Here is a 57,671-nt window from a genome sequence, read left to right on the forward strand (position 1 = left end):
AATAAGAAGTGAATCACATCACCATCTTTTACTACGTAGGTTTTACCTTCTTGACGCCATTTACCTGCAACCTTAGCACCAGATTCACCCTGGTGTTCGATGTAGTCATCATAGCCAACCACTTCGGCGCGAATATAGCCTTTTTCAAAGTCGGTATGAATTTTACCTGCAGCCTGTGGGCCAGTAGCGCCAACGGGTACTGTCCAGGCGCGTACTTCTTTTACACCCGCGGTAAAGTAGGTTTGCAAGTCCAGTAGCTCGTAGCCAGCGCGAATCACACGGTTTAGACCAGGCTCTTCTAGGCCCATTTCTTCCATAAACTCGGCTTTTTCTTCAGAGTCTAGCTCGGCAATTTCGCCTTCAATTTCGGCACACACTGCTACTACCACTGCGTTTTCGCTTTCGGCAATCTCTTTTACTTTATCTAAGTAAGGATTGTTTTCAAAGCCGTCGTCATTAACGTTTGCAATGTACATGGTAGGCTTAGCGGTTAAGAAGTTCATGTAAGCAATCGCTGCTTTTTCTTCTTTGCTTAGCTCTAAGCTACGCAGCATAAGATCAGCTTCTAGGTGAGCTTGAACTTTAACTAATATTTCGGCTTCAAACTTAGCGTCTTTGTCGCCACCTTTAGCTTTTTTAGCAACGCGAATCTGGGCTTTTTCACAGGTATCTAAATCAGATAAAGCCAGCTCGGTATTAATAGTGTCAATGTCGTCGGCCGGGTCAACCTTGCCTGATACATGCACAATGTTGTCGTTTTCGAAACAGCGAACCACATGGCCAATCGCATCGGTTTCACGGATGTTAGCCAAGAACTTGTTACCTAAACCTTCGCCTTTAGAGGCGCCGGCAACTAGACCTGCGATATCCACAAATTCCATAGTGGTTGGAAGAATGCGTTGCGGATTAACAATGGCAGCTAGGGCGTCTAAGCGCTCATCAGGAACCGGTACTACGCCGGTGTTTGGCTCAATAGTACAAAATGGAAAGTTAGCAGCTTCGATGCCGGCTTGAGTCAGAGCGTTAAAAAGGGTCGACTTGCCTACGTTTGGCAAACCAACGATGCCACATTTAAATCCCATAATAATACCTATTTGTGTAAGGGGCTTAGCCCGCTTTATAACTATGTAATCGATTCATTGCTTTGCTTAAACCATCTTTAAGCAATATATCGGTACTGCGTACCGCTTCATCAATTGCATCATCAATCAGTAGTTGTTCGCTTTTAGGTGCTTTACCTAGTACGAAACCAGAAACTCGGTCTTTGTGACCGGGATGTCCAATACCTATCCGTAAACGATGAAAATCTTTGCTGTTGCCAAATTTACTGATGATATCGCGCAGGCCGTTGTGACCACCATGTCCGCCACCTTTTTTAAAGCGTGCTACGCCAGGGGGGAGATCAAGTTCGTCGTGAGCAACCATAATTTGCTCAAGCTCTATGCGATAAAATTTAGCCAATGAAGCTACTGACTTGCCGCTAAGATTCATAAACGTTGTGGGGATTAACAAACGAAGTTCTTGCCCAGCCAATTGAATACGGCCGGTTAATCCGAAGTGTTTGCTATCTGGCTTTAGTTGGACGTGATGATTGTTGGCTAGTTGAGTGACTAACCATGCGCCAGCATTGTGGCGAGTTGAAGCATATTCGGGGCCTGGATTACCCAGGCCCACGAGTAAACGAATATCGTTTATCACTATTCTTCAGTAGCTGCTTCTTCTGAATCAGATTCAGGAGCTTCTTCAGACACGGCTTTAGGAGTAGTAATAGATACTACAGCTTGGTCGTGGTTTTCGCCTTTCGCTAATTCAACAGAAGTAACGTTAGCAGGTAGAGTGATGTCAGAAATGTGTAGTGAGCTACCTAGTTCTAGGTTAGCTACGTCCACTTCGATGTACTCAGGTAGATCTTTAGCTAGACAGCTAACTTCGATCTCAGTTGCCAAGTGGTGTACTTTACCGCCATTCTTAACTGCTTCAGCTGACTCTTCGTTTAGGAAGTGTAGTGGAACTGCTTTGTGGATAGCTTTAGTATTATCAACACGTTGGAAATCGATGTGTTGAACACGTGGCTTGTATGCATGACGCTGCATGTCTTTTACTAATACGTCTACTGCTTCACCAGCAACACTTAAAGTAATGATGCTTGAGTAAAACGCTTCAGCTTCTTGAGCTTTCATCACGTGACGTTGCTCAAGAGTGATTGATACAGGTTGTTGACCAGCACCGTAAACGATAGCAGGAACTTTCTCTTCGTGACGTAGGCGGCGGCTCGCACCTTTCCCTAGGTCTGTACGCAGTTCAGCGTCAAGTTTAATGTTAGACATTGTGTTTCTCCAAATAATAAAATGAGGCTAAAGTTTCGCGACCAAACTCTAACCAGTACCTCGTTGAATTTGCGAAAAAGTGAGTAACACTTGGTCACTTCAATTCAAAAGGCGCGGCATTCTACCATTGACGTTTTTGAAAGCCAATAAAAAAGCGCGGTAATTCACATTACCGCGCTTTTGAAAACTGCTTGCTTAATGTTGCTTAGAACATTGCAGAGATAGATTCTTCGTTGCTTACGCGACGAATGGCTTCTGCTAGCATTGGCGCAAGTGACAATTGACGCACTTTCTCAACGTTACGCATTTCTTCAGTTAGCGGAATAGAGTCAGTGATAATCACTTCATCTAAGGCTGACTCTGTAATGTTGTTTGCAGCATTACCAGAAAATACTGGGTGAGTCGCGTAAGCAAATACGCGCTTAGCGCCTTTCGCTTTAAGCGCTGCAGCGGCTTGACACAAAGTGCCACCGGTATCAATCATGTCATCAACCATGATGCAATCACGGCCGTCAACATCACCAATGATGTTCATCACTTGAGCAACGTTTGCGCGAGGACGACGTTTGTCGATAATCGCTAAGTCGCTGTCGTTGAGCATTTTGGCCACTGCACGAGCACGTACCACACCGCCAATGTCTGGAGACACAACTACCGGAGACTCTAGGTTCTTATCTAGCATGTCCTGTAGTAATACCGGGCTACCAAAAGCGTTATCAACAGGTACGTCGAAGAAGCCTTGAATTTGCTCAGCATGAAGGTCAACAGTTAGTACGCGGTCAACACCTACACTCGATAGGAAATCAGCCACTACTTTAGCGGTAATTGGCACACGCGCACTGCGTGGACGACGGTCTTGACGAGCGTAACCAAAGTAAGGGATTACTGCAGTAATACGACCCGCAGAGGCACGACGTAGAGCATCAACAATTACGATTAGCTCCATCACGTTGTCGTTAGTTGGAGCGCAAGTGGATTGGACAACAAAAATGTCTCCACCACGAACGTTTTCATTGATTTGTACACTAATCTCGCCATCACTGAATCTACCTACTGAAATATCACCAAGGGTGGTATAGAGGCGGTCAGCAATACGCTGGGCAAGTTCGGGCGTGGCGTTACCGGCGAAGAGTTTCATGTCTGGCACGATGGAAACCTCAGATTTATCGGGTCAAAAGAGCGTTACGTTTTTTAAGTTTGTAAGAATGAAATTTCTTAAAAACCTGCTGTGTTTATGAGTGTTTTTTCGTTAGCCAACTGCCGATGAAGCGGCGATTGGTTACAGGCTTTACACACAAAACCAGAAATGTTTTTAGGGCGTTTATTCAGCACTGACAAGGCTTCACGCTCTGTATCGAAGGCGGCAAAAACACATGAACCTGTTCCTGTCATCCTCGACGGCGCGTATTCTAACAACCAGCCCAGAGCTTGTGCAACCTCCGGATAAACTTTAGCCACAATTTCTTGGCAATCATTTTGCCAATTTTCTACTAATAGTTGCTGCCAGGTTCGCTTGGGCGTGTTTCTTGGCAGTTCTGGGTGGCCAAATACACTTTGGGTAGATACGTGTACCTCGGGGTGTAAAACCAGATACCAAGGCTCATCAATTTCTACCGCTTGAACTTGCTCACCCACGCCCTCGGCAAACGCGCTATGGCCATGAATAAAAATAGGCACATCGGCGCCAAGTTGCAAACCCAGTGAGGCTAATTCTTGCTCGCTTAAATGGCATTGCCATAGGTGATTTAATACCAGCAATGCAGTGGCGGCATTTGATGAGCCCCCGCCAATACCGCCGCCCATGGGTAAGTGTTTATCCAGCTTAATAGCTGCGCCTTGCTGAATTGCACAATGCTGCTGCAATAGGCGCGCGGCTTTTACGATTAAATTGTCTTCAGCGGGGAAATCTAATTGGCTATCTAAGCTAATGTTGTTGTCGTTGGTAACAGTGAAATAAAGCTGGTCACAACAATCAATAAATTGAAATAAGGTTTGTAAGTCGTGGTAACCGTTAGCGCGTTGGCCAGTAATATAAAGAAACAGGTTTAATTTGGCGGGAGAGTGCCAAGGGCCGCTAATCGTTTGCTTAGTCATTAATTTGCCACTTGTGGATATTTAGTTTTAGAAGGTTATCGGCCGAGCGAAGTGTTAGCTGGCGGGGCAGGGTATGTTGGTTATATTGCCCATAGTTTAAGTAATCAATCTGCCATTGCTCTGCGGTGGTAAAGCTCGCTAAGCGGTTTTGGGCATTTAACTGGTAGTCATTTTGAGTGGGCATGCCCAGCAGCCAAGCCGGCAATTGCTCAACGGGGACTTGCCATCCCGTTAAACGGTATACCAACAACTGTGCGTCACTGCCTTGGTATTCTTCATCCTTAGTTTTTACCCAGACTTTGCCAGGTTGGTAGTGCAATTCTATGCCTTGCATTCCTAACGGCCCATTAATACGTAGGATGCTTTTATCATTATTTTGCTGCCAAAATAGGTTGGCAGCTTGTCGTTGCTGATCACTAATAAAGGCAATTTTGCCACTCAGTTGCCAGTTATTTAATTGCTGAAGTTGGTTTAAATGCTGGCCCCACTCACTGTTTTGGGTAGTAATGGGAGGCGGTGAAGTACAGGCACTAAGGCTAAGTACAAAAATGAATAGAGCAGCTAGATGGCGCACAGCAATTCCGATTGTTTTTTTGCAGTATAAAAGTTCAAGGTAGCGGCTGTAAATTGCTTAAAAGCAAAGATGTGTTGCTTAAAGCGATCAATTTTAGCTAATCAGGCGTGGCTTAAGGTCTTAGTTTCTTTTATTTGGCCCTATATTCCCGTACAATTTGCTTTTTTACCCCATTAGGAAAAGGCGCCACAAAGCCCCACTACGATGACTCTGCAAGTCTTAGGAATCAATCACAAATCGGCTCCCGTTGGCCTGCGTGAAAAAGTCGCGTTTAGTCCAGAACAGGTTAACCAAGCTTTAAGCCATGCTAGTACTCAGCTTGGTGTGGAGATGGTGATCGTATCTACCTGTAATCGAACCGAGCTTTATTGCAACTTAGGTGATGTAAGTTGTGAAGAAGTAGTGCAGTGGTTAATTAACTATAAAGGCTTAAATCAGCAAGAAGTATTGCCTTGCCTTTACCAGTATCAGCAAGTTCAAGCGGTGGCTCACCTAATGCGGGTGGCCAGTGGTTTAGATTCACTGATATTGGGTGAACCACAAATACTAGGCCAAATTAAACAGGCTTATACCGAATCGAAAGAAGCTGGCTCTGTGGGCAGTGTGCTCGAACGTTTCTTTCAGCGTGCTTTTTCGGTAGCGAAACAAGTGCGCACCGACACTGACATTGGGGTAAATGCGGTGTCGGTGGCTTTTGCCGCGGTGAGTTTAGCCAAGCAAATTTTTGATGACTTAGGCCAATCTAAGGTTTTGTTAGTGGGTGCTGGTGAAACTATTGAGCTGGTTGCCAAACATTTGGTTGACCAAGGCGTTAGTAAGCTTATGGTGGCTAACCGCACGGTGTCGCGGGCTAAAACCTTGGCCGACCGTTTTGGCGCCGAGGTAATAACACTTAACGAAATACCTAATCACTTAGCTGAATCAGACATTGTGATTAGCTCTACCGCTAGCCCTTTGCCTATTATCGGTAAAGGTATGGTAGAAACAGCATTAAAAAAACGCCGCTTTCAACCAATGTTTTTGGTGGATATAGCGGTACCAAGAGATATTGAAGAACAAGTAGGTGAGCTGCGCGATGCTTACCTTTACACGGTGGATGATTTGCAAGGCATTGTTGAGCAGAATATTGCATCTCGCCGTGAAGCAGCCGAACAAGCTGAGTTTATTGTAGAAACGCAAAGTGAAGACTTTATGGGCTGGTTGCGCTCGTTAGAGTCGGTTACCACCATTCGAGATTATCGTAGCCATAGCGAACGTGTTCGTGATGCCGCGGTAGAGAAGGCGCTTGAGTCTTTGGCAAATGGCAAAGATCCCGCCACGGTGATCCGTGAAACCGCGTTTCAGTTAACCAACAAACTTATTCACGCTCCTACTGAAGCCATCAATAAAGCAGGCCGCGATGGCCGCCTTGAAGAGCTTGCAGTAATACGAGAGGCCATTGGCCTAAGAAAATAACCCGATTGAGGTCGATGCTTCGTTGCTAGCAATAGCCAACGAAGTATTGTGTTTAAAGAGAGAAAGCATGAAAGCGTCAATTTTATCCAAACTTGAAACCTTGCAAGAGCGTTATCAAGAAGTTCAAGTATTGCTTGGTGAGCCAGATATTATTTCTGACCAAGACAAGTTTCGCGGATTAACTAAGGAATACTCTCAGCTAGAGGAAGTGGTTAACTGTTTTACAGCCTACCAACAGGCGCAAGAGAACATCGACTCAGCAAAAGAAATGCTGCAAGACGACGATCCTGAAATGCGCGAAATGGCTGAGATGGAAATTGATGAAGCCAAGCAAAGCATCGAAACGCTCTCAGAAGAATTACAGTTGCTGTTATTACCTCGTGACCCGAATGATTCACGCAGTGTATTTTTAGAAATTCGCGCGGGTGCAGGTGGTGACGAAGCCGCTATTTTTGCTGGTAACCTATTTAGAATGTATAGCAAGTTCTCAGAAAGCCAAGGCTGGCGCATGACCATTATGTCGTGCAACGAGAGTGAGCAAGGCGGTTACAAAGAGCTGATTGCCAAAATTGATGGCGAAGATGTATACCGTTTGATGAAGTTTGAGTCAGGTGGTCACCGCGTGCAGCGTGTACCAGAAACTGAGTCGCAAGGGCGCATTCATACCTCGGCTTGTACCGTGGTTATCATGCCGGAAATTCCAGAAGCTGAGCAAATTGAAATTAACCCAGGTGATTTACGAGTTGATACTTTCCGCGCCTCTGGTGCCGGTGGTCAGCACGTAAACAAAACCGATTCAGCGATTCGTATTACTCACATTCCAAGTGGTGTGGTGGTGGAATGTCAGGAAGAGCGTTCTCAGCATAAAAACCGTGCTAAAGCGATGTCGGTATTGTCATCTCGTTTACAAGCAGCAGAAGATGAGAAACGCCGCGCCGAAGAAACCGGTATGCGCCGTGAACTAGTAGCCAGTGGTGACCGTAGTGAGCGTATTCGTACCTACAACTACCCACAAGGGCGAGTGAGCGACCATCGTATCAACCTAACGTTGTATCGTTTGAACGAGATACTTGAGGGCGAATTATTAGCCTTGCTTGACCCAATCTTACAAGAGTTCCAAGCCGACCAATTAGCTGCGTTAGCTGAAGGTGAAGGCTAAGTTGCCGTCAATTGTTGAGGCTCAAAACTGGGCCAAGCAGCAACTTGCAGGAGGCGAATCACCAAAGGTTGATGCCAAGGTGATTTTGCAACATCTATTGCAATGCAACCAAACGTATTTGCTTACTTGGCCTGAAAAGACCTTAAGCGACGAGCAATGGTCACGTTATCAAGAGCTTATCGCTAAACGCGTAGCGGGTGAGCCGGTGGCTTATATTGTCGGCGAGCGCGAGTTTTGGTCCTTATCTCTAAAAGTATCACCAGCAACTTTGATCCCGCGCCCAGATACTGAAGTTTTAGTTGAGCAAGCACTAAAGAAAGTGCTTAACCAGGCCGATACCCATATAGTTGACCTAGGAACTGGCACCGGCGCTATTGCGCTGGCCTTGGCAAGTGAGCTGCCCAAGGCAAAAGTGTTTGCCAGTGATTTACGTGAAGACGCTGTTAATTTGGCTCAACAGAATGCGCATAATCTCAACTTGTCTCAGGTACAGGTTAAGCAAGGGTCTTGGTTCGAACCATTTGCAGAGCAACAGTTTGATTTGGTGGTAAGTAATCCACCCTATATTGACCCAGAAGATCCGCACTTGTCACAAGGCGATGTGCGTTTTGAACCCAGCTCAGCATTAACTGCTGAGCAACAGGGCTTAGCCGATATCGAACATATTGTGAGTTGTGCGCCAAGCTATTTAAAAGCCGGTGGCTGGTTATTGTTAGAGCACGGCTTTGACCAAAGAGAAGCCGTTCAAGGGCTACTGATTGCCAATGGTTTTGCAGAGGTATTTACCGAGCTAGATTATGGCGGTATGGACCGGGTAACAGGCGGTCGTATAAAAGAATAAATCAATGCACGTGGGTGTATTGTTAGTACAAGATTGTAAAGGATAAAGCTTGAGTGATTTTTCGAATTTTAGGTATTGAAGAAGAAATCTCTGGGCAGTCGATGGTGTTGGTGCGTAAAACCCTGCATCGACTATGGCTAGATTGGCTCAAACTTAACCCTCTAGAAGAGAAGGTTGAGCTACGTTTCGAACAGCTTAAAAAACTGTTCTACACAGACCTTGGCTTTAGCAGTGATTGGCAAGCTTACTATCACAGTAAAAACTTATTGATTGGTGATTCGTTGAGCCGACGTTGTGGCAATGCAATCAGTTTAGCGATGTTGTTGCATTACTTTGCGCGCAAGCTAGATATTGAATGCCACGCCGTCGAATTCCCCGCACAAACCATACTCGCGTTTAAAATGTCGCAGCGATTTGTTTATTTTGATGCCTTCAATGGGGAAGAGCGCAGCTTAGCTCAATTAGAAGTAATCCATCGCGGACACAAAGGTAACTTAGCCCGTTTATCTCAAGATGACTTAGAGCCGATTTCTTCAGCCCAAATGACCGAACGTTGGTTGTCTGAGCTTAAGAGCGCGTGCTTACGCGAAGATGATTTTGAAATCGCGTTGCGGGTTTCTCAAGTATTACTACGCTTAAAGCCAGGAGACCCGCATGAAATGCGCGACCGTGGCTTTATTTATCAACAGTTAGATTGCAATAATGTAGCAATCAATGACTTTGAGTATTTTATAGAACAGTGTCCCGATGACCCCTTATCGAAGATACTAAAGGTGCAGATCCACTCGATGGACTCGCAACCAGCAATTTTGCATTAAGAGGAATAGCATGCAGCAAAAAATCGTTAATATCGGGAATATTAAAGTGGCTAACGATGCGCCATTTACCTTGTTCGCTGGTATGAATGTTTTGGAATCTCGAGACTTGGCAATGCGCATTGCCGAGCACTTTGTAGAAGTGACCAACAAGCTAGGCATTCCCTACGTATTTAAAGCGTCTTTTGATAAAGCTAACCGCTCTTCTATTCACTCTTATCGCGGTCCTGGCATGGAGCAAGGCCTGCGTTTGTTAGAAGAAATAAAGCAGCAGTTTTCTATTCCAGTGATTACCGATGTTCACGAAGTAGCTCAAGCTGCGCCTGTAGCTGAAGTGGCTGACGTTATTCAGCTACCGGCATTTTTGGCGCGCCAAACCGATTTAGTGGAAGCCATGGCTAAAACGGGCGCGGTAATTAACGTTAAAAAACCTCAGTTTTTGAGTCCTTCTCAAATGGGCAACATCGTTGATAAGTTTGCCGAGTGCGGCAACGAGAAAATCATCCTATGTGAACGCGGCAGCAATTTTGGTTACGACAACTTAGTGGTAGATACCCTAGGTTTTGGCACCATGAAAAAAGTCAGCAAGGGTTCGCCGGTTATTTTTGATGTAACCCATGCTCTGCAGTGTCGAGATCCACTAGGCGCTGCTTCTGGTGGTCGCCGCGAACAAGTTGGCGAGTTAGCAAAAGCAGGTATGGCAACCGGCCTTGCGGGCTTGTTTTTAGAAGCCCACCCAGATCCAGACAACGCTCAGTGTGATGGCCCAAGCGCTTTGCCATTATCTAAGTTAGAACCATTTTTAACTCAGGTAAAAGCGTTGGATGATTTGGTTAAGTCCTTTGCTGAACTAGATACCCAATCAAAATAAGAAATTTATCGATAATGCCAAGTTTAGGTTTCCCTAAGCTTGCACTCTTGTTAGGGTAAATAACAACAATGGGTCGCAGTTATCGTTAACTTCAGCCCTAGCTAGATGAAAAATGGAAGTGATATGTTAATAAAAGCCTTGCGCACAGGGTGCATGTTAGTAACGTTTGGTTACCTTAGCGCTTGTGCTAGCACTTCAAGTCAAGCACCGCAAACAGTGGTGTTGGCTAAACCTCTGCAAGTTAATTATCAATCGGAAGTTGCATTAGCGCGTCTTGGGCAAATGCTTAACTCGGGTGAGTATAACCAAGAGCAAATGGCACAACTGTATTACGAACGCGGCATTGTGTTTGATAGAGTTGGCTTGCGTGCTTTGGCCCGTTTTGACTTTAATCGTGCTATTCAGTTAAAGCCTGACTTTGTTGAAGCCTACAACTTCTTAGGCGTGTATTTCACCTTAGCCGAAGAGTTCGATAGCGCTTTTGAAGCTTTTGATTCAGCGGTTGAACTTGCCCCCGATTACAGCTTTGCTTACTTCTACCGTGGTATAGCGCTTAATTACGCCAATAAGCCACAGCTTGCGGTTGCCGATGTTGAGCACTATGCAGACCAAGCACCTAACGATCCTTACCGAGTATTGTGGCGCTACCTTATTCAGCTAGAAGCGGGCGAGCCTGAAGCTCAGAATGAGTTGGTTGAAGCCTTGAAAGACTACCGCAATGAAGATTGGGGTTGGCAAATCGTGCGTTTATACGCGGGTGAGATTGATCAGCAAACCTTCCTAGGTACCACTATGGATGTGCAAGGTGACAATCGCGCTTTGGCCGAGCGATTATGTGAAGCTTATTTCTATATGGCGAAATTAGCGCAACGTGCTGGAGACCCACAATTGGCCAGCAGTTACTTTAAGCTTTCTTTGGCTAACAACGTATACGACTTTGTTGAACATCGCTTAGCCTTGTTTGAACTAAATCGTTACGAGAGCCAAATTTAACTGGCTCTCGCTTCGCGTATTAATCTTGCTGGCGAATGCCAGCAATTTGATGCCAATACCCGTTAACACTGTCGGGCGTTGGAAAATGCTCGCCAGTGTTACTTCTTAAGCGAAATGCCTCTAAGTGTTCAATACTTTCCTCGCCTAGCGGACTAATCCTTACAATATCTACCAGCCCTTTCATGCTTTGTTGATCGTTTATTAAGTCGTAGCACTCACCAGAAAGCGTTTGAATACCGTTTAGTACAAACAGTGGTTGGCCTTCTTGGCTATTAACTACGCGGCCTGTTGGGTAGTTAATACAGCAGGTTTCACAGTTGTCCTTACTCTTACCTTCAGACTGTGCGGTAAAACAGCGAGCAGAGTAGGCTAGTGGTAGATGGCCATAAGCAAATACTTCTATTTCAAAGCGCTCTCTTATGCCCATTTCTGTGCATTCGTTACTCAGCTTTTGCAACCAATCACGAGACAGCTCTACGGGCATTACCCAGCGCTGCATGCCCTGGTCCAATAGTACCTTGAGGGCATAAGCGTTATAGATGTTAATAGCTGGGCCACATACAAAAGGTAGCTTAGCTTTATGGGCTTCTTCCACTGCACCAAAATCGTTGGCTTCTATACAAAAATCACCATTGTCGATGAGTTTCTTTAAGTTACGGATCTCTGACGGTGCCTCTAGCAGAGCTATAGTAGAAATAACAACTTGCTTGCCAGCTTGAGAAAGCTGTTTGGCCATGTCTATCCAGTCTTGCGCTTTCATGTTTCTGCGCTTGCTGCATACCGTTTCACCTAGATAGACAATGTCGGCACTGCTTGCTTTGGCTAAGTGATAAAACTCTTCAATTTTTTGGTTTGGCCAATAGTATAAGATTGGCCCAAGTGAGTACTTCATAATCTACCTATAGTTATTGCCAAGCTTTTTGATAAGCACCCAATGTAGTTTGGCTGCCTTCTGATAATTTAGCGAGTTGGCTCATCCATTGTTGTTTGGCAGCGTACTGCTCGGGTTGCGCCTGATAGCTATCAATGGCTTCGCGCCATACCTGAGTAACCTGCGCCACATAGGCTGGACTGCGTTGACGGCCTTCGATTTTTACTGCAGAAATATTGGCTGCAAATAGCTCTGGCAATAACTCTATAGTGTTTAAGCTGGTAGGTTCTTCAAGCGCATGATAGCGCTCGCCATCTACCTCAAACCGTCCCTTACATAGGGTGGGGTAACCGGCGGTTTCATTAGGGCCGTAACGATCAATCAGAATGTCATTTAAGCGCGACTCTAAGCCTTGTTCGGTTTCTTGCCAGCGGACAAACGAGGCGGGAGAGCAGGCGCCAACAGTATTGGGCGACTCACCGGTAAGGTAAGATGATAAGTAGCAGCGGCCCTCGGCCATTACACACAAGCTACCAAAGGCAAATACTTCTAACTCCATGTCTGGGCAAGCGCGTGATAACTGTTTTACCTGATGAATAGACAGCACCCGTGGCAATACCACACGCTTAACATTGAAGTTACGGTGATAAAACTCGATAGCAGAAGCATTGGTCGCAGAGGCCTGAACCGATAAGTGTACCGTTAAATCTGGATAAGTATTCTTGGCGTATTCTAACAAGGCGATGTCGGCCAAAATCACCACATCGGCACCAATTTCTACTGCTCTATCAATGGCTGAATACCACAATTGGTGTTGCTCTGGATGAGCAAAAGTATTAATTGCAATGTGCAGTTGGCGCTGGTGCTTCTTTAAGTAATCTACTGCTTTATCGAGCTTTTTTCCGTCAAAGTTTAAGCCAGCAAAGTGACGGGCATTAGTGGCATCTTTAAAACCAATATAGATAGCGTCGGCACCATGATCTACCGCCGCTTTAACTGCGGGCAAAGAGCCTGCAGGGCAAAGTAATTCCATATTTCCCTCAACTCGAGATTTTTTGTCATTCTACTGGGCTTAGTTAGATGGGATATTGACTCAGCGCAGCTTTGCACTAGGGAAAACTGCGTAAACTTAGCCACTTATCAGCTTTGTTTGTTAATTTTATGAGGTCTTTAGTGTTTACTCGCTTAAAACAATCTTTAGTCAAAGACATGCCGCGCTTATTAAGCTTGCCAGTAAAAATGTGTCCCTTTTCGCTGCAAGGTAAGGCCATGGAAAAAGCACTGGCTTTGAGTTTTGCAGAAGCGATTGAAGAGGGTGATTTAGATTTTCTAGAACAGCGCTGGTTAAAACTTACGGTGAGTGACTTAGCGGCAAGCTGGTATATCACTTTTGATAATGAGCGTTTAAGAGTTCAAGCTCAGGCGCCGCAAGTTGATGTAAGCTTTTCTGGCGAGTTGAATGACTTTGTGCTGATGATGGGACGCAAAGAAGACCCCGATACCCTGTTTTTTCAGCGCCGCTTGAAAATTGAAGGTGATACAGAACTCGGTTTAGAGTTAAAAAACCTTTTGGATAACCTCGATATTGATGATCTACCATCTTGGATGAGCGAACCCTTAAAGCAAGGCGCGGCGATGGTATCTGAATATCGTGTGGCGTAGACCTTATTTTTAAAAATTCAATGGCTTAAATGCATGCTATCTCCCGAATACTAAAGGTGATTTAAGCGCAACTTAGTACTTTTGAACTACACTGAAAACAGGGTGGATGATGAAGGGGGTTGCATGCGATTTGTGCTGCTGTTGCTAGCAATAGTGTGGGGAAGCGCTAGCGCCGAGCAATTAAGCTTTCTTTATTACAGAGAGCAAGGCAAAGCTATTTTTCAAGAGTTGCTGGATGAGTTTTCAGCGCAAAGCCAGCATCAAGTTACTCTTTATCAAATCACTTCTGAAAGCCTAAAACCGTCGCTGATTAAATCAGTGTTGCAAGGCACCGCTGCTGATGTGGCTTTTGCTCCTTCCGATATTATTGGCATTACAGAGCAAGCAAAGTTGTCTGCTGTGCCTCGTGAGTTTATTGACTCCAGTACGCCGAGTTCCTTGTTACTCACTGCCACTATCGATGAGCAGTTGCATGGGATCCCGATTTTGCAGGGAAACCACCTCATGCTTTTCTATAATCGCGGTTTAGTAGAGCAACCAGCCAGTGCTTGGCAAGAGTTACTAGATCAGAAAAAACACTTTGATGAGCAAGGCATTGCCACGATTGGCTGGAATTACTCCGAGATGTATTGGTTCGCTGGGTTCTACAATACCTTTGGCGGTAGAATGACTCGTGGAAAATTGGTGACGCTTGACCAGCATCCCATGGAGGATGCCTTAAACTTTTATAAGAGTTTAACTAAACGCAGCTTAGTGAGTGCGGAGTGTACCTACGATTGCGGTTATAAAGACTTTATTGAAGGTAAGGTGGCATATGCCATTAATGGTGAGTGGGCTATCGCAGATTTTGAACACCATCTCGGAGACGAACTCGGCATTGCCTTAATTCCTAATATTGGCAATCGTGCCTTTAAGCCGCTTTCCTCCAGCTTAGTTTTAGTCTTTCCTGATAATAGCTTGAACTCTAACAAAGCGGCGGCACTGAAGGAGTTAAGTGAGTATCTACAAAGCGAAAAGGTACAGCAGCGTTTATACCAAGAAGCTCGATTTTTGCCCGTAAATGCGGATTTACTGGATCAAATAAAACAACAATCAAACCCCAATGAAGCGGCAATGTTAGCCCAGTTAGAGCAAGCCGTTCCTATGTCAGCAGAGGCTGCGCAAGCTAGTGCTTGGCTAGGATTGCGTAAGGGCTTTGAGCTATTTAGTAAAGGCGTACTAGATGCCGCCAAAGCCAGAGAGTATATGCAGCAATTTGCTGAGAGAGATTACAGGCAGACCCAAAAGCAATGATGATAAAAGCTAATCAGCTGAGAACCACACTTGCGCTTAGTATTTTGTTGGGGGCTTTATTGCCCAGTATACTCATTGGCTCTTTTCTTCTTAAGCAAATTTCAGAACAAGACCAACAAGCAGTAACGCAAACCTTATATCTAAAAGCCAACAATATTGCCCAGAATATTCAGTATCAAGTAAGGCAACTGCTGCTTGATTTGCAAAGCCTTGCTCAAGTGAATGACGTAGTACTTACACCCACCTCTGCCATTTTTGGCTTTCACTCTAATCAACTAATTAGTGAGGTACTGCAGCAAAATAGCTGGGCTTCAGCTATTTATATTGTCGATTTAGAAGGTCAAATTATAGAAGGAGCGCCGCTACAGGCGGAGATACTGGATATACAGGTGCATAGCGCTGCCATTCAACGTTTAAACGAGCAAGTTAAGCAGGGCAGAAAAGAAGCCTTAATCGAAGTTTATCAAGACTCGGAGTTTGCTCAGTTGGTGGCCAGCATTGATGGTATAGATAGCGACTCAGGATTGTTATTGATGCAGCCCCTGCTTCAGAAGAATTTAAATGCCATTGAAGATAGCCAGCAAGTTGGTGCTTTGGTGGTGTTTGTGCCTATGCAGTCGGTATGGCGTGAAGCAGCTTCGCGAATTTCTCAACAAGGCTCTTTTGAGCTATTTCATTCGCAACGTTTATTGTTCAAAGGTGTTAAAGGCGAGCAACCTGAACGACGATTTTATATTGATGTAGATTTAGATCTAAGCCAAATGACAGAGCCTCTCTCCTTATCATTGAGCGCGCAAAGCCGCTCACTATGGGGCTTGCTGGTAGAGCGCCAATCAAATGTAGTCATTGTATTGCTGGTGGTGTTTGTGCTGGTGGCCATTATTGCTATTGCGATGACTCGGCGAATTACTGAGCCCTTAGAACACTTAAGCCGCTTGGTTAGCAATTACTCCAAAGGTCGCTATGACACTAAAGTTCCCTCGCTAGCCTATGAGGAGTTTAATCAAGTGGGGGGCTTACTGGAAAGCATGGCGGCAAAAGTTACTCGAGATCAAGAACAACTTGAGCAACGGGTCGCGGAGCGAACTAAGGAGTTAGAGCAGGCCAATTCGACCTTACAACATACCTTAGCCAAGTTAAACGATACTCAGCTAGAGCTTGTAGAAAAAGAGAAAATGGCTGCATTAGGTGGCTTGGTTGCCGGTATGGCGCATGAGCTTAATACCCCTTTAGGTGTTGGCATAACCGCTGCGTCTCAATTGGTTAGTAATTATCAAAGTATTGGGCAGCAATTAAATGAGGGAGCCTTAGCCCGCGCTGAGCTCGAGAATATGCTGGAGCAAGGTATTGAAGGTGGTAAGTTGCTTGAGAGTAGCTTGCAACGCTCTGCGGCTTTAGTTAATACATTTAAAGCTTTAGCGGGCAGTGATATTGATTCGAGCTTGCAACGGCTTAATTTGAAAACTTGGTTAGAGCAGCAGTTGCAGATGTTTCTCCAGCCCTTTACTGAACTGAACATACAGCTTAGCGTTTCTGGTAGTAATCCCAGTATGTTAGTTAATCAACGTGCGCTTGAGTTGGTGTTGTCTTGTCTCATTGATAACTCGATTCAACACGGCTTTGCTAGCCATGGCTACCCTCACGTAAAAGTGGATATTGAGTCCAACCAAGAAATGGTAGAAATTAACTATCAAGATAATGGTAGCGGGGTATCTAACGAGGATATAAATCTTATCTTTAATCCCTTTTATACTACTGGGCGTAGTTCTGGAAATGTGGGCTTAGGGCTAAACCAAGTATACAACCTGGTTCACCAGCATCTATTGGGGAGTGTAGAAACCTACAATGCAGAGCCTCAGGGGTTAGGTTTTACTATTCGTTTACCTCGCGAGTACGGAAAGAATCACGCCGTTTAGCCTTTTTTAGGCCAAGTAACAATTTTCCCGTTGTCAAAAATGCTACCCGACTGCGCCACTCTAAGAGAGACAAATATGTTGTCTAGGGCAATATGGCTATGCTGATGGATTATCTTAGCTAGTAGGCTAATTAGTTGTTGTTGGCGCTTTTCGCTGTGTACATCGGGAACAAATAGTTCAACCATAATCGGTGGCTGATGAGTGTGTTGTTGGTGATGAACTTGTTGGTTTACGAAGTAGTGTCCTGGCTGAGTGTAGTGCCACTCTATGCTGATATGCTCTAATTGAATTTTGGCTTGTTGGGCAAAAGCATTGGCTAGCTTATCGAGAAGGCTAGGCATATCAATGGCATTAGGTAAGGCTAAGGAGCGAATATGCACTATCGGCATTTACAGCTTCTCCCGTTAATTGTTATTACTTTCCTCTAGCCTAACTCATTACTTAAATTGTTCAAATTGTTGTTGAATTTGTTGATATAACTCTGCCGTCCACTCTGGCAAATGATCGGGCACTGGAAACAGTGGCAGAAGCCTAGGGTCGTGCGGTGTAATAACTACCTGACTATTGCCTGGGCCGATACGTTCAACCAATACAAACAGGTCTTCAATGTTTTGATCTCCCATGGCCAAGCAACCTACCGAGGAAGTTTTACCATGGATAAAAATATTAGAGCCGGGTTGGTGGCGTTGCTCTTTTTTGGCCATAGCTAAGTCAAAGCTATTGGGGTAGTTAAGCTTCATCGATAAGTGGAATTTGCTGTTAGGGTTTAAAGCTTCAATCTCATAAATACCTTCGGGAACCTGTAAATCACCTTCACGCAACTTGGGGCCTGCTGTGCCACTAGCATGGCGGATCCAATAGGTATGGATGTACTTGTAACCTTCTCCAGAATCGGCCCATAACTCTAGTCTGCGTGATCGCTTGCTGGCCAATAAGGTGATTTTTTGTGGTGGGTAATCCACTTTTGCGGCTACAAATAGCGGCAATAGTCGCTTTAGACTATCGTTATGGTAAGTGTTAATTACTTGTTTAATCGACCGTTTACTGGTTGGCAGTGACGATGATTCGGCCCAGTTGCTGGCAAACAGTGAAAAGCTGCAGCAAGCAAAAAGCGCTAGGCTGCAAAGTCGATAAAAACGCAAAAGTTAATACTCTATCGATTAAGTGAGAGAGAAGTGTACTTGTAGTTGCTAGCGAGCGCCATAGTTGAGGCTTTGATGCGAGCAAAAGCGGCGACATGCGCCCACGGTCAACATCATGAGGAGGCCTTTATTTGTTGGTTATTAGACTTGCTTTATTAACTGTTAGCCTGCTGTGTTGTGGCCAGCTAAGTGCGCGAACACTTGAGCAACTAGATTATTACAGTGAAGAGTTTTTTCCTTATAACTATCTTGAACAAGGTCAGGCAGTAGGCTTTTCAGTTGAGTTACTGGCGCTGATCTTTGCCCAGCTAGAAAGCCCTGCGCCTGAGGTTAAAATTGTACCGTGGACACGCGGTTACGCCACCCTGCAACATCAAGCATTTACTGTACTGTTTTCTACTATTAAGACTCCACAGCGGGCAGACAGGTTTGAGTGGGCTTGTCCTATTAATGTAAGCCGAGGCAAGTTTTATGGTTTAACTGATAGTGAGCTGGAAATTACCTCGCTAAAAGATGCCGAGAATCTAAAAATAGCGATTATGAAAGGGCAGGCCATCGACGGTTTCTTAACGCGATCTGACTTTACTGCAGAGCTAATACCGGTAAAAAGTGTTGAGCAAGCCTTTAGGTTACTTGCACTGCGCAGAGTAGATTTAATCGCCTTAACAGAGCAAAGTTTAGAAGGTCATCAATCTAGTTTTAAACCCTTATATACCCTGTTTGAACATGATTACTGTTTTGCCTTTAATCGCTCGATTAGCCAACAAGAGCTAGCTCGTTTCCAAGCCGCCTTAGAGCAAGTGCGCCAATCAGACGCTTTCGAAAAACTTTATCAAAAGTACTTTTACTAGGCGAAATTCTGCAACTTTAGTCGTACGAGTCATGTTAATAACTTGTTAATGGTGGCAACTGTGTCTAGGATGAAAATTCAATAAAATCATTGTGATTTATTAACCACTACCTGTTTGGCTCAAGCGCTTGCTGGGCTGTTTACTAAGGAGAGTAACATCATGCGTCATTGGCTAAGCAAGGTCGCGCTAATCACTAGTGCTTTATCTTTTTCAGTACAGGCCGACACCGGAACAAATTACCTATTGGCAACAGCCAGTACTGGCGGCACTTACTATCCTGTTGGTGTTGCGCTGGCAACTTTAACCAAGGTGAAAATTCAGCCAAAACACAAGGTCAGTGTTTCTGCTATTAACTCTGCCGGCTCCGGCGAAAATATTAAATTGCTTCGAGATAAAGAGGCGCAGTTTGCCATTCTGCAGGGGTTATACGGCTCTTATGCGGTTAATGGCAGCGGACCATTAGAGAAAGAAGGTAAGCAAGCTCACCTGCGTTCAATCACGATGTTATGGCAAAACGTTGAACAGTTTGTTGTTAAGAACGAGCATGCTAAGAGTGGCGATTTAAGCGATTTGATGGCCTTAGCCGGTAAAAAAGTGGCATTAGGTAAAAAGAACTCTGGAACCATTGGTTCTAATCGCTTTTTGTTAGGTAATTTAGGTGTAGATATCGACAAACAGATGGAGCTGTTTTCCGCTGGCTATGGTCCTTCTGCCGAGGCCTTACAAAACGGTCAAGTAGAAGCTATTAATACACCGGCCGGTGCACCAACTGGTGCGGTGACCAAACTATTTGCAGCAGCCGGTGGCGACGTTAGCCCTTTGGATGTGACCGATGAGCAAATAGAAAAAGCTAACGGTGGCTTAGGCTTATGGACTCGTTATGTGATTCCTGCTGGTACTTACCCTAATTTGAACAAAGACTGGAACACCATGGCGCAGCCAAACTTTTTGGCAGTACATGCTGATGTAGACGAGGAGTTTGTTTACTTACTCACTAAAACTATCTACGAAAACTTAGGCTTTTTGCAGGCGATTCATAAGGCGACAAATGCCATGGCTTTAGACAAGGCATTGGCTGGTTTGCCTGCTCCTTTACACCCTGGTGCTGCGCGTTACTACCGTGAAGCCGGCTTAAACATTCCTGATAACTTGGTTGCACAATAGTTGTTTTGCCTAGGCCTCAGGGCCTAGGTCTCCTTTACCTCCCTCAGGATTCATCACTATGCAATGGAATGCCGTACCTGACAGTATTCGTCAAGAAGTTGAAGATACCCGCGCTGTACCCCTTATTTACGTTTTAGGCATTATTATTAGTTTGGCTCATGTCTACTTCAATATTTTTGCAGATATTGCTGTGCTTCAGCAAAATATCCTCCATTTCGCCGGATTTATTTTGCTTTGCGGTTTGCTAAAACCTTTAAGTTCGCAGCGACAACTGGCCATTTTGGACAAACTTTGGGTACTCGCCATTGCCTGCTCAGCGATATATTTATTGTTTGCCGAAGATCTTATTTATGAACGTGGTGTGCGTTTGGTGGCATTAGATTGGTTGTGCGGCACTGTGGTGATTTTGGGTGCGATAGATATGACGCGCCGAGCCACTGGCTGGGTGATTCCGATATTAATTGTAACCGCGATATCCTACCTTGCTTGGTGGGGAAACTATGTGCCAGGAGTGTTTCAGTTTAAAGGCCTTAGCCTGGAGACTCTGCTATTTAGAAGCATTTATGGCGATGATGCTATTTTTGGTAATATCGCGCGCATTTCCGCAAGTTTTGTTTTCATGTTTATCTTATTCGGCGCATTTTTGTTGCGATCGGGTGCTGGTGATTTTGTCATTCACCTCTCTAAGAGCATTGCTAGCCGCTTGGTTGGTGGTCCTGGTATTGTGGCAATTATTGCCTCTGGCCTTACTGGTACTATTTCTGGAAGTGCTGTAGCCAATACTGCGTCTACTGGAGTTGTGACCATTCCATTAATGAAAAATGCTGGTTTTAGCCCGCGCTTTGCGGCGGCTGTTGAAGCATCGGCGTCTACTGGCGGGCAAATTGTTCCCCCTATCATGGGAGCTGGCGCTTTTGTGATGGCCAGTTATACGCAAATTCCTTACAGCACCATTGTCATGGTGAGTATTCTTCCGGCTATTTTGTATTTTGCATCGCTGGTTTTTTATGTACGAACTGAATCATATAAAGCGGGCTTAACGCGCACCATGGAGCAAACTGCACCCTTATTACCCATGGTGATGCGCGAAGGGCTGTCGTTTATTGTGCCGGTCACCTTGTTGATTGTATTGCTGGTAATGGGCTATACGCCCACTTATGCGGCGGTGATTGCGATTATTGCGGTGGTAGTGAGCTCGTGGTTTACCCCAAACAAGATGGGCTTCTCGGCCATTGCAGATGCTTTCGCGCTGGGTTCGCGCAACATGGTAGTCACCGCGGTGCTGTTGTGTTCGGTGGGCTTAATCGTCAATGTTATTGCAACTGCCGGTATTGGAAATACTTTTTCCTTGATGATTACAGAGTGGTCGGGCGGTAGCTTGTTAGTGGCACTATTGCTGGTGGCCGTGGCGTCTTTAGTGTTAGGCATGGGCTTACCCGTAACCGCTTCTTATATTGTGTTGGCGACCTTGTCTGCTCCTGCTTTGTTACAGTTAATGGCAAACGTAGAGTTGGTTAGCGCCTTAAGCTCTGGTGCCCTAAGTGCTGATGTTCAAGCCATTCTTATGCTGGTGGGAGTTAGCCCCGAGCAAGGAGCAATGAGTGTTGCTCAGGCACAAGCCCTAATTAACGATATGCCAGATGAAATGATGGCTATACTGCGGCCAATGTTACTGGATGAACACCAGCTATCGATGTTGTTATTGGCGGCTCATTTAGTGATTTTTTGGCTCTCACAAGATAGCAACGTTACGCCTCCGGTGTGCTTGTGTACCTTTACCGCAGCCGCGATTGCTAAGTCTCCGCCTATGGCCACTGGTTTTACCTCATGGAAAATCGCCAAAGGCTTGTACATTATTCCTATTTTGTTTGCTTACACCCCGCTAGCGCAGGGCGATTGGTTAGCTGCTTTTCAGGTATTTATCTTCGCCTTGCCTGGCTTGTATGCTTTTACCTTAGTGATGCAAGGCTGGCAAAAACGCCAACTGAAACATTGGGAGAGGGCGCTTTTAGTAGTAATCGCCGTCGCGTTGTTAAGCCCAGTGGCTATGCACTGGCAAGTTATCGCTTTAGTGAGTTTATTGGGCGTAATGTTTTACATTCAACGAAGCAGCAAACAAGTTGTTGAACTAACATCATGATATTTAGCGTTTAGTGATGAATTATTTCACTGCAACCCTTGAGGCTTAGTGCCAGTTCACAGTTTGCATTTGCAGGTGAAACTGCGCGCTATCTCTGACTAGAATGTCTGTTCAATCTGGTTAATATGAACTTATTGATAATGCCTTAGAGAATAAAGATGACAGAAGGTCAATTTAATTGGGGAGTCATAGCTCCCGGTCGTATTGCACGTAATTTTGCCGAAGCATTAGCGGTTATTCCTCAAGCTAAGCTTTATGCGGTTGCTAGCTCTAAGCTGCAACGGGCACAGGACTTTGCCGATGAGTTTGATGGAGAAGTGGCGCTAGATGATTATCAAGCGCTAGCAAACGATCCTAAAGTTGATGCCATCTACATTGCCAACCCACACAGGTTCCACTTCGACAGCATTAAAATGTGCTTAGAGGCTGGCAAGCCAGTGCTTTGTGAAAAACCGCTAACGGTGAACGCCGCTCAAACGAAACAATTGGTTGCTTTAGCCAAGGCCAACAATGTGTTCTTGATGGAAGCGCTGTGGACTCGCTTTCAGCCCGCTTGGCAACAGGTTCGCGCTTGGCTTAATCAGCAACAGATTGGTGAGGTTAAACTCATCTGTTCAAGTTTTGGTTTTAACATCCCTCGTGACGAAGATGATCGTTTGCTTAACCGCGAGTTAGCGGGGGGAAGCCTATTAGATATGGGCGTATATAACGTATCTATGTCCCAGTTTGTTACCCAAAGCCAACCGAACAAAATTGTTGCTGATGGTCTTGTTGGCAGCACCGGTGTCGACGAGCGAAGCAGTGTGATAATGAATTATGGTGATTGCGCTAGCCAATTTACCTGTAACTTTTTGGCCAACACCGAAAACAGCTTCACTATTTTTGGTTCAAAGGGACATATTTGTATACCGAGTATGTTTTGGGTTGGCACTCAAGCTTGTCTGAGCGTGCATGGCGAGCCTGAAGTCGTTGAGGACTTTCCATTTCGTGCCTCGGGCTTTGAGTACCAAATTGAAGAAGTGATGCGTTGTGTTACTGCCGGACAATTACAAAGTGAAGTGATGAGCTGGCAAGAGAGTATTGAAACCATGCAAATCATGGACGAAATACGTTCACAAATAGGTGTCAGCTATCCTTTTTTAGGTGAGTAAACTTACGCGTTTTGGGTTGTGAAGAGGGCTGTTAGTGCTTAATAGCCTTCTTGAATCTTATAGATTTGGACAAATTATCATCTTGCCTTAAAAAAGTTGTGGATAATTGTCTGATTTGCGAGCGGTTAAACTTAATGGGTCTTTACATTCGAAAATCTTAAACGTAATATTCACACCGCTGCGGAGGGGTGGCAGAGTGGTCGAATGCACCGGTCTTGAAAACCGGCAAGGGTTAATAGCCCTTCGAGAGTTCAAATCTCTCCTCCTCCGCCATATTATCTTAGCCATGCACTGCATGGTTTTTTTAATCGCAGCAACACCCCTGCGGAGGGGTGGCAGAGTGGTCGAATGCACCGGTCTTGAAAACCGGCAAGGGTTAATAGCCCTTCGAGAGTTCAAATCTCTCCTCCTCCGCCATTTTTAAAGCCACGCTTAGCGTGGCTTTTTTCGTTTTATATCTCAGTAAATGCTAAAAAGTTAAGTGTTTGATATAAATAACATAAATATCAATTTCTTTAATTTGCATGATTATTTCCCTCGCTTCTCGTATCACGTCTTTTTGTTGAAACCTCTGCGTAATACAAATGAAATTCATCCTACTTAAGCTCAGTTTTAGCCAAAAAATTGTCAAATTTTCAGCTGAAAAATAGTTGAGCTTGTTGTTTGTTTTGTATTGACAAACGCTAATCAGCTACTTATAAATGAGTAATGTTTTTTCTTGTTTTGAGGCTTGTATCACCTTTAATTTATATTACCAATTAAATTTTGTGATATTTGTCCAATTGATTTTTTGATTATGAAGAACCAAAGTTAAGAGCGGTAAACGTCAAACCTTGGTTTAGTAACCACCCGCAAGATACAGAGATATACAAGCAATACATGGAATTTTTAGCTTGATACTAGGGGTGTGCAATGGATATGCAAAATCAAAATGGCGTAGTTCGTTCTAACGAATTTGAACTCGCGATTGTTTACCGAATTTCAGATGTATTTATTATTATTGCCGTTTTAGCTGGCCTGTCTTGGCTTAAAAATGGCTCCTTCGATTTGGCCTTCCAGCTAATGGGCGTTGGCTTATCAGCCATCTACTTGGTTGTCGCAGAATCCTTTAATCTATATCGCTCGTGGCGGGTTTCTTCTTTGAAAGAACAAGCCATGGTTAATCTATGGGTTTGGATTGTTAGTATTGCCTTGTTATTTGCAGTTAATTACTTTCTAAAAATCTCGGCTACCTATTCGCGAGTGGTGGTTGGTTCATGGGTAGTCGCCACACCAATGTTACTTATGGCTTGGCGCCTAGTATTTCGTGAGAGTTTGGCGGTAATGCGCCGCTTTGGTTATAACACTCGACGCGCAGCCATTATTGGGGTGTCGCAAAACGGTGTGCAACTCAAAGAAACCTTTGAAAATTCAGAAGAGCTTGGCATTCAATTTGTTGGATTTTTTGATGATAGAGATGCTTCTCGCTTAACAGACAGTGGTTATTCTGGTCCTGTTGCCAAAGTTGATACTGCACTTGAAATGGCTAAACGGGGCGAAGTTGACCATGTGTATATCGCCTTACCCATGCATGCTAAAGACCGGATTACCGGTTACCTACAGCAACTCTCCGACACCACTACTACTACATTTATCGTGCCCGATTTCTTCACTTATAACTTGCTGCATTCTCGTTGGAGTTCACTAGGCGATATTCAAACCGTAAGCGTATTTGATAGCCCATTCCGTGGCGGCAGTATGCTGGTTAAGCGAATCCAAGATATTGTATTGGCGTCGATTATCATTTTGTTGATTAGCCCGCTGCTGTTGGCGGTAGCCGTTGGTGTTAAGCGTTCTTCCCCTGGCCCGATCTTGTTTAAGCAAGATCGCTATGGTTTAGATGGGAAAAAAATTCGGGTTTGGAAGTTTCGTTCAATGAGCACCCAAGATAACGGTGCGGTGGTGAAGCAGGCAACGAAAAATGACCCTCGTGTGACCAAGTTTGGTGCCTTTATTCGTCGTACTTCGCTCGATGAGTTACCGCAATTTTTTAATGTATTGATGGGCAGCATGTCTATTGTTGGGCCGCGCCCGCATGCGGTTTCGCACAATGAAGAATATCGCCAAATTGTTAACCGCTACATGCTACGTCATAAAGTGAAACCTGGTATTACCGGTTGGGCACAAATCAATGGTTACCGCGGTGAAACCGACACCTTAGAAAAAATGGAAAAGCGGGTGCAATACGATCTTGAGTACATTCGTGTGTGGACGCTTTGGATGGATATCAAAATTGTATTCCTCACTATCTTTAAAGGATTTGTAGGTAAAACTGCCTACTAAGTAAAGCTGTTCAAGGAGTTGTGATGAATTGGGATAGTTCTCTCTTGGCTACGTGGTGTAACACCAAGCGCGCCTGGTACTTGCTAGTAACGCTATTGATGTGGGGCGGTTTTAGCGCTGCTTCTCAGGCCAATGATCTAGAGCAAAGCTACCGCTTAGGTGCAGGTGACCGCATCCAAATTGTTGTGTACGGCGAGAGCGATTTGTCGATGGAACTGCTGGTGACTAACAGTGGCAAAATCGACTATCCCTACTTGGGGCGTATTCCAGTGAACAGCCTTACTGCTCAGCAACTTAGAGATAACATTGAACAGGGCTTGCGAGGCGATTACCTGATTAACCCCAAGGTAGCAGTAAACATCATTGGCTACCGACAAATCTTTATTAATGGCGAGGTAGAGCACCCAGGTGGTTACGCTTATCAACCCGGTCTTACGGTTGAAAAAGCAATAGCGCTAGCGGGTGGTTTTACCGAGCGCGCATCGAAAACAAATATCAATATCACCCCAGGTAATGGCACTAACGATTTAGTGAAAGCTGCCTTAAAGCACCGCATTGCTCCGGGAGACATTATTGTGGTTAAGGCCAGTTTCTTTTAGGCCTAGCTTCTTTTACGGCAAGGGTGCCAACAGTAATACTCCGTAAGTTTGCTAACAGGGAAGTGTTTAGTTAATGACAACAACAGTGAATAATGCAGCACTAATGCGCAATGGCAGCAATGCAGATGATGAGTTCATCAACATCATGCAATATTTGTCGATTTTAAAATCGCGCTGGCTGATGATTTTGGGTTTTACATTTATCAGTGTTTTGCTTGCCATATTGTTGGTCTTTGCGATTAAGCCAACTTATCAGGCCACCGCAGTATTGTTGATTGAAGCTGAGCAGCGTAAAGCAGTATCTATTGATGATGTGATAGGTATCGATACCTCCAAGCAGGAGTATTACCTCACTCAGTTCGAATTGCTTAAATCTAGAAGTATTGCTCAACGAGTGATTGATGAATTTCAGCTCTATGACAATCCTGAGTTTAACGGCGCAAATGACGGTAAAGGATTTAATGCCGCTGGCCTAAAAAGCATGCTGCGCTCGGTGCCACTAATTCAAAGCTTTATGCCTGAAGAAGAGCTTCCAGACTTAGAGCAGCAGCAAGAAATTGCTCGCCAAAAAGTGATGAAAACCTTCCAGCGCAGCCTACACATTAATCCGGTGAAAAAGACTCAATTAGTAAATATTAGTTTTGACTCTAGGGATCCTAAATTGGCGGCTAAAATTGCCAATGCTGTTGGAGAGACCTACATAAACTCGAATCGCGAAAGCCGCATTATTGCTAACCAAGAAGCCACTAACTGGTTAGCCGACCGAATTGGAGTGTTGCAAGCTGCTGTGATTGAATCGCAAAGTCGTTTAAGTGACTTCTTACAGCGTGAGCAACTAGTAGATGTAAGCGGTATCGACAGCTTGGCTAGCTCAGAGTTGGGTAATTTAAGTCGACGCTTAGCCGATGCCCAAGATCGCCGCACCGCTTCTGAGTCTATTTACTATTTGCTGCAAGATAACAAAAATACTGCGATTTCTGAGTTGTCATCGGTAACGGCAATCTCGAATCATCCCCAGTTACGTGATGTGCGTTTAGCACAAATTGAAGCAGAGCGTTTGGTCTCTGAACTTAGTAAGCGCTATGGCCCTAAACACGACAAGATGATCCGAGCTCATGCTCAGTTGGCCTCGGTGAAAGAGCGCTCCGAAGTGCTGCTTAGAGTGCTCGCTTCAGGCGTTGAAAAAGAATTGCGAAGCGCTCGTGCTCAAGAGAATGCGATTCGTACTGAGATGGAAAATAAAAAGGCCGAGTTTCAAGATATCGCGCTTAAACGAGCCACTTACGATGCCTTGAAGCGCGAAGTAGACAGTAACCAAAATCTCTATGATTTATTTGTTACGCGCCAAAAAGAAACCAATGCCACCAGCGATTTTCAAGCCGCGGTAGCACGTTTTGCCGACCGAGCAGTTACGCCATTATTTCCGGCTAAACCTAAAAAAGGCATTATTATTCTGCTGGCTGCGGCTTTTGGCTTGGCGATAGCCATAGTGTTGGCGCTACTGAGTCAATCCCTAAACAATACCATTGAAAGTGCCAGCGGCATTGAAGACAAACTTCGCCTTACCCCATTAGGCGTTATTCCTTTGGTTAAGGGCTCTCGCTTTAATAAAGACAACTTACCGCTAGAACAGTTTTTTGATGAGAAACAGCTCAATTTTAGTGAGGCAGTGCGTAGTATTCGTACCTCTGTAATGCTCAACATGATGAGCCAGCAGCGCAAGCTATTGTCGGTGACTTCATCAGTGCCTAATGAAGGGAAAACCACCACCGCCTTAAACCTAGCCATTGCGATGGCAGGCATGGAAAAAACTCTGTTGATTGATGGCGATTTACGTAAACCCTCGATGGGCGAGCGATTTAATCTTAACCGTGCTCATCCCGGGTTGAGTAACTTGTTGGTAATGGATGCGGAGCTGGACGATTGTGTGGTTCATCATGAGCGCTCCGGCCTTGATCTGCTGCCCGCAGGAATGCAAACGGCAAACCCTCAAGAGTTATTGGCTGGTTCAAAATTTAAAGCGCTTATCGAAGAGCTTAGTGAGCATTACGACAAAATCATTATCGATACGCCACCTATCGCGGCGGTGAGTGACGCTTTGATTATCGGCCAAATTACTAAATCAAGCATTGTGGTCGTTAACGCTGGTCGCACTAAGGTGAGCCAAATTGAACATACTTTGCAGCAGATGATTAATCACAAGGTAGTGGTTGATGGGGTTATTTTGAACCGGGTAAGCGCCAAGAACGAAACCCGTTTTGGTTACTACCGCGAGTACGGAGCAACTGCATGAGTGGGCTAAAGCGCATCGAGTCTTTAGTTAAGCGCTTTGGCAGCATTACCCTGCTGCGAGCTTTTAGTGCTACCGGTTTAATTTTGTTTTCGTCGGTGATCACTTGGCTGTACGGCATGGATAGCTTCGGTCAGGTTTCTTTTGCTATTTCTATCGCTAACTTAATTTTGGTGATTGGTCGTTATGGATCTGAGTATTCGTTTTTTGGTCGCTATTTTGACTTATCAAGCCAAGGTGAAAACGATAAAGCGGCTAGAGTACTGTTTGAAAAATGCCGCTTGTCGTTAATATTAAGTTTGAGTTTGGCCGTTGTGGTCGTGCCCTTAAGTTTTAGCAGTGTAGAAATCATCGTATTTTGCTTTTTGTACATTGTTGGCTTTGCCATTATCCAAATGGTGTCTTTGTCTCATCGGGTCATTAAAGAGTTTTATCGCTCTTACTTATTTGAAGCCGGAGTGTTTTTTGTCTTTAGCTCGTTAATCTTTTTGCTGCTGGCCTTGTCGGGCAATACCAGTGATGTGTTCGTGGTATTAAGTGCATGTTTGCTTGCTTACTTTTGTCTGTTTAGCCTGTTTGGTAATAAAAAGCTGCTGCAGGGTTTTAAGTTATCAGGCGAAAGTGAAGGGACAAAACTTAGCCAAAGTTTAAAGCAAGACTCTAAGTTTTTGGCTTTCACGTTAAGTGAATATGTATTGTTTTGGGGAATCATCTTAATTAGTGGTTATACCCTTAGCGAATACGATACCGGCGTTATCGCCTGGGGCGGGCGGATCTTCCAACTGTTTGTATTTATTTTGGCGATTCGCAATAGCGTGCAGGTGCCGGAGATCCTAGCTTCAAGCGACATCAAGCAAAGCTACCTAAAAGTGCGCAAAGACGGCGTAGCTTTAAGCGTAGCGGGCCTAGTTGCATCCTCATTGGTTGTTACTGTGGTTTACTTTGTCGCTGATTTAGACTCCAGTACTTTGCTAATTTGGTCGCTGTTTGCTTTGGCTGCCTGCGTTCGTTTGTATTTTGGTCCGGTTTACCACGTCTTCGTAAAGTTCTCTGCCGACAAGCAGGTATATACCAACTGTGTGCTTACGGTGTTCGTTTGCGTGCTTTGCTCCGGCCTTGCTTTGTCCTTGTCTACCGGAGCGCTTGGTTTAGCAGCATGTTACTTACTTACTTGGTTAGTCTCCTTATTTTATGCCGATAGCCAGTCTTTAGGTGGACAGTATGGTCGAGTTTAAGCGCACTAAACTCGGCGTTTGCTACCTACTGTTTTGGTCGCTAATGCTGCTATTGCTGATGACCGTAGGTAAAGACTTTTTGCCCTGGAAATGGGGCTATGATGCGATGAAGATAGAAGGGCGTTTCGTTTTTTTTGAGCTAGACGGCTCCTTCTTAGCCACTCGAGAATTGCTCTATTTCTTGGGGCGAGAAAGCGCAGTGCTGAGCACCGCCACCATTGGTTTTTTGTGGCTTCTGGTTATTTCTAAGTATGTGGTAACACTTAAAGACTTGCTGGTGGTGAGCTTGTTCACTCTACCTAGCATGCTGCTCAATGTTATTTGGCCAGCCAAAGAAACCATAGTAATGGCCCTGTGTTTATTGGTGTTCTATTCCACTTACTTCAGCCGTAAAGCCTTTGTTTTTAGTGTTGTGGTGCTTTATGTGAGTTATGCCTTACAAGTGCGCTCTTACTACTTTCTTATTTTAGGGGTATTTCTTGCGGGTTACGTGATGCAGTATTTTAGCGATAAAGGCTTTCCTATGCGTAATAGCCTTAACCGTACCGCATTTAAGTTAGCGAGCTTTAAACCTGCTTGGTACTTTCTGGCCTTTTTTGTTTGCTTAGCCTTTTTATTACCCGACGCTTTTTATCACATGTCTCAAGGCCAGCGAGATATTTCCAATAACTACGCCAAATTAGAGGGTAGTTTTAACGTGACGGCCTTCGACAATTTGGTGGATGTAGCGCGTGGTTTGCCCTTCATTATTAACTTTGGCTGGGCTTTGCTGCAACTGAGCTTACCGCTGATTTTTGCCCAAGGACTCAACCAATTGTTATTGCTGTTGTTTAGCGTGGGCGTATTGATGATTTGTGGAAAAATGGTCAAGCGGAAACAAGGCGATTTATTACTTACACTATTTTGTTCTCATATGTTTGTACTGCTGCTTTTTGAACCTGATCAAGGAAGCTATTTTAGGCATATTCTATCGGCAGCCATTTATTTACTCCCCGCATATTCGCTTATTTTTGGTAGTTCTCGACAAGGAGTCTTAGATGACTAAAAAGGACACCCATTACCTTATTGCTGCAGTTCCCTATAGCGATAACTTTGGTGATGCTTTGATTCATAATTCGCTGGCATGGAAGCTAGATAATTATGATATTTCCAGTGAGGCTTTAGATATTGCCGGCCGTCATGATTTTGAGCGCAGTGCCCAGCAAAATGCCATTAAAGACAAAATCCTTAAAAGCCGGTTTGAGTGGGTTAGGCAACTATTTATTCCTCTAAACAGCCTGCTGGTGGCGCTTAAGAACTATCGTAATTGGATGGCAAAGGTAAAAGCTGCTGATGTGGTATTGATGGGCGGCGGTAACCTAATTAGCGATGTGTATCTTAACTTTCCACTTAAATTGTATTTTCTGTCGTTGTTTTGTTACTTCGCCAATACCGATTACGCGGTGGTATATGTGGGTGTGGCCAAGCGTATGTCTGGCCCTGGTCGGTGGCTGTTTAAGCGCTTGTTCGTAGCTAAGCAGTGTTTGTATATTTCGGTCCGCGATGCTGCCAGTAAAGACAATATAGAAAAGCTATTTGGGGCGCAGATTGCCGACAAAGTAGTGGTAAGCATAGACCCCGCAGTGAACTTAAACCTTAGCTATAGCGAAGCGCCAAGTTCTGAATTAGGCAAGCAGTCTTATGCCGCTATTAACATTGTTAACCCGGTAGTGTTGATGGTTAATTCTGACAACGATGTTAGTTTTAACGAGCAAGACTACCAGCAATGGATTACCGATTGTGTAGCAAAGGTTAAGGCTGCTGGTTTGCTGCCAGTGTTGTATACCAATGGTGCGCAAGAAGATCAGCAATACATGCAAGACATTGCAGCTAGTCTACCCGATGCAACGGTGGTAAGCGTAGATAAAGTGGACGACTTAGTGAAAGTGGTTAGTCAGGCGCAGTGCGTATTTGCCACTAGGCTCCATTCGGCGATAAGTGCGTTTTCGTTTTCGGTACCGTTCACGGTAATGAGCTGGGACAGCAAAGTGAGCGCCTTTGTAGAAGCGGTCAAACTGCCTAGTTCTATGCTGTTTGATTTTAGCCGTGAAGGTATGCAGCAGCATAGTTCAACTATCCAGCTAGCCGATATGCCTGCATTGCAAGAGCAAGTGGTTGCCGCTCGCCACCGGATTGTGAATGCTTGGGATGTTGAATTTAGAGATATGTTGCAGCGCCTAGAGCAGTACCAAGCGGAGAGCCAGTTATCATGAAAATCTTGCATGTAACCGAAACCTTAGTAGGTGGCGTAGAAACCTATCTTAATACCATTATTCCTTATCAAGCGGAGCTTTATGGTGAGCAGAATGTACTGGTGTTGGCGCCAGAACAACATGTGAATGATGAGGCTCCATTAGCCGCTTATTATCGCTGTTTTGATAGGCCCAAGCGCAGCTTAGGATCTTGCGCCAATTTGGCTAAGCTATTTAAGCAAGCGGTGATAGATTTTGACCCAGACGTGATTCATATTCACAGTACCTTTGCTGGTGTGGTGTGCCGAATTCCAGGATTAATCGCTAAGCGAGATCAACGTAAAGTTGTGTATTGCTCTCATGGCTGGTGTTTTGATGGCTACAGTGGCCTTAAAGCGAAGGTCTTCTCGCAAATCGAAAAGGTGCTCGCTTATCGAGTGAGTTCAGTGATCAATATTTCTCATCATGATTTTGAAAGTGCCCGCCAGCAAAAGATCCCTGAGCATAAAATGGTAGTGTTTGAGAATGCCTTAGATGACTTGGACCAAGACATACAGCGAGCCGAAAACCAAGGCATGTTGAAGCTATTGTTTGTTGGTCGTTTAGACAAGCAAAAAGGCGTAGATTTGCTGATTGAGGCGATTCGCCAAGTTGAAACCGAGGTGGAGTTGCACATCGCCGGCGCCAGCGTGGTATCTAAGCAACAACTTAATGTATCGGACTGCCGAGTGGTTCAACATGGTTGGTGTAGCCAGGAGCAACTACGTGAGCTTTATGCCAGTGTTGATGCTCTGGTGGTGCCTTCACGTTGGGAAGGTTTTGGTTTAGTTGTGATAGAAGCCTTCCGCCAAGGATTACCCGTAGTGGTGAGCGATGCTGGAGCTTTGCCAAGCTTGGTGGCCGAAGGAAGTACTGGCTATGTATTTGAGAACAGCAATAGTGACGCGCTAGCCAAAGTGATTGCCCAGCTTGATAGAGCCAAGCTAAGCGCTATGTCGCAGCGCTGTCGGGAAGTCTTTGTTAGCCGCTTTGAAGCAAAACGTTTAAACACCCAACTAACCGAGTTATATGCGGCGGCTGAATAGCCTGAGCATAGTTACTGCTGGAGGCCGTAATCATGAGCCAAGCTAAGCATAAGCTGTTTTTATTTGGATTATTCTCAGTGGCTCTGTGGGTGGCCATTGTTGCAGTGCAATATGGCTTAGCTAATGCCAACAGTTATGCAGTGGGCGCTTGGCACCAGCGTTGGCAAAAGGATCTCAATAAACAGCTCACTCAGAGCAACTTGGAGGTTGCCGAGCATGTCACACGTGACATGTTAGCGTGGCAGGCTAATCATCCTCATTATCAAGTATTAGCGGCTAAACAGGTTGAGTGGAGTAACTTCTACAATTTGGTTATCAGTCCAGATACAGCTAATAAGTCTTTGTTAAAAAAGCAGAACTTGCTGAAAGCTCAGCAGTTCTATTTACGTTCAGCAGCACTTAGGCCTACGTGGCCTAATACCTATGTTGATTTAGCTAAAAACGCACTTTATCGCCAAGCCAGTAGCCAAGAAGCTATGGCTTATTTGCAGCTCGCGGCAAAGGTAGGAGAGAACGCCCCCGTCACCTTGTTTGCCTATGTCGAAATTGGTTTAAGTTTATGGCCCGAGCTAAGTATTGAGCAGCGCACAGACGTAGCTAAAGCCTTACTTAAAATTGAACAGCACGCTTTTATGCACAAAGGTTTAAGTCAAGCGATGAGGCAAGCGCAATTTAAACAACGCGCCTGTGCTTTGTATTTGTTAGCCGGGGTCGATTATGTCGCTTGTGCCAATACCTAAACAACGCTACTGGCGAATTGCTTGCTGCATCGTAGCTTTGCTGTTGTTGCTGGCAAGTGGCTTGAAAAGCTTGGGAAATAATCGAGTTTTTTTTGTTGAGCTAGAGATTTTGTTAGGCGGCGATAGCGTGGTCCATTTTGCTGCAGCATTTATTGTGAGCACCTTGGTGATGATGGCGGTGAGTGACAAGCTATATCGTTTAAAGCTCGTAAAGCTGCCACTCATCTTTGTCATGTTGTGCCTAGTATTTGCTGTTGATGAAGGGCTGCAGTTGTTATCTGCTCACCGACAGTTTTCTTGGGGCGACTTAGGCTTTAATTATGCCGGTTTGATCTGCGCAGGAGTTTTAGTTTGGCGCTTGCGCCGAGCCAATGTGTGGCAAGTAGCAGGAGAAGAAAATGTTCATTGATTTGCATTGCCATATATTGCCAGGCATTGATGATGGCGCGCAGAACCTAAAACAAGCCATTGCAATGGTCGAAATGGCGATGGCCAGTGGCACCAAGGTGATGGTAGCTACGCCGCATATGCACCCGGGAATTTACAATAATAACCCAGCAACTATTGAAGCTGCCTTTAATACTCTTAAACATGCCATTACTCAGCGCGAACTAGACCTTGAGCTACGCAGTGCGGCAGAAGTACATTTGTGCCCAGAGGTGATGTTGTGGGCGCAAAAAGGCTTGCTGCCATTTATTGGTGAGTATCAACATAAGTCTTTGTTGTTACTCGAGTTGCCACACAGCAGTGTCCCTCAAGGCACCACCAGCTTAGTACGCTGGCTACAAAACAATAATATTCAGGTAATGATTGCCCATCCCGAGCGTAATCATGGCATTTGGAAGAATCCGTATCAGTTGTCTCAGTTACTTAAACTGGGTTGTTTGTTTCAGGTAACGGCCGACTCTTTCTTAGGGCGTTTTCGCCAACAAGCACAAAATATTGCCGAAAGTTTACTTAAAGCTGACTCGATTCATATAGTAGCCAGCGATGCGCATGATTTGGAAAAGCGCACGCCAGATTTACGCGAAGCCTATGAACGGATAAGTCAATTAAGTAGTGAACAGCATGCAAAGCGATTGCTATGGGATAACCCTGCTCAAATGTTGGGTAAACAGTAGTAAAAGCATTAGCACCAGTTTCGCCATAACCTACTAGGGCTTGGCCTAGAGAATACAAGGAAGCGCAGTATATGCGAGTATCGACGGGAAGATTAGAAGCGATAATCTTTGCCAGCTTTATTTTTCTACTTGTTTGGTTGCCTTTACCCTTAGGCAGCAACCGGCCTTGGGCGTGGTCAATCATGGAGTTGATCATTGCCTTGCAAAGCATTGGCTTGGTGTATTGTTATAGGCATAAAGCGCCTTGGCAGTATTTACGACCCGGTGGCTGGTTATTAGCCGCGCTTGCGCTATTTCAGTTGTTTACCTTGCTGCAGTTAGTGCCTTTGCCAAGCAATTTACTGGCGTGGCTTGCTCCGCAAAATGCTGAGTTGCGCGCTATGGCGAGTTTGTCGAGTGAAGCAGTAACCAGCTTTGCGCCGCTTTCTTTGGATCCCGAGCAAAGCAAAATTAGCTTGTTGAAAGGTGTCAGCTATTTGCTTTTGGCGGTGAATACTTTGCTCCTGGTTAATCGCCCTGAACGCATTCGCGCAGTGCTCATTGCCATTGTGGTTAGCGGTACTTTTCAGGCCTTTTATGGCGCAATGTTATTGCTAAGTAACATTGAGCAAAGCCCTATTTTTGCCAGCGATATAGGCCCCGTTGCCACTGGCTCTTACATCTACAAAAATCACTTTGCGAATTACTTACTATTGAGCTTAATGATGGGTTTGGCATTGATCGTCGCCGACCTAAAGGTAACTGGCGCAGAGAGTTGGCAAGCACGCCTCTCTGGTTTGCTGGAAGCCGCACTAAGCCCGAAAATGCTAGTGCGGATGTGCATGATTATCATGGTGATTGGCCTCGTTATGTCGCGCTCAAGAATGGGCAACAGTGCATTTTTTGCAACTACCGTTATTGGTGGCGTACTGGCATTACTCTTATACAAGCACCGACCGAAAAGCCTTACGGTACTTATCGTGAGCATTCTTATTATCGATATGCTGATCGTGAGCTCACTATTTGGTTTAAGTAAGGTAAGGGAGCGTTTAAGTTCCACTGTGCTGGTAGATGAAGGTCGAATTTATATTTTTGATTGGGCGCTCACTATGCTCAAAGATTTTCCCATCTGGGGCAGTGGGGCGGGCAGCTTTTATTCGGTGTTTCAAGCTTATCTACCCCAGCCGATTAGTGCCTTTTTCGACCATACCCATAACGATTATTTACAGTTTGCAATTGAGTCGGGCATACCGCTTACATTGATGTTGGGAACTGCCGTAATTTGGGTTGCTTACCGTTGCTTACGCACTTTACGAAAGCGCAATGACCCCTTAATGAAAGGCACCGCTTTAGGTTGTTTTATGGCGATTACCGCAATGTTAATCCACATTAGTGTTGATTTTAATTTGCAGGCCCCCGCTAACGCAGCCACTTTTGTGGTGGTGTTAAGCCTTGCCTTAATTGCCAGTAAAATGCCTAAGCAAGGCTACCAAGCGGCTTAGTTCGCCGCGTTAAATTGGTCGCTGGCTTTATCGCGAATCGACTTACGCAAGCGCTCTACTGGCAGGTCGATGCATTTGATAACCAACAGTGACAGCAGCATCAATATTAGGCCCACTAACAGTAAAGCCATAAGGCTAAAGTGTTGCTTAAATTTACTCACTTCACCTAGTAGCAATACGCTCGCGATGATGCTCGCTTGATAATGTAAAAGGTAAATCGGATAGGAAAAATCTCCAACAAACTTATCGAAGCCAGATGATATTTTGTTATGCAGGCTATGCCCCAAGGCTAGGCTTAACACTAACAAGGCACTTACTAACATATTCAGATAAAACAATAACTCGGCCGTAATTAAGGCTAGGCCTTGGTTTATTTGCCAAGCAGTAAAGCCAGAAATGGCCACCATCACCAATAGAATCGCTGCGGGTCTTTTAAGTACAATTTGCCAGCTGATCGGCACTTTATTTTGCTGTACCACAAAGTAGATAATTGCCCCTATCGAGAATGGCAGTGATCCCGCTGGGATAGAAAAGTAACGGGCATGCCAGTAAAGGTCACCGATGTAGCTAGCAATTACAAACAGCACCGATAAGGCTAGCCAGATAAGGCTTCGTTGCAGAGTTTTAGATATACCTAAGCAAATGGCGCAATAAAAGAAGATTTCTACCGTAAGTGCCCACGCAGCCGGAGACAAGCGCGGCGTAATAGAGTGAGGCAGCCAACTTGGGTAAATCATGGTGATATTACCTAATAAGCTGGCGGCATTGTTTGGTATTGCAATGGTTGAAAAGCCAGCCAACGGAAAGTAGTGATTAAAGGCCAGCAGCAATAGCAAACTCAGCAAACAAGCAAACCAGTACCCAGGATAAAGGCGTAAAAAGCGATTAAAGGCAAATCGCTTTTTGCCAGAAGCTTGATAACCGTATCGTTGGTGCATTACATAGGTCATCAAATAACCACTTAAAATGTAGAAGCCAAACACCGCAAAGCGACCAAAGTCGCTAAGCCAAAACAAGTGCCCAAACACTACCATTAATGCCCACAGTGTCCTTACCGTGCCAAACATATTGTTACTCGCTGAAAACTAGAACAAACAGCTTGCCAGTCTGCGTTAGATTTAACAAGCTAGTAACAAATAAATATGTTATTAGTCGTTTGCTAAAGGGTACATCTGCAAATATTGGGTCATGGCGTTGGCCAAGTTTACCGACCAAAATTGTCCCGCTACCGTCAATGCGAGATGCGTTGGTTTTATTGTGACTAAACCATTGCGCTGCCATGCTTCAAATAGTGCTTGGCAATGTTCAAATAATGCCAATCCCTTAGGCAGCAAGCTGGCTTCTATCCGGCCTTTATCACAAGCACTGGTAATGGCTGCTTTTAGCTGGGCATTGTTGGCGGGCAAGCTTAGTTGCTCAAAAGCCCAGTTATTGGCTGTTACGCCTGCTCGCCAAGTGTCGATATCTCGGCTTTGCATCAAACCATAGCCGTTAATATTGCCACCCGCGCCAGCGCCAATGGGGAGAATTTCAGCGCCTTGTTTGGCAAGAGAGTTATAGCGGCTTTGTTCGCGTTTATCGCTTGCCCAGTGGCAATAGCTGAGTTGTTGAAACCCCTGCTGAGTAAAAAATTGGTGGCCCTGTTGGTACATCATCGCTTTGTCGCTGGTTTCTAAAGGAACTACCTCGCGACCCGCATCAATATTGCGTTGCAGGCCACTGCCGCCAAAGGTAAGGAGTTGATAAAGATCTACCCCATGCACGCCAGTGTCTATTACATCTTGTAAATCTTGCTGCCAGTTTTCTTGGGTTTGGTGAGGTAAGCCATAGATAAGGTCGATGGCAATGGTAGCTTGGTTACTTGCGGTTAACTGGCTTAAGCGCTCAAGTATGTAGTCTCGGTTATCAAGCCGTTTGGCAGCGCGTCTAACCTTAGAATTAAAACTCTGAACACCAAAAGAAAAGCGATTAAAGCCACCTTCAAGCGCTGCGTTAAATTTGTCATCGCTAAAGCGATTTAGTCTGCCTTCTAGGGTTATTTCGCAGTTATCACTTAAAGGGAAATGGCGATGAATAAGTTGCCCTAATCGCAACAGTTGTTGCGGGCTTAAATCTGTAGGTGTTCCACCGCCCACATATACAGCATCAAAGCTCCGAGCTTGGGTCCACGGGTAGCGAGATTTGGCAATTAACTCTTGCTCCAATAAAGCAAAGTAATCATCAATCATCTGCTGATTACTGGCGTATTGGAAGAAGTTACAAAAGGTGCAGCGAACTCGACAAAAAGGAATGTGAATGTATATAGCACGGGCTTGTTGGCTGGCCTTAGTCTGAGTTAAGAGCTCATTCAGCGTTTGTTGAGCTTGCACTCCGCTTAAGGCTTCTCGTTTGCCATGATTTGCATGTGCACCGGTTTTCTTGGTGAAGGCAAACTGAATAGGAGAAGGGCTGGCTTGGCCGGTTAACGCTTCGGGCAATTGGCGTGGTGGCGCTAAATCAATGGTAGACATATTGTGCTCAAATAACTATTTAAGCTTAATGTAAATCATTATCATTTGCATTTGTTTGATCTAAGCCAAGTTTGTGTTTCTCCCGCTGGAAATGTTACCCATCAACACCTTTGGCTAAGATCGAATAAATTGCTAATTATCACTGCTTATTTACTGGCCAGTTTGCTTGTAAGTGATTGTTATTGAACTATGATTAGCCTAATACTCAGCGCATCAAGGAAGAAAGATGAAGCCAATCATTAATCGGGTACTTTTCCCTTCTTTATTAGCAAGTTTTTTAGTGGCTTGCAGCTCTAGCCCAGAGCAAACTTGGCAAGCGGACCAAAGCTATAAAATCACCATTTTGCATACCAACGACCATCACGGTCGCTTTTGGCACAATAAATATGGCGAGTATGGTTTAGCTGCGCGCAAAACCTTAGTTGATAGTATTCGTGAAGAAGTGGCTGCTGAAGGTGGCAGTGTTTTATTGCTCTCGGGGGGAGACATTAACACGGGGGTGCCTGAGTCCGATTTACTGGATGCCGAGCCAGACTTTAAAGGCATGAACTTGCTGGGCTACGATGCCATGGCAATTGGTAATCACGAATTTGATAACAGCCTAGAAGTACTTGCGAAACAGCAGCAATGGGCAAACTTTCCCTTTTTATCGGCCAATATCTATTCCAAATCCACTGGTGAGCGCAAGTTCCAAGCCTATCAAATGTTTGATTTACAGGGGGTACAGGTCGCTGTTATAGGCTTTACCACGGAAGATACTTACAAATTAGTGCATCCAGATACCGTGGCAGATTTGGAGTTTGTCGATCCAAAGCTCGAAGCTAAAAAAATTATTGCAGAGTTAAACCAACAGCAGCAACCAGACTTGATATTTGCAGTTACACATATGGGGCATTATGCCAATGCTAAACACGGGGTTAACGCGCCGGGAGATGTTAGTTTGGCGCGCTCACTTAATAAGGGCGAGCTGGATTTAATTGTTGGTGGTCACTCTCAAGAGCCGGTGTGTATGGAAGGCCCCAATATGTATACACAAACCTTTAAGCCTGGAGATGAATGTAAGCCCGATCAACAAAATGGAACCTGGATCGTGCAGGCCTACGAGTGGGGTAAATATGTGGGCCGCGCTGATTACACCTTTAAAAACGGGGAGTTTAACTTAGACAGCTACAAGTTGATTCCAGTAAACCTTAAGAAAAAAATCAAAGTAGACGGCAAGAAGCAGCGGGTATTTGTTCAAGATGAAATTGCGCATAACCCAGAAGTTCTCGCTTTACTCAAACCTTATCAAGAGCAAGGTCAAGCCCAGCTTAACGTTAAGATTGCCGATCTTAACGGTCGCTTAGTAGGAGAACGGAACAAAGTACGCTTTGGGCAAACCAACTTAGGCCGTTTAATCGCATCGGCGCATAAGCAGCGGGTAAATGCCGACTTCTCGGTGATGAACTCTGGCGGAGTAAGGGCATCGATAGAAGAAGGTGATATTAGCTATAAAGATGTGCTTACGGTGCAGCCATTTTCTAACACGATTACTTACGTTGATATGAACGGTACAGAAGTGATGGAATACTTGTCGGTAGTGGCGACCATGCCAGTGGATACTGGCTCTTATGCTCAGTTTGCTGGCATTAGCATGACGGTGATGGGCAGCACGGTGAGCGAGGTAGTGATTAACGGCAAGCCTTTAGATGAAGCCCAAATGTATCGTTTTACTATTCCTAACTTTAATGCCTCAGGCGGTGATGGATATCCAAAAATCACCTCCCATAGTGGCTTTGTCGATACCGGCTTTGTTGATGCCGAAGTACTTAAAGCCTACTTAGAACAGCAAAGCCCGGTAAATGCCGCCGACTTTGATGATAAAGGCGAGATTACTTATAAGTAGTTCGTAAGTTAGTTCGCATGGTAGTTAGTAAAGGCCTCACATGAGGCCTTTTTATTAGCTGTTTTAATTGCTGAATGCAGATAGCGCTGATTGTTATTTCACTTAGCTTCGCTATCTTTAGATAGTTGTTTAGTTCAGTTCATAAAGCTTAGGAATGCTGATGAAAACCACTGCACAATATTGGAATGTATTGGCTGCCAATCATGTTGGCCAATGGGAAGAGATAGAAGGTAGCCAAGGACAGTTAGAGCAACTCACCTTGGCTATTGATAACAGCACTGGTGATTATACTCGCCTAACTCGTTTTAAAGCTGGCGCAAACAGTGAAGCCTTTGGGGCTAAGTCGCATAGTTATCCCGAAGAAATCTATATAGTATCTGGCCGCTTATACGATGCGGCTTTTGATATTTGGCTAGAAGCTGGGCACTACGCCAGTCGCCCTCCCGGTGAAGTTCACGGCCCATTTAAATGCGAGCAAGAGTGCTTAGTATTGGAAGTGTCTTACCCAAGCCAAGCTATTGAGTAGCTTTGGTTAAACCTGTTCTACTATTTGACTAGCACTAATTATTCGCTCGGGAGAAAACATGACTACGCAGCTAAAACAAAATAAAGCCAATGCAGTGGCATTTTATCAAATGGCCTACTTAGGTGAGCCAGCTAAAGCCGTTGAGATGTTTGTTGGCGACGTATACATTCAACATAACCCCTTAGTGGCAAACGGCCTGCAAGGCTTTATTGATTATTTCGATGAAATGCAGCGTGATTACCCTGATAAGCAAATCGAGTTTTTGCGCTGTATCGCAGAGGGTGACATGGTGGCCTTACATACTCATCAAATTTGGCCTGGCAATGATCAGTACGTCACCATGGATTTCTTTCGCTTTGACGAACATGGCAAAATTGTCGAGCATTGGGACAGCATTCAAGAAGTGCCCGAAGGCAGCGCAAATGGCAATAGCATGTTTTAAGTGCAATCACTGACATTAAAAAGCCGACCCAAGGTCGGCTTTTTGTTTACAGGCTGTTAGCTTAATTAAGCGCTAAAAGTACTTTATCCACGCTTTGTTACTACTGTGCTTATAGCGAGCAAAAGCGCGAGTTGGCAAGTACAAAGCAATGGCGAGCACTGCACTTAGTAGCCATACCTGCCACAAGGCGGCAAAACCAAATAAACCATCTACATTGGGGCCAATGGTCCACATCACCAATTTATAGCCGATAAGCAGCAAGTATAAGTGGAATAGGTAAAAGAACATCGGCGCTGAACCGTAGGTTTTTAGGCAATCACTTAATTTGCTTTGCCAAGTATCAAACAAGGCGAGCAAGGCTAAGGCGATGCCAACCGTAAGAAGAATAAAGTGCAAAGACGGCGGGTATTTGGTGAAGTTTAAAAACGACATCATGGTTTCAATAAAGCTTGCTCCTACTTCCCAAGGTAGGGTTTCGCCATAGATATTAAAGCCTCGCAGTAAAACAAGCAGCGATAGCGCCGCAGCTGACAGTTTAAACAGCCATTGTTTGCGTTTACTTGACTCAACCTTAGCACTAAAGATTGGGCCTAAGGCAAAACCTAGCAAGATTACGCCTATCCACGGCAGTACTGGGTAGGAAGCAAAAACACTAAAACTATCACTGCTATATAAAGGACCACGGTCATGCAAAATGGTCCACAAGCTGTAACCCCATTCACCAGGCAAAAACTCAATCGCTGTTAGGGCATTGTGACCAAAGACAATGGCCAAACCGAGTGCAGCAACCCAAAATCGTGGCAGGCCTGATAACAGTGCCAAAGCAATCATACTTATGCCAATCGCCCAAATGACTTGTAAGTAAAGCGCGTTGTAGCTGCCAAACCAAGAGAAGTTAACCAGCGTGACTTCCAGAAGCACCAAAAATAACCCGCGCTTAAGTAAAAACTCAGCTGCAGAGCGCGGCGCTTTGTTATTTGGGTTTGCGTATAACCAGGCGGAAACACCGGTTAAAAACACAAAGATAGGCGCGCAAAAATGCGCCAAGATACGCGTGAAAAACAGCTCCGCTTCGGTATCTTCAATGGTAATAGGGTCGGTAATACGATGCTGGTAATAAAAGCGCTCACGCACGTGGTCGAGCAGCATTAGTAGCATCACTAAGCCTCGCAGTATATCGATAGACGCCAGCCGCGGGGTTTTGGCGGGTTTACTTTGGGGAACGCTGTTTATGGTATTCATTGATGGTGTTTTCACGGTTAATACATTCTGTTGTTACTACTAGGCTAGCACCAGTATTGCTTCGTGCTGGCGAAATGTTGTTACTTTGACCTTGCTAATAAAGGGCAACTATTGCTGAACTACGTGGTAAAGGTGAAAACCGGAGGGGCGCGAATATTCTGCTGATGCTTAACTACTTGGCGGTAATGCTTAGGGCGCACTACCGTCACGAAATAATGAGTAGGAATCACAGCTGCCGCTGGAGGAGTGCAGACTATAGCTACTGCACAACAGTGTAACAAAGAGTTTGATAAACACTGGCCGTTTTGATGCTGCTCTGCATCGGCGCTGCTCAAATGGGAGTGATAGCCCACTTCGTGCATCTGCTCAGCCAAGGCTAATAAGCTAGTGCTTTGGCCTAAGCTTATTGTCCAAACAACTAGCAATATAGATAAAAAGCGATGCCGAATCATTACTGCCGTTGTTTTATTCTGGTTTGATTTGTTTTTCCAGAGCTTTTTACCAGACATTGGCCGGGTGTTCAATTTTCTTTCGCAACTGGTTTTGTGGTTAGTGCCGTAAAGGCAGCCTGCTCAATCGCTGTTTAAGCTTTAATTTTAGCCGTGGGCATTTTGTAACCAGGAAGCTTGCGCACACCCTTGGCTTGAAATCTAGATGGTTTAGGTTTGGCTGGTACCGCATTTAAATCAAACGGTTTTGGTTGTTTACCTTTAGTAGCATTTAAGGCTTTAACCACCTCATCATGGTTATGTAGGTGCGGTGCTGAAAACAACATATCATGGCTACAGGCGTAGCTGGTGCTTGGAATAAGGATGATAAGTGCAAATAACAGATGCTTTTTCATGCTTAGCCTCGAATAGAATGGAGTAAAAATAGAGCGCCAAAGGCGCTCTTGGTAAGCTAAGTGTTTAACGCAAAGTGATTTTTGGGTTCTCTGCGGGTTTGTCTAATAAAGCAAAGAACGCTGGCACTGTTGCTGCATCGCCATCTAGAGTGATGTATCCCGCTTTAACTGCTTCTGCAAAGTCAATCTTGCCAACTAATAGGCCAAGGAATACTGGCTTAGTTAGGTTGATAGTAGCTTTAGCGTCGCCATTAAAATCTTCGCGGAACTGTGCAACAGAGCGGCGTACTTCTAGAGCGTGTACTTCTTTACTATCACTAAAGTTAAATGCGATGGTGAAGTGCTGGTCTGCACTGCGCTCTGCATTTAGGCTAAAGCGTAAGGCATTCACTAATTGTGATGGCTCAAACTCCGCCATTAAATCAGGTGCTTGTAAGTTGATTTTTTTAGAGTAATCAATACTGCCATCAAGTTCTTGGGCCGAGGTTAAGTACCAGTTACGCCAGTTGTTGTTGGTTTCTCGGTAGCCTAGTTCACGAAGAGCTTTCGCTTTAAGTAAGCGTGGTTGCATATCGTTTAAGTCAACTCGAATCGCATGGGTTGCCATTTCAGCACACCATTGGTAGTCACCAGTGTCACAGGCATCAATAGCATGGCTCATCATTTTTTGTTTGCCGCCAACCATTTCAACATAACGTTGCGAAGCTTCAACTGAATAGGTTGCGTTCAAGGTTGTTGGGTCACCGTCAAACCAGCCCATTTCACCAACAAAAATCTGCTTAGCTGCGTGGCGAATTGAGCCATAGAAGTCACCTAACCAAGGATGGTTTTCCAGGTGTTTAGGTAGCTTGATTTCGCGGATCAAATCTTCTTGAGTTGAACCGTTGTTAATCGCTTTGATTGACTGGTCGTAAGTATATTGAATGGCATCGCGGTAAGCAGTAAGTGTATTGTCTACATGTTTAGCACCCACTACAGGGCGACCGTGTGACACCATTAAGGTTTCGGCCTTGTATTCACGCAAGGTATCGATACCTGGGAACCAAATGCTTGGGTCGCGGTATTGGGTGCCACGAATGGTGTGCAAGTTAGGGAAGCTTTCACCTTGTATAACTTCTGAGCCAAACAATAGGTTGAATTCTGGGAAGTAAGCGGTGATTTCATCAGATGCTTCTGAAGGCACGTGTTTAAATTCAATCTCTACCCCAGAAATTTCCATGTTTAGCTGACCGAATTTGCCTTCAACCAAGGTGTTTGGGGCAATCAGGCTGTGTTCACGAATTTCAAAGTCTGGACCAAGGCCACCATTAATACGGCCGCCTTGTTCAACGTTAAGCAGCGTACCTAAAGAGTAATCTACGCGAAAGCCTAAAGCTGGCCCTGTACCGCCCATAGAGCCTTTAACAACATTGGTCATAAAGGTGTCATGGGCAATAATTAATGCTTCTTCGGCACCTTCAATGCCGCGCACGCCAGCGTAGTGATCTGGGTGCCAGTGAGAGTACATTACCGCGGCAACCGTCTTTTTATTGCCTGTAACTTTGCGGAAGTCATCCATCACCATTTTCATTTTGTCTACAGATTCAACTGGGTCAAAAATCAATAGGCCTTTGTCGCCATCTACAATCATTGGCGAGGTTAAGCCATAACCGTAAACTTGGAAGAATTTCTCTTTGTATGCAAATACACCCTTGTCCATTTTTTGCGAGTGGGCAGTTAACTGAGGGTGAACTTGGCTTGATTCAGCATCAAATGCATCGTTACCACCAGTTGCAATCCACAACATGCCTTGGTTTTCACCGTGCCAGTAGTGAGTTGCACCTGAGTCTTTCCCTAGGTAGTAATCATGAGAAAGTGTTGGAATTGTTACTTCTACACCGTCGTAACGATGGTTGTCGCTGGCTACAGCTACACTGGTTAAACCTGCCGTAAGTAGCAGAGATAAAGCGATGGTTGTTTTCTTCATATCAAAGCAATGCCTTGTTGATGTTCGAGTGGCGGTAGATTACGCCGATGAACGATTGCTTTGCTGATATGTGATATAAGATATCTTATACTTGTGGCTTAAGGCTCATAGTTTTTTAGTGATGAAACATTCAGACTACAGCTTAATTCCTACCTTTGTGGCGGTAGTAGAAGAGCGAAACTACAGTAAGGCCGCTAAGCGTTTAGGCATTAGTCAGTCGGCGGTAAGCCAAGGGGTTACGCGTCTACGTGACATATTTAAAGACAACTTGTTTATTCGCGGTAGCCACGGGGTAGAGCCTACACCTTATGCTCTAGATATTTACCCAGCGTTGGCTAACTCAGTAGAAAGCATTGCACATATGCTGCCTGAACAACGCTATTTTGAACCTGCAAAGTGTCAGCGACAGTTTACTATTGCCGCACTGAGTGTGTTTAGTTTCACCTTGTTTCCGCAATTGGCTAAGCGCTTATTTGAGCAAGCTCCTTTAGCGTCGATAAAAACAGAGCCCTTATTTGGTCAAGATATGGCGGGCTTGTTGCGTTCGCATCAATGTGATTTGCTGATTGAGGCTGAATCAAACCGTTATCCGCACCTACGCTCGCAAAGGATAATGCAAGATCGCCTAGTGGTGGTGTGCAGAGCGCAACATCCAAGGTTTAGTAATAGCCAATTAAAACTAGAGCAGTACCTAAGAGAGCAGCACGTTATTCACTCTCAGCCAGATCAAAAAACTGGGTACCTAGGAGATATGGGGATATCGGGTTTAGCCGAGCGAAATATTGCGTGGCAGGCCAGCGGCATTATGGATATGTTGCCGCTAATTGGACAAAGTGACTGCATCGGTATTTTGCCTGAGAACTTGGCTAAGCAACATTGTGCAAACTTTGGTTTAAAGCCCTTGGATGCAGACTTCTTACCCAAGGAGATATTAGTGAGCATGTATTGGCATCCATCTCGAACAAACGATCCTGCCCACCTTTGGTTACGTGAACAATGCGTCTTGTCTGGCAAGCAATAAGCTCAATGGCTGGTGATTAGTCTAGTAAGCACAACTATTGTTGATGGGAGTTGGCGTGGCCTTGAAATAAGGGAAGCCCTGATTTTAGTGGTGAAACCTAAAGCAAAGTAACAAGGCAGCATGTAAATGTTGCCTTGTTACGTAGTTACTCGCTGCCGTTTAACTATTGTCTATCACTTCTGCGGTAACTTCATTGCCACTGCGCTGGCCTTGGCTAAAGGCCTTAGCATTTAGCAAGGTAGTATCGGCAATGCTTTGCAAGGCTTCTTGGGTTAAAAAGGCTTGATGCCCAGTGAAGATAACGTTGTGACAAGCAGACAGGCGACGGAACACATCATCCAAAATTACTTCAGCCGACAAGTCTTCAAAAAACAGCTCTTGTTCATGCTCATAAACATCTAAGGCTAAGCCACCTAAGGTGCCGTCTTTTAGGGCTTCGATACAGGCGGTAGAATCTACTAATTTGCCGCGGCTGGTATTAATCAGCAAGGTGCCTTTCTGCATTTGGGTAAAGGCAGATTTACCAATTAGGTAGGTATTTTCAACGGTAAGTGGGCAGTGCAGAGTAATGATCTGAGATTGAGACAATAACTCTGGCAGGCTTACATATTCAATGCCTAGCTCTTTGGCTGCGTCATTTGGGTAAGGGTCAAAGGCGATAACTCTACAGCCAAAACCTTTAAGAATACGCGCAGTGGCTAAGCCAATTTTGCCGGTACCAATTACCCCAGCTGTTTTGCCAAAAATATTCATGCCGGTTAAACCTTCTAAAGAGAAGTTGGCATCGCGAGTACGCTGGTAAGCTTTATGAATACGGCGGTTAAGCGTCATCATTAAGGCAATAGCATGCTCGGCCACCGCTTCCGGCGAGTAGGCTGGCACTCGCGAAACGGTGATGCCTAATTGCTCGGCTTTGCTTAAATCTACGTTGTTAAAGCCTGCGCAGCGCAGCAATATAAGTTTGATGCCATGTTCAGCTAAGGCTTCTAAGGTGGCAGCCGAGAGGTCGTCGTTTACAAAGGCACACACTGCATCTGCGCCATGCGCTAGGCGAGCAGTTTTTGCCGAAAGGGCGGTATCGAAGTATTCAATGCTAAATGCTGAAGATGTATTCTGGGCATCAAAGTGGTCACGGTCATAGCGCTTAGCGCTGAAAAAACTGATCTTCATAGCGTCTCCTAAAACAATGTTAGCTAACGATAGCTTGTTTTGTAATTTTATTACATAATAGCGTTATTGAATAACAAAAGTCGACAAGAGTTATGAGAAAGTTTCACAAATCAGCTGTGCTAGAAATTGCCTCTGGATTAGTGGTTATTTACGCTTGCTTGTGGATCGGCCGTTGGTTAGGTGATGTAAGCGGAAACCTTCTCCCTGCTAGTATTGTGGGAATGTTGTTACTTACTGCTGCCTTACAGTTTCGCTGGGTTAAATTGGCTTGGGTAGAGCGAACGGCAAATCAATTTGTCCGTTGGATGTCACTTTTGTTTGTTCCAATTAGCATTGGTTTAGTGGAACACATTGAAACTTTATTACAGGCTTTGCCGGCTATGTTGCTCACCTGCGCCTTGGCAACACTCGTTTTACTGGTAGTGGTTGGTAAAGTTTACCAACACTGGGAGCAAAAGCATGAGCTTAAGCTTGCGCAGTCACAAGCTGTAGATGGGGAGGCAAAATAATGGTGAATTTTCTCTACTTGCCATTAACCATTGCTTTGTTTATTGCCGCTAAGCATTTGCAGCAGCGTTTTTCTGTTACTTGGCTTAACCCAGTGCTGATTACGCTAGTTATATTGGTGGTGGCGCTATTGACCTTGGATATCCCGTTTAGCGACTACAACCAATACAGTGGTTGGCTAAGTAAACTGCTTGAGCCTGCAGTAGTCGCCTTAGGTGTGCCGCTGTACAAGCAGCTGTATGACATTAAAGCCGAGTTACCGCGGATTGCCATCACCATTATTATTGCTGCCATTGTTGCTATAGCTACCACCGTAGGTTTGGCGATACTGGTGGGCGCAACACCGGAAATTGCCGCCTCGCTAGCGCCAAAATCTGTGACTACGCCGATTGCTGTGTTGATTAGCGAACAGGTGGCTGGCGAGCCGGCACTTACTGCAATTGCCGTGCTAATTACTGGCTTGGTAGGGGCAGTAGTAGGTATTCCGGTGCTAAAACTTTGCGGTGTGCACTCCAGCAAAGCACAAGGCATTGCCATGGGCACTGCTTGTCACGCCTTAGGCACAGCGCGTATTGCTGAAGAGGGACATCAGCAAGGAGCTTATGGCGCTTTAGCCCTAGTATTAAGCGCTACTTTTAGCGCCATGCTCTGCCCGGTAATTGTACCGTTATTTGCTTGAACATCATCTTGGCAAAGGCTTAATACTCAAGCTTTAGCCAAGATAAGTGCGCTGGTTCGCTAAGCGCGTTGCTTGTACTACTATTAGCTGCAGCTTTAAACCTCACAGTAATTTCTTCTCGCCTTTTATTGCCTTTTATTTCATAAGTTCATTAGGCTTTTGCTGCTATGTTTGGCCGTTGTATTAGCCGAGCTTAGTTACATTTTGACTGTCTATTTGGTTCAATATTTCACCAAATAGAAGGTGTTTTCCAGTCCCAATAAACTCACCGTAAAGTAAAGTTTTGTAAATTTCTTAGTCCTCCATATTTGTTTTAAGTTAAAACTCTAATTAACCACTTTTTTATTAAGGTTATTACTGCTTATTGCTGCGATAGTTTATACAAATTGGCTTGCTCAACGATATGGCTATACGCTTAATCTCGAGTTGGAAATTAGTCTAAGGCTGCTCTTATAGCCGATACAAAAACAATATAAACGTGATATTTAAGGAGTGACTATGAAAGAGAATGATAATGGCTCTGGTGGTAAATGCCCGGTAATGCATGGCGGAGCAACCACCCCTCAAGCAGCAAATATGAATTGGTGGCCCAAGTCACTGAATCTAGACATTCTTCATCAACATGATACTAAAACCAACCCATTGGGTGATGAATTTAGTTACCGCGAAGCGCTTAAAACTCTCGATGTAGACGCGCTAAAAAAAGACTTAGTAGCCTTAATGACCGACAGCCAAGACTGGTGGCCTGCTGATTGGGGACACTATGGTGGCTTGATGATTCGCATGGCTTGGCACTCTGCTGGCACCTATCGAATTGCCGATGGCAGAGGCGGCGGTGCTAGCGGTAGTCAACGTTTTGCACCTTTAAACTCGTGGCCAGATAATGCCAACTTGGATAAGGCGCGTCGCTTACTGTGGCCAATTAAGAAGAAATACGGCAACAGCCTTAGCTGGGCTGATTTAATACTGTTGGCCGGCAACATGGCCTATGAGTCGATGGGCTTAGACACCTTTGGTTTTGCATTTGGGCGCGAAGACATTTGGCATCCTGAAAAAGATATTTACTGGGGCGCTGAACAAGAATGGCTAGCGGAAAGTGGCGGCGAAGGCTCTCGTTACTCGGGTGAACGCGACTTAGAAAACCCTTTAGCGGCAGTAATGATGGGCTTGATTTACGTTAACCCAGAAGGCGTAGATGGTAAGCCTGATCCGCTTAAAACTGCTCAAGACATGCGTACTACCTTTGCACGTATGGCAATGAATGACGAAGAAACAGTGGCCTTAACCGCTGGTGGCCATACCGTGGGTAAATGTCATGGTAATGGTGACGCTTCATTATTGGGCGCAGAGCCAGAAGGGGCAAATGTAGAAGAGCAGGGCCTTGGTTGGAATAATCATAGCAAGCGAGGAATTGGCCGCGATACTGTAACCAGTGGTATTGAAGGCGCCTGGACTACTCACCCTACTCAATGGGACAACGGTTACTTTAGCTTGTTATTTGGTTACGAGTGGGCACTGGCGAAAAGCCCGGCTGGCGCAGTTCAATGGGAACCGGTTGATATTAAGGAAGAAGATAAGCCAACTGATGTTGAAGACCCATCTATTCGTTATAACCCGGTGATGACTGATGCAGATATGGCGCTAAAAGTAGACCCAGAGTATCGTAAGATCTCTGAGCGTTTTATGAACGACCCAGACTACTTTTCTAAAACTTTTGCTCGAGCTTGGTTTAAGTTAACCCACCGGGACATGGGGCCTAAGTCTGTTTATGTTGGCCCAGACATTCCTGCAGAAGATCTTATTTGGCAAGATCCTATCCCTGCTGGTGCAACGGATTATGATGCAGACGCAGTTAAGAAGCGCATTGCTGACAGTGGCTTAAGCGTATCTGAGTTAGTGAGCACCGCTTGGGATAGCGCACGTACTTATCGTGGATCGGATAAACGTGGCGGTGCCAATGGTGCGCGTATTCGTTTGGCGCCACAAAACCAATGGCAAGCTAATGAACCAGAGCAGTTAGCAAAAGTGCTCTCGGTGTTAGAAGGTATTGCTGCAGATACTGGCGCAAGCCTGGCCGATGTGATTGTACTTGGCGGTAACGTTGGCCTTGAGCAAGCAACTAAGGCAGCGGGCTTCGACCTAGACGTACCGTTTACGGCTGGTCGTGGGGATGCTAGCCAAGAGATGACCGATGTGGAGTCTTTTGAAGTATTAGAGCCTCAAGCAGATGGTTTCCGTAATTACTTACCTAAGCACTATGTGGTAACGGCCGAAGAACTGCTGCTCGACCGCGCTCAACTCATGGGGCTTACTGCACCAGAAATGGCAGTGCTATTGGGCGGCATGCGGGTATTGGGCACTAACTACGCAGGCTCTACAGCCGGTGTGTTTACTGACCAAGTTGGCGTATTAAGCAACGATTTCTTCGTAAACTTAACCGACATGGGCAATACCTGGAAACCAACGGGCAGAAACTCCTACGATATCTGCGAGCGTGTTAGTGGCCAAGTTAAATGGACAGCAACCCGAGTAGATTTGGTGTTTGGTTCTAACTCTGTATTGCGCTCATACGCCGAGTTTTACGCACAAGATGACAATAAAGAACGCTTTGCTAAAGACTTTATTGCCGCTTGGACTAAAGTGATGAATGCCGATCGCTTCGATGTATAAGCTCAATCGATAACTAGCTAAGGGCTCCTTGTGGAGCCCTTTTTATTTGATGGGTTTGCTAGCAATAGTGGATGTGTTCATTGAGCGCATCAATGGCTTTGTTAGCTGCTCCTAAACAAGTTCATATAAAACATCGGGAACATTCTCTTCGTTCGCCGAGCCATCACTAAATTCAATCGCTTCAAACCCTTGCTTTTCATAAAATCGTCTCGCTGCTCGATTCTCTTGAAAAGTATATAGTCTGCATGGTCTACTAACTCGAGCTAATGCTTCTCGTAAAAGAGCCGTGCCGATTCCTTTTCTAACTTCAGAAGGCTTGAGGTACAAGTTATCAATCCAGGCAACTTCCTCTGCTTCTGATAGGGAACACATACCAACTAATTTACCCTCTAATTCAGCAACAAGCACTCCACCACAGGGTATCAGCTGATCCTTAATCCAAGAATGTACTTCTTCGTCAGAGTGGACAACTGGCGCAAAAGCAACCAGTTCTTTACGAGACTCAAGATAAATAGCAGCCGTATCATTAGCATCGCCTGATTTAGCTGTACGAACCTCTATTGATTTCGACATGATTTACCTGGCAGTCGGTTGCAGCGCCTTGTTAGAAGCTTAATTGGCGATGTAAATAAACTGCTCATCATTTAACCAGCCCGCTTGCGCTTTAATTTTGTATAGTTCAAATGCCTCGTGATACGGATCGGCATCATATTTGGTTTCTACCATTGCCCAGGCTATCCAGTGAGATACTGTGTAATAGCAACCAGACAATTGATATAGAGGCTCACTTAAAAAGAAGAATGCTTCATAACCTTGCTCACCGCAGTGTTTTTCAATAATTTCACAAAGTTCATCATCTAAATGCACCGTGGGTGAATCAGCATTGTTGAGAACTTCACGTCTCAGTGATTCATTGCCTCGATAAACACATCGCTTCTTGGCAGTAGACTTTTCTCCGTTTAATTCGATGAGTTCCTCATCTCCAAAATTTCGTAGTACAGTCTCGATATTTTTATTTAGCCGATCGAGCTTGTTTAATAGTTCTTCATCATCAATTTCGGTAGATTGAGGACGAGTTTTTCTTACTTCATTAACTCTTTTAAGCAATCGGTCGCCATTAGGAAATATAGAAAAGCACTCCTCTAGCTTTTCATCACCAATATTCCATATATCAAAATGAAGAGCATAATCATCTCTGATATCAGGCATTGAATCAGTGGGCTCTCCTAAAGCCGCTCTCCACTTCCTTTGCCATTCTTGTTTAATGCTCATATCTATCCATGCTTCTAACGCCTCAAACACCGACTTGGTGAAGTTGGCGGCTTTTTTGGAACAAAAAAGGTGACAGCTTTACCAAGTCCGCGTGCTTTGACTTGTTAACTCTACTCACTCCAGTAACCTTCACGAAAAATAGAAACCTGCTGAAAATGTTTGGAATTTTCGATATCTTCTAACATCCACTCTTTATCATTTTCGTCAGCATCCTCTAGTTCACTTAGCAAGTCTTCTGTTATTGACTCTCGCCAAAAACATATTCCTAATTCTGGGAAATTGAACGAATAACCAAGCTCACTATCATTTTCATCGAGTTTTCCGCGCCTTTTGCTATGGGCAACGACTTCATTTACCTCAGTATCAAATAGATCAACACCGTTAAAAAGTAACTTAAAGGGGATGTTGTCATTGAAACCAATCCAATCTACTAAGCCAGTTGTAGGATCGTAAGTCACTTGAATCGCACTTTCTAAAAAGTAGTCACTCTCAGGAAACTCTATTCCAGAATTGGTATGAGCAGGGATATTGTCCGGAGGACTACCAACGGCAGCTCTCAAGTCATTTTGATTCATGCCTAACTTTATTTTACCAACCCCATTAAAAGGGATGATTTCTAATTCATTCATAGGAGTTAACAGGTTATTAAGAGGAAAATTTCCTTGTTTAAACAAGGAAGTTTTCCTCATTTCACTCATTTGATTAAACCAAGGCTATCACCTTTCCCAAGCTACATCAGCCATCTAGCTCGAAAAGTAACAAAAATGTCAGCATGAAAGTATGCAATCACTTGTAGAAAGTAGGAATCACAGGTTCCTGTATATCATCACAGTGTTTTTACCCAGCCAAAAATAGAAAAGTCATGGGCAGATAGGTAGGTTATGCCAATCACACTAAGTAAGTGATCAGAGATAATGCAGGAAAAATACTCGAGAAAAAGGCAGAATTTTTCGATAAGTAGTTATTCTACAATCAAAAATTCTAACGCAGTTATCGAGTATTTTAACCAGATAGAATGAACAATTATTTAGTACGATTGGTATTAGTTGAGCCTTGTAACAGATTAAGGGCTGAAGTGTTTACGCGATTCTATCGCCTGCTTTGTGTAGTTGATAAACAAAAGCCGCAGTATGTGGCTGCGGCTTGTTAGTTTTAGCTTCGAGCTTTAAAGTGCTAAGCAGAGCCTTTGGCAATGAGCATGTCGCCATGTAAGGCGACAAACTTATCGTAAAGTTGCTCTTCGCTTTCTTTATGAGCCGGGTCTACTGCAATGCAATCAATTGGGCATACATCTATGCAGGTTGGGCGCTCGTAGTGGCCTTTGCATTCGGTGCAGCGCTCTGGGTCTATCACCGTGATAATGCCGTCGTAAGAGATAGCTTGGTTAGGGCACTCTGGTTCGCACATATCGCAGTTAATACACTTTTTGCTAATTAGCAGCGCCATGTTTAAGCCTTAACTTCGCCAGCTTGATGCGGGTTACGGGTATCTTGGCCAGATTGTAGGTTACGCATTATAAGTGCGTGGTTTAAGTCTACATTTTCTGGCACCGGTAAGAATACCGTGTGGCCGCTGCCTTTAGCATCGTCTATTAGTTCACCCTTTTTGTTCTCTAGGTGCTCTAATTTGAAGTTAAGGTTACCTTGAGGCGTCATCAGCTCCAGCGTATCACCCAATACAAATTTGTTTTTAACGGTGACTTCGGCAAGGCCAGCCGCGTTGCGGCCAGCTACTTCACCGACAAACTGCTGGGTATCGCTTACCGAGTAGCCGTAGTCGTAGTTTTGGTACTCGTCGTGAGTATGGCGGCGTAAGAACCCTTCGGTATAACCACGGTGAGCAAGGTTTTCTAGCGTACCCATTAAGCTTGGGTCGAAGGGCTTGCCGGCTACTGCGTCGTTAATCGCTTGGCGATAAACTTGGGCAGTACGCGCACAATAGTAGAAAGACTTAGTACGGCCTTCAATTTTAAGCGAGTGCACACCCATTTTAGTTAAGCGTTCTACGTGTTGAATAGCTCGTAGGTCTTTTGAGTTCATGATGTAAGTGCCGTGCTCGTCTTCAAAGGCTGGCATGTACTCGTTAGGGCGACCTTGTTCTTGCAGTAAGAATACTTGGTCGCTTGGCGCGCCTGCACCCAAAGTAGGTTCAACCACTTGTGGCTGAGCTGCGATAATATCACCCACTTCGTTTTCTTTGGCTTCGTGTGCGTTGTACTTCCAACGGCAAGAGTTGGTACAAGTACCTTGGTTTGGATCGCGCTTATTAATGTAGCCCGATAACAAACAGCGGCCAGAGTAGGCCATACATAATGCGCCATGTACAAATACTTCAAGCTCCATTTCTGGCACTTGCATACGAATCTCTTCGATTTCGTCTAGCGACAGTTCGCGCGACAAAATCACACGCTCTACACCTTGTTGGTGCCAAAACTTAACGGTAGCCCAGTTAATCGCGTTGGCTTGAACCGACAAGTGAATAGTTTGATCTGGGAAGGCTTCGCGCACCATCATAATCATGCCAGGATCAGACATGATTAAGGCGTCTGGTTTCATGGCAATAATTGGCTCAATATCGCGTAGGTAGGTTTTTAGCTTGGCATTGTGCGGGGCAATGTTGCTTACCATGTAGAGCTTTTTGTTTTGCGCGTGGGCTTCGTTTATCGCTAGCTGAAGGTTCTCGGCATTAAATTCGTTGTTACGAACACGCAATGAGTAACGAGGCTGGCCAGCGTATACCGCATCTGCGCCATAGGCAAAAGCGTAACGCATATTCTTAAGGCTGCCAGCGGGTGACAGTAATTCTGGTGTAAACATCAAAGCTCCGGGTCTGAGTCGAATCATTGAGGAAGGCTGCGAGCAGCACAATAAGGGCGCGCATTTTACGCTTAGCGAGCGGGGCTTGCAATGGTTTTGCTTAAAAAATCACCAACCTTAAGCAAGTATCTAATACTATGTTAATGGTTGGTGAAATAGGTAAGTAACTGTGAGGACTTAGCTGGTTAATTCGCCGCCTAAGGCTGCGATAAGATCAGGGATCATTTTGGTTAGTTCGCCGCTGGCTAGCGCGAAGTCTGCGTCGAAGCGCGCCGCTACATCACTTTTCTCAATGTCTTCGTTTTGTTCGGTGATGGTATCGGTGAACTTAACGCCTTTAATGCTCATGTCTTCGCTAATTAAGAAACGAATCGAATCCGCCCAAGTAAGCTCTAGCTTGGTCACAAACTTGTCGGCATCTAGGTGCACTTTAATTTCGTCGCTGAACAGGTCTTGTTCTTTACAACGAATAATACCGCCGCCTTCAAGCGCGCTGCGTAGTTCGGCTTCTTCACCTAATTCAAAATTGGCTGGAATGGCTTTTTCGTTTAGCCAGTCAGTCATGGTTACGTCGGCTTGATTAGCTAGTTTAATGGGTGTAACAGGCAGGCTGCCTAAAGATTTACGTAATAAAGAAATCACTTCTTCAGCTTTTTTAGCGCTACCGGCATCAACCGCAATAAGGTTGTTGTCTGGGCTTACCCATGCGTAAGTTAGGCTAGTACGTGAAAATGCACGAGGCAGAAGAGTCATCACTATCTCTTCTTTAAGGGCATCTTTCTCGGCTTTTTTAAGCGGACGTTGTTGCTCTTGCTCAATCAGCTCGATTTTATCGGCTAAGGTATCGCGAATTACCGATGCAGGTAGCATCTTCTCTTCTTTTTTAGCACATACCAAGTATTCGTTACCAATCACATGCGTAAGGCTTTGACCAAATTTGCCCATTGGGGTTACCCAGCCAAATTTGCTTAAGTCTTGGCTTCCGCAAGGGGTAAAGCTTAGCTCGCCTAAAGTAGCGTCTAGCTTCTCTGGCTCGAGCTCTAGCTCTTTGGTAATGCGAAACAACATTAGATTTTTAAACCACATAACGGAATAGCTCTTTAATAAATTTGGGGCGCTATTCTACCAAAACTGATTGACTTGTCAGGTTGCAATGTCGGTTTTTTTGCATCGCTTTGTGAATACAACATTTGATCTTGATAATTGAGAAAAGCAAGGCGAATAGTGGCGAAGTAGTCGAATTAGTTCGAGCTGAAAATGCATCAATGCCGATTGGTTTGGGATGTCGTTAATCTGCTGGTGCTTGGTATGAACGATACTTCCCAGCTAAGCTAGTGAAAATTGAAGCGAAAAACGGTAAGCATGCATGAACACTAAATCACCTTTGGCGATGACTCTTTCTTCAGTATTTCTTATTGCAACGCTTGCTTTACCTTTATCGGTTGCCTCAGCTAACGGCACTAGCAATTACAGTGGCTCGGGTACAATAACCCAAGGCCTAGCGAAAACCATTGAAGCGAACCTTTTTGAGTGCAAAAACGGCCGAAGCCGAGTGGCTGGTATCGGTGAAGTTACTGATTCAGCAGATAAGAAATGGACGGTTCCGGCTAGCAATAACTATGCTACTGCTGCAAAGGCTGTCGACTTATATGAAGAATGTGCAAACGTTACTCCTAGTAGCATCGCAGAGGTCGACCA

Annotated in this window: 55 protein-coding genes and 2 tRNA genes (2 of these 57 cut by a window edge); 34 read left to right on the plus strand and 23 right to left on the minus strand. The window is 44.9% G+C overall.

What is annotated here, in order from left to right; all coding sequences use genetic code 11:
• The 6 genes from ychF to lolB all read right to left on the minus strand — a co-directional run.
• Positions 1–1,082 carry the 5' portion of a redox-regulated ATPase YchF gene (gene ychF, locus G6R11_RS03040; RefSeq protein ID WP_163131339.1) on the minus strand. It extends 10 nt beyond the left edge of the window, so 1,082 of the gene's 1,092 nt are visible here — the first part of the coding sequence; it begins with the start codon at positions 1,080–1,082; the stop codon falls past the left edge of the window.
• 25 nt (positions 1,083–1,107) lie between these two features.
• On the minus strand, positions 1,108–1,698 hold the full coding sequence (pth, locus tag G6R11_RS03045; RefSeq protein ID WP_163131341.1) for an aminoacyl-tRNA hydrolase: 591 nt from the start codon (positions 1,696–1,698) through the stop codon (positions 1,108–1,110).
• Positions 1,698–2,327 carry a 50S ribosomal protein L25/general stress protein Ctc gene (locus tag G6R11_RS03050; protein WP_163131343.1) on the minus strand — a complete coding sequence of 210 codons (630 nt, stop codon included), beginning with the start codon at positions 2,325–2,327 and terminating at the stop codon, positions 1,698–1,700. Before G6R11_RS03050 ends, pth begins: the two co-directional genes overlap by 1 nt.
• 205 nt (positions 2,328–2,532) lie before the next feature.
• On the minus strand, positions 2,533–3,474 hold the full coding sequence (locus G6R11_RS03055; protein ID WP_016402182.1) for a ribose-phosphate pyrophosphokinase: 942 nt from the start codon (positions 3,472–3,474) through the stop codon (positions 2,533–2,535).
• Between the two features lie 68 nt (positions 3,475–3,542).
• Positions 3,543–4,421 (minus strand): 4-(cytidine 5'-diphospho)-2-C-methyl-D-erythritol kinase, encoded by an 879-nt coding sequence (ispE, locus tag G6R11_RS03060; protein ID WP_163131345.1) that lies wholly within the window; start codon positions 4,419–4,421, stop codon positions 3,543–3,545.
• Positions 4,414–4,995, minus strand: coding sequence for a lipoprotein insertase outer membrane protein LolB (gene lolB / locus G6R11_RS03065; protein ID WP_163131346.1), 582 nt, complete (start codon positions 4,993–4,995; stop codon positions 4,414–4,416). The genes ispE and lolB overlap by 8 nt, the downstream gene beginning before the upstream one ends.
• 204 nt (positions 4,996–5,199) lie before the next feature.
• On the opposite strand from lolB, the gene hemA reads away from it, so the two are divergent.
• The 6 genes from hemA to nlpI all read left to right on the plus strand — a co-directional run bounded on the left by hemA (position 5,200) and on the right by nlpI (position 11,129).
• Complete coding sequence (hemA, locus tag G6R11_RS03070) at positions 5,200–6,450, plus strand: glutamyl-tRNA reductase (RefSeq protein WP_163131348.1); 1,251 nt, start codon at positions 5,200–5,202, stop codon at positions 6,448–6,450.
• Positions 6,451–6,517: 67 nt separating this feature from the next.
• A complete protein-coding gene (gene prfA, locus G6R11_RS03075; protein ID WP_163131350.1) occupies positions 6,518–7,609 on the plus strand; it encodes a peptide chain release factor 1 in 1,092 nt (363 codons plus the stop codon).
• Between the two features lies 1 nt (position 7,610).
• Complete coding sequence (gene prmC / locus G6R11_RS03080) at positions 7,611–8,450, plus strand: peptide chain release factor N(5)-glutamine methyltransferase (protein ID WP_163131352.1); 840 nt, start codon at positions 7,611–7,613, stop codon at positions 8,448–8,450.
• Between the two features lie 53 nt (positions 8,451–8,503).
• Positions 8,504–9,268, plus strand: a complete 765-nt coding sequence (locus G6R11_RS03085) for a SirB1 family protein (protein WP_163131354.1) — start codon at positions 8,504–8,506, stop codon at positions 9,266–9,268.
• Positions 9,269–9,278: 10 nt separating this feature from the next.
• Entirely contained in the window at positions 9,279–10,136 is an 858-nt protein-coding gene (kdsA, locus tag G6R11_RS03090; protein WP_163131356.1) for a 3-deoxy-8-phosphooctulonate synthase, read from the plus strand.
• Positions 10,137–10,259: 123 nt separating this feature from the next.
• Positions 10,260–11,129, plus strand: coding sequence for a lipoprotein NlpI (gene nlpI / locus G6R11_RS03095; protein ID WP_163131358.1), 870 nt, complete (start codon positions 10,260–10,262; stop codon positions 11,127–11,129).
• 19 nt (positions 11,130–11,148) lie between these two features.
• Here the strand turns inward: nlpI and G6R11_RS03100 are convergent, their stop codons facing one another.
• Both G6R11_RS03100 and G6R11_RS03105 read right to left on the minus strand, forming a co-directional pair.
• Positions 11,149–12,021 (minus strand): U32 family peptidase, encoded by an 873-nt coding sequence (locus G6R11_RS03100; RefSeq protein WP_163131360.1) that lies wholly within the window; start codon positions 12,019–12,021, stop codon positions 11,149–11,151.
• A 13-nt stretch (positions 12,022–12,034) separates the two neighbouring features.
• Positions 12,035–13,033, minus strand: coding sequence for a peptidase U32 family protein (locus G6R11_RS03105; protein ID WP_163131362.1), 999 nt, complete (start codon positions 13,031–13,033; stop codon positions 12,035–12,037).
• Between the two features lie 140 nt (positions 13,034–13,173).
• On the opposite strand from G6R11_RS03105, the gene G6R11_RS03110 reads away from it, so the two are divergent.
• The 3 genes from G6R11_RS03110 to G6R11_RS03120 all read left to right on the plus strand — a co-directional run bounded on the left by G6R11_RS03110 (position 13,174) and on the right by G6R11_RS03120 (position 16,871).
• Positions 13,174–13,662, plus strand: a complete 489-nt coding sequence (locus G6R11_RS03110; protein ID WP_163131364.1) for an SCP2 domain-containing protein — start codon at positions 13,174–13,176, stop codon at positions 13,660–13,662.
• Between the two features lie 123 nt (positions 13,663–13,785).
• Entirely contained in the window at positions 13,786–14,955 is a 1,170-nt protein-coding gene (locus tag G6R11_RS03115; RefSeq protein WP_163131366.1) for an extracellular solute-binding protein, read from the plus strand.
• Positions 14,952–16,871, plus strand: a complete 1,920-nt coding sequence (locus tag G6R11_RS03120) for a sensor histidine kinase (RefSeq protein ID WP_163131367.1) — start codon at positions 14,952–14,954, stop codon at positions 16,869–16,871. Before G6R11_RS03115 ends, G6R11_RS03120 begins: the two co-directional genes overlap by 4 nt.
• Here the strand turns inward: G6R11_RS03120 and G6R11_RS03125 are convergent.
• The gene (locus tag G6R11_RS03125) at positions 16,868–17,260 is read right to left on the minus strand and encodes a hypothetical protein (RefSeq protein WP_163131368.1); all 393 of its coding nucleotides are present in this window, start codon (positions 17,258–17,260) and stop codon (positions 16,868–16,870) included. The two genes, G6R11_RS03120 and G6R11_RS03125, sit on opposite strands and share 4 nt — an antisense overlap.
• 48 nt (positions 17,261–17,308) lie before the next feature.
• Positions 17,309–18,013: a murein L,D-transpeptidase family protein gene (locus G6R11_RS03130; protein WP_240352387.1), complete on the minus strand. Its 705-nt coding sequence runs from the start codon at positions 18,011–18,013 to the stop codon at positions 17,309–17,311.
• Between the two features lie 131 nt (positions 18,014–18,144).
• Between G6R11_RS03130 and G6R11_RS03135 the strand changes: the two genes are divergently transcribed.
• From G6R11_RS03135 to G6R11_RS03215, 17 genes are all read left to right on the plus strand, one after another.
• On the plus strand, positions 18,145–18,864 hold the full coding sequence (locus tag G6R11_RS03135) for an ABC transporter substrate-binding protein (protein ID WP_163131370.1): 720 nt from the start codon (positions 18,145–18,147) through the stop codon (positions 18,862–18,864).
• A gap of 159 nt (positions 18,865–19,023) precedes the next feature.
• On the plus strand, positions 19,024–20,028 hold the full coding sequence (locus G6R11_RS03140) for a TAXI family TRAP transporter solute-binding subunit (RefSeq protein WP_163131372.1): 1,005 nt from the start codon (positions 19,024–19,026) through the stop codon (positions 20,026–20,028).
• 58 nt (positions 20,029–20,086) lie between these two features.
• A complete protein-coding gene (locus tag G6R11_RS03145; RefSeq protein WP_163131374.1) occupies positions 20,087–22,168 on the plus strand; it encodes a TRAP transporter fused permease subunit in 2,082 nt (693 codons plus the stop codon).
• A 158-nt stretch (positions 22,169–22,326) separates the two neighbouring features.
• On the plus strand, positions 22,327–23,319 hold the full coding sequence (locus G6R11_RS03150) for a Gfo/Idh/MocA family protein (RefSeq protein WP_163131376.1): 993 nt from the start codon (positions 22,327–22,329) through the stop codon (positions 23,317–23,319).
• A gap of 182 nt (positions 23,320–23,501) precedes the next feature.
• A tRNA-Ser gene (locus tag G6R11_RS03155) sits at positions 23,502–23,592 on the plus strand.
• Positions 23,593–23,645: 53 nt separating this feature from the next.
• Positions 23,646–23,736 (plus strand) — tRNA-Ser (locus tag G6R11_RS03160).
• Positions 23,737–24,231: 495 nt separating this feature from the next.
• On the plus strand, positions 24,232–25,641 hold the full coding sequence (locus G6R11_RS03165; protein ID WP_163131377.1) for an undecaprenyl-phosphate glucose phosphotransferase: 1,410 nt from the start codon (positions 24,232–24,234) through the stop codon (positions 25,639–25,641).
• 23 nt (positions 25,642–25,664) lie between these two features.
• The gene (locus tag G6R11_RS03170; protein WP_240352388.1) at positions 25,665–26,240 is read left to right on the plus strand and encodes a polysaccharide biosynthesis/export family protein; all 576 of its coding nucleotides are present in this window, start codon (positions 25,665–25,667) and stop codon (positions 26,238–26,240) included.
• A gap of 73 nt (positions 26,241–26,313) precedes the next feature.
• Entirely contained in the window at positions 26,314–28,533 is a 2,220-nt protein-coding gene (locus G6R11_RS03175; protein ID WP_163131379.1) for a polysaccharide biosynthesis tyrosine autokinase, read from the plus strand.
• Positions 28,530–29,765 carry a hypothetical protein gene (locus G6R11_RS03180; protein WP_163131381.1) on the plus strand — a complete coding sequence of 412 codons (1,236 nt, stop codon included), beginning with the start codon at positions 28,530–28,532 and terminating at the stop codon, positions 29,763–29,765. Before G6R11_RS03175 ends, G6R11_RS03180 begins: the two co-directional genes overlap by 4 nt.
• The gene (locus G6R11_RS03185) at positions 29,752–30,810 is read left to right on the plus strand and encodes a hypothetical protein (RefSeq protein ID WP_163131383.1); all 1,059 of its coding nucleotides are present in this window, start codon (positions 29,752–29,754) and stop codon (positions 30,808–30,810) included. The genes G6R11_RS03180 and G6R11_RS03185 overlap by 14 nt, the downstream gene beginning before the upstream one ends.
• A complete protein-coding gene (locus tag G6R11_RS03190) occupies positions 30,803–32,017 on the plus strand; it encodes a polysaccharide pyruvyl transferase family protein (RefSeq protein WP_163131385.1) in 1,215 nt (404 codons plus the stop codon). Before G6R11_RS03185 ends, G6R11_RS03190 begins: the two co-directional genes overlap by 8 nt.
• Positions 32,014–33,081: a glycosyltransferase family 4 protein gene (locus tag G6R11_RS03195; protein WP_163131387.1), complete on the plus strand. Its 1,068-nt coding sequence runs from the start codon at positions 32,014–32,016 to the stop codon at positions 33,079–33,081. Before G6R11_RS03190 ends, G6R11_RS03195 begins: the two co-directional genes overlap by 4 nt.
• Before the next feature lie 32 nt (positions 33,082–33,113).
• Positions 33,114–33,821, plus strand: coding sequence for a hypothetical protein (locus tag G6R11_RS03200; RefSeq protein WP_163131389.1), 708 nt, complete (start codon positions 33,114–33,116; stop codon positions 33,819–33,821).
• Positions 33,799–34,230: a hypothetical protein gene (locus G6R11_RS03205; protein WP_163131391.1), complete on the plus strand. Its 432-nt coding sequence runs from the start codon at positions 33,799–33,801 to the stop codon at positions 34,228–34,230. The genes G6R11_RS03200 and G6R11_RS03205 overlap by 23 nt, the downstream gene beginning before the upstream one ends.
• Positions 34,220–34,942, plus strand: coding sequence for a tyrosine-protein phosphatase (locus G6R11_RS03210; protein WP_163131393.1), 723 nt, complete (start codon positions 34,220–34,222; stop codon positions 34,940–34,942). Before G6R11_RS03205 ends, G6R11_RS03210 begins: the two co-directional genes overlap by 11 nt.
• A gap of 71 nt (positions 34,943–35,013) precedes the next feature.
• Positions 35,014–36,423: an O-antigen ligase gene (locus tag G6R11_RS03215; RefSeq protein ID WP_163131395.1), complete on the plus strand. Its 1,410-nt coding sequence runs from the start codon at positions 35,014–35,016 to the stop codon at positions 36,421–36,423.
• On the opposite strand, the gene G6R11_RS03220 is transcribed toward G6R11_RS03215, so the two are convergent.
• Positions 36,420–37,490, minus strand: a complete 1,071-nt coding sequence (locus tag G6R11_RS03220; RefSeq protein ID WP_163131397.1) for an acyltransferase — start codon at positions 37,488–37,490, stop codon at positions 36,420–36,422. The genes G6R11_RS03215 and G6R11_RS03220 overlap by 4 nt on opposite strands.
• A gap of 81 nt (positions 37,491–37,571) precedes the next feature.
• Entirely contained in the window at positions 37,572–38,933 is a 1,362-nt protein-coding gene (gene hutW / locus G6R11_RS03225) for a heme anaerobic degradation radical SAM methyltransferase ChuW/HutW (RefSeq protein ID WP_163131399.1), read from the minus strand.
• Positions 38,934–39,159: 226 nt separating this feature from the next.
• Between hutW and ushA the strand changes: the two genes are divergently transcribed.
• The 3 genes from ushA to G6R11_RS03240 all read left to right on the plus strand — a co-directional run bounded on the left by ushA (position 39,160) and on the right by G6R11_RS03240 (position 41,786).
• Complete coding sequence (ushA, locus tag G6R11_RS03230) at positions 39,160–40,818, plus strand: bifunctional UDP-sugar hydrolase/5'-nucleotidase UshA (RefSeq protein ID WP_163131401.1); 1,659 nt, start codon at positions 39,160–39,162, stop codon at positions 40,816–40,818.
• Between the two features lie 160 nt (positions 40,819–40,978).
• Positions 40,979–41,344, plus strand: coding sequence for a cupin domain-containing protein (locus tag G6R11_RS03235; RefSeq protein WP_163131403.1), 366 nt, complete (start codon positions 40,979–40,981; stop codon positions 41,342–41,344).
• Positions 41,345–41,402: 58 nt separating this feature from the next.
• Positions 41,403–41,786: an ester cyclase gene (locus G6R11_RS03240; protein ID WP_163131405.1), complete on the plus strand. Its 384-nt coding sequence runs from the start codon at positions 41,403–41,405 to the stop codon at positions 41,784–41,786.
• A gap of 72 nt (positions 41,787–41,858) precedes the next feature.
• Here G6R11_RS03240 and G6R11_RS03245 read toward each other — a convergent pair whose 3' ends face one another.
• The 4 genes from G6R11_RS03245 to G6R11_RS03260 form a co-directional block, all read right to left on the minus strand.
• The gene (locus G6R11_RS03245) at positions 41,859–43,028 is read right to left on the minus strand and encodes a heparan-alpha-glucosaminide N-acetyltransferase domain-containing protein (RefSeq protein WP_163131896.1); all 1,170 of its coding nucleotides are present in this window, start codon (positions 43,026–43,028) and stop codon (positions 41,859–41,861) included.
• 119 nt (positions 43,029–43,147) lie between these two features.
• Positions 43,148–43,537 (minus strand): hypothetical protein, encoded by a 390-nt coding sequence (locus G6R11_RS03250; RefSeq protein WP_163131407.1) that lies wholly within the window; start codon positions 43,535–43,537, stop codon positions 43,148–43,150.
• Positions 43,538–43,611: 74 nt separating this feature from the next.
• On the minus strand, positions 43,612–43,872 hold the full coding sequence (locus tag G6R11_RS03255; RefSeq protein ID WP_163131409.1) for a hypothetical protein: 261 nt from the start codon (positions 43,870–43,872) through the stop codon (positions 43,612–43,614).
• 64 nt (positions 43,873–43,936) lie between these two features.
• On the minus strand, positions 43,937–45,838 hold the full coding sequence (locus tag G6R11_RS03260; protein ID WP_163131411.1) for an alkyl/aryl-sulfatase: 1,902 nt from the start codon (positions 45,836–45,838) through the stop codon (positions 43,937–43,939).
• Between the two features lie 121 nt (positions 45,839–45,959).
• Between G6R11_RS03260 and G6R11_RS03265 the strand changes: the two genes are divergently transcribed.
• The gene (locus tag G6R11_RS03265) at positions 45,960–46,859 is read left to right on the plus strand and encodes a LysR family transcriptional regulator (protein WP_163131897.1); all 900 of its coding nucleotides are present in this window, start codon (positions 45,960–45,962) and stop codon (positions 46,857–46,859) included.
• 159 nt (positions 46,860–47,018) lie between these two features.
• Here G6R11_RS03265 and G6R11_RS03270 read toward each other — a convergent pair whose 3' ends face one another.
• Positions 47,019–48,029 carry a 2-hydroxyacid dehydrogenase gene (locus G6R11_RS03270; RefSeq protein WP_163131413.1) on the minus strand — a complete coding sequence of 337 codons (1,011 nt, stop codon included), beginning with the start codon at positions 48,027–48,029 and terminating at the stop codon, positions 47,019–47,021.
• A gap of 92 nt (positions 48,030–48,121) precedes the next feature.
• Between G6R11_RS03270 and G6R11_RS03275 the strand changes: the two genes are divergently transcribed.
• From G6R11_RS03275 to katG, 3 genes are all read left to right on the plus strand, one after another.
• Positions 48,122–48,538: a CidA/LrgA family protein gene (locus G6R11_RS03275; protein WP_163131415.1), complete on the plus strand. Its 417-nt coding sequence runs from the start codon at positions 48,122–48,124 to the stop codon at positions 48,536–48,538.
• A complete protein-coding gene (locus G6R11_RS03280; RefSeq protein WP_163131417.1) occupies positions 48,538–49,215 on the plus strand; it encodes an LrgB family protein in 678 nt (225 codons plus the stop codon). The genes G6R11_RS03275 and G6R11_RS03280 overlap by 1 nt, the downstream gene beginning before the upstream one ends.
• 498 nt (positions 49,216–49,713) lie before the next feature.
• Positions 49,714–51,885, plus strand: a complete 2,172-nt coding sequence (gene katG / locus G6R11_RS03285; RefSeq protein ID WP_163131420.1) for a catalase/peroxidase HPI — start codon at positions 49,714–49,716, stop codon at positions 51,883–51,885.
• Positions 51,886–51,996: 111 nt separating this feature from the next.
• Here katG and G6R11_RS03290 read toward each other — a convergent pair whose 3' ends face one another.
• From G6R11_RS03290 to rdgC, 6 genes are all read right to left on the minus strand, one after another.
• Positions 51,997–52,458 (minus strand): GNAT family N-acetyltransferase, encoded by a 462-nt coding sequence (locus G6R11_RS03290; RefSeq protein WP_163131422.1) that lies wholly within the window; start codon positions 52,456–52,458, stop codon positions 51,997–51,999.
• Between the two features lie 39 nt (positions 52,459–52,497).
• Positions 52,498–53,157, minus strand: a complete 660-nt coding sequence (locus G6R11_RS03295; RefSeq protein ID WP_240352391.1) for a hypothetical protein — start codon at positions 53,155–53,157, stop codon at positions 52,498–52,500.
• A 110-nt stretch (positions 53,158–53,267) separates the two neighbouring features.
• The gene (locus G6R11_RS03300; RefSeq protein WP_163131424.1) at positions 53,268–53,831 is read right to left on the minus strand and encodes a hypothetical protein; all 564 of its coding nucleotides are present in this window, start codon (positions 53,829–53,831) and stop codon (positions 53,268–53,270) included.
• A gap of 499 nt (positions 53,832–54,330) precedes the next feature.
• Positions 54,331–54,603 carry a YfhL family 4Fe-4S dicluster ferredoxin gene (locus tag G6R11_RS03305; protein WP_163131426.1) on the minus strand — a complete coding sequence of 91 codons (273 nt, stop codon included), beginning with the start codon at positions 54,601–54,603 and terminating at the stop codon, positions 54,331–54,333.
• Between the two features lie 2 nt (positions 54,604–54,605).
• On the minus strand, positions 54,606–55,973 hold the full coding sequence (yegQ, locus tag G6R11_RS03310; RefSeq protein ID WP_163131428.1) for a tRNA 5-hydroxyuridine modification protein YegQ: 1,368 nt from the start codon (positions 55,971–55,973) through the stop codon (positions 54,606–54,608).
• A gap of 177 nt (positions 55,974–56,150) precedes the next feature.
• The gene (rdgC, locus tag G6R11_RS03315) at positions 56,151–57,059 is read right to left on the minus strand and encodes a recombination-associated protein RdgC (RefSeq protein ID WP_163131430.1); all 909 of its coding nucleotides are present in this window, start codon (positions 57,057–57,059) and stop codon (positions 56,151–56,153) included.
• 280 nt (positions 57,060–57,339) lie between these two features.
• Here rdgC and G6R11_RS03320 point away from each other — a divergent pair, with 280 nt between their 5' ends.
• Positions 57,340–57,671, plus strand: the start of a protein-coding gene (locus G6R11_RS03320; RefSeq protein WP_163131432.1) for a hypothetical protein. Its footprint extends 649 nt past the window's final position; 332 of the gene's 981 nt are visible here — the first part of the coding sequence; its start codon is at positions 57,340–57,342; its stop codon lies beyond the right edge, outside the window.

The sequence above is a fragment of the Agarivorans sp. Alg241-V36 genome (assembly GCF_900537085.1).
Taxonomy (GTDB): Bacteria; Pseudomonadota; Gammaproteobacteria; order Enterobacterales; family Celerinatantimonadaceae; genus Agarivorans.

What these genes read in the sequence shown, in the direction of transcription:
- G6R11_RS03050 (WP_163131343.1), bottom strand. Translation starts at nt 2,327, where the DNA reads ATGTCTAACATTAAACTTGACGCTGAACTGCGTACAGACCTAGGGAAA.
- ispE (WP_163131345.1), bottom strand. Translation starts at nt 4,421, where the DNA reads ATGACTAAGCAAACGATTAGCGGCCCTTGGCACTCTCCCGCCAAATTA.
- hemA (WP_163131348.1), top strand. Translation starts at nt 5,200, where the DNA reads ATGACTCTGCAAGTCTTAGGAATCAATCACAAATCGGCTCCCGTTGGC.
- prfA (WP_163131350.1), top strand. Translation starts at nt 6,518, where the DNA reads ATGAAAGCGTCAATTTTATCCAAACTTGAAACCTTGCAAGAGCGTTAT.
- kdsA (WP_163131356.1), top strand. Translation starts at nt 9,279, where the DNA reads ATGCAGCAAAAAATCGTTAATATCGGGAATATTAAAGTGGCTAACGAT.
- nlpI (WP_163131358.1), top strand. Translation starts at nt 10,260, where the DNA reads ATGTTAATAAAAGCCTTGCGCACAGGGTGCATGTTAGTAACGTTTGGT.
- G6R11_RS03100 (WP_163131360.1), bottom strand. Translation starts at nt 12,021, where the DNA reads ATGAAGTACTCACTTGGGCCAATCTTATACTATTGGCCAAACCAAAAA.
- G6R11_RS03105 (WP_163131362.1), bottom strand. Translation starts at nt 13,033, where the DNA reads ATGGAATTACTTTGCCCTGCAGGCTCTTTGCCCGCAGTTAAAGCGGCG.
- G6R11_RS03115 (WP_163131366.1), top strand. Translation starts at nt 13,786, where the DNA reads ATGCGATTTGTGCTGCTGTTGCTAGCAATAGTGTGGGGAAGCGCTAGC.
- G6R11_RS03120 (WP_163131367.1), top strand. Translation starts at nt 14,952, where the DNA reads ATGATGATAAAAGCTAATCAGCTGAGAACCACACTTGCGCTTAGTATT.
- G6R11_RS03125 (WP_163131368.1), bottom strand. Translation starts at nt 17,260, where the DNA reads ATGCCGATAGTGCATATTCGCTCCTTAGCCTTACCTAATGCCATTGAT.
- G6R11_RS03140 (WP_163131372.1), top strand. Translation starts at nt 19,024, where the DNA reads ATGCGTCATTGGCTAAGCAAGGTCGCGCTAATCACTAGTGCTTTATCT.
- G6R11_RS03145 (WP_163131374.1), top strand. Translation starts at nt 20,087, where the DNA reads ATGCAATGGAATGCCGTACCTGACAGTATTCGTCAAGAAGTTGAAGAT.
- G6R11_RS03150 (WP_163131376.1), top strand. Translation starts at nt 22,327, where the DNA reads ATGACAGAAGGTCAATTTAATTGGGGAGTCATAGCTCCCGGTCGTATT.
- G6R11_RS03165 (WP_163131377.1), top strand. Translation starts at nt 24,232, where the DNA reads ATGGATATGCAAAATCAAAATGGCGTAGTTCGTTCTAACGAATTTGAA.
- G6R11_RS03170 (WP_240352388.1), top strand. Translation starts at nt 25,665, where the DNA reads ATGAATTGGGATAGTTCTCTCTTGGCTACGTGGTGTAACACCAAGCGC.
- G6R11_RS03175 (WP_163131379.1), top strand. Translation starts at nt 26,314, where the DNA reads ATGACAACAACAGTGAATAATGCAGCACTAATGCGCAATGGCAGCAAT.
- G6R11_RS03180 (WP_163131381.1), top strand. Translation starts at nt 28,530, where the DNA reads ATGAGTGGGCTAAAGCGCATCGAGTCTTTAGTTAAGCGCTTTGGCAGC.
- G6R11_RS03185 (WP_163131383.1), top strand. Translation starts at nt 29,752, where the DNA reads ATGGTCGAGTTTAAGCGCACTAAACTCGGCGTTTGCTACCTACTGTTT.
- G6R11_RS03190 (WP_163131385.1), top strand. Translation starts at nt 30,803, where the DNA reads ATGACTAAAAAGGACACCCATTACCTTATTGCTGCAGTTCCCTATAGC.
- G6R11_RS03195 (WP_163131387.1), top strand. Translation starts at nt 32,014, where the DNA reads ATGAAAATCTTGCATGTAACCGAAACCTTAGTAGGTGGCGTAGAAACC.
- G6R11_RS03200 (WP_163131389.1), top strand. Translation starts at nt 33,114, where the DNA reads ATGAGCCAAGCTAAGCATAAGCTGTTTTTATTTGGATTATTCTCAGTG.
- G6R11_RS03205 (WP_163131391.1), top strand. Translation starts at nt 33,799, where the DNA reads ATGTCGCTTGTGCCAATACCTAAACAACGCTACTGGCGAATTGCTTGC.
- G6R11_RS03210 (WP_163131393.1), top strand. Translation starts at nt 34,220, where the DNA reads ATGTTCATTGATTTGCATTGCCATATATTGCCAGGCATTGATGATGGC.
- G6R11_RS03215 (WP_163131395.1), top strand. Translation starts at nt 35,014, where the DNA reads ATGCGAGTATCGACGGGAAGATTAGAAGCGATAATCTTTGCCAGCTTT.
- G6R11_RS03220 (WP_163131397.1), bottom strand. Translation starts at nt 37,490, where the DNA reads ATGTTTGGCACGGTAAGGACACTGTGGGCATTAATGGTAGTGTTTGGG.
- hutW (WP_163131399.1), bottom strand. Translation starts at nt 38,933, where the DNA reads ATGTCTACCATTGATTTAGCGCCACCACGCCAATTGCCCGAAGCGTTA.
- ushA (WP_163131401.1), top strand. Translation starts at nt 39,160, where the DNA reads ATGAAGCCAATCATTAATCGGGTACTTTTCCCTTCTTTATTAGCAAGT.
- G6R11_RS03235 (WP_163131403.1), top strand. Translation starts at nt 40,979, where the DNA reads ATGAAAACCACTGCACAATATTGGAATGTATTGGCTGCCAATCATGTT.
- G6R11_RS03240 (WP_163131405.1), top strand. Translation starts at nt 41,403, where the DNA reads ATGACTACGCAGCTAAAACAAAATAAAGCCAATGCAGTGGCATTTTAT.
- G6R11_RS03245 (WP_163131896.1), bottom strand. Translation starts at nt 43,028, where the DNA reads ATGAATACCATAAACAGCGTTCCCCAAAGTAAACCCGCCAAAACCCCG.
- G6R11_RS03250 (WP_163131407.1), bottom strand. Translation starts at nt 43,537, where the DNA reads ATGTCTGGTAAAAAGCTCTGGAAAAACAAATCAAACCAGAATAAAACA.
- G6R11_RS03255 (WP_163131409.1), bottom strand. Translation starts at nt 43,872, where the DNA reads ATGAAAAAGCATCTGTTATTTGCACTTATCATCCTTATTCCAAGCACC.
- G6R11_RS03260 (WP_163131411.1), bottom strand. Translation starts at nt 45,838, where the DNA reads ATGAAGAAAACAACCATCGCTTTATCTCTGCTACTTACGGCAGGTTTA.
- G6R11_RS03265 (WP_163131897.1), top strand. Translation starts at nt 45,960, where the DNA reads ATGAAACATTCAGACTACAGCTTAATTCCTACCTTTGTGGCGGTAGTA.
- G6R11_RS03270 (WP_163131413.1), bottom strand. Translation starts at nt 48,029, where the DNA reads ATGAAGATCAGTTTTTTCAGCGCTAAGCGCTATGACCGTGACCACTTT.
- G6R11_RS03275 (WP_163131415.1), top strand. Translation starts at nt 48,122, where the DNA reads ATGAGAAAGTTTCACAAATCAGCTGTGCTAGAAATTGCCTCTGGATTA.
- G6R11_RS03280 (WP_163131417.1), top strand. Translation starts at nt 48,538, where the DNA reads ATGGTGAATTTTCTCTACTTGCCATTAACCATTGCTTTGTTTATTGCC.
- katG (WP_163131420.1), top strand. Translation starts at nt 49,714, where the DNA reads ATGAAAGAGAATGATAATGGCTCTGGTGGTAAATGCCCGGTAATGCAT.
- G6R11_RS03290 (WP_163131422.1), bottom strand. Translation starts at nt 52,458, where the DNA reads ATGTCGAAATCAATAGAGGTTCGTACAGCTAAATCAGGCGATGCTAAT.
- G6R11_RS03295 (WP_240352391.1), bottom strand. Translation starts at nt 53,157, where the DNA reads ATGAGCATTAAACAAGAATGGCAAAGGAAGTGGAGAGCGGCTTTAGGA.
- G6R11_RS03305 (WP_163131426.1), bottom strand. Translation starts at nt 54,603, where the DNA reads ATGGCGCTGCTAATTAGCAAAAAGTGTATTAACTGCGATATGTGCGAA.
- yegQ (WP_163131428.1), bottom strand. Translation starts at nt 55,973, where the DNA reads ATGTTTACACCAGAATTACTGTCACCCGCTGGCAGCCTTAAGAATATG.
- rdgC (WP_163131430.1), bottom strand. Translation starts at nt 57,059, where the DNA reads ATGTGGTTTAAAAATCTAATGTTGTTTCGCATTACCAAAGAGCTAGAG.